The organism is bacterium (genome assembly GCA_016708315.1).
Classification (GTDB): domain Bacteria; phylum Zixibacteria; class MSB-5A5; order CAIYYT01; family CAIYYT01; genus JADJGC01.
The window spans coordinates 1-57,671 of sequence record JADJGC010000009.1 but is presented as its reverse complement, the minus strand read 5'-3'; the positions used below and the strand labels follow the sequence as shown (position 1 = coordinate 57,671).

The window sequence follows — 57,671 nt, the reverse complement described above, 5'->3', positions numbered from 1 at the left end:
CGGTGCTGGCGCGAATGGAACAGTCTCAACCAGAGAAGGCACACAAACCGAATGGCAGACGAAAGAATTCTCACAATTTGACGGACAGGTTCTCTCGATGCTGGATTTGCAGACCTCAGGCGGCAAGGTCTACGGCGTCTCCAATGATGGACTTTACGTCAGTTCCGACAGCGGCAAAACCTGGGAGCAAACTTTGGCGGGTGTCGGTCTGATTTCCGAGGGCGGAGTCTGCGGCGACGATTCGAGAATATTCGCGATGGCCTGCAAACCGGGACTGTTCACGCGAATCTACCAGAGAATTCAGGGTAATTGGGTAACGGTCGAAGATATCCCTCAGACCAGTTCCTACGCCATCGCCATCTACTGCAATCGGCTGTATCTTGCCCGCGCCGATGGCCTGTGGTATCGCGAGTTGGACCAGACCGACGTTCCCGATGACGACCCGGTACTGCCTAATCCGGCGAGCCTCGAACAGAATTTCCCGAATCCCTTCAATCCCACTACATCGATCCGCTTCGTAGTCAACCAGCCTTCCATCGTCAAGATCACTGTCTTCAACATTCTCGGGCAGGAAGTGGAAGTCCTCCTCGACGAATTCCGATCAATTGGCGCCCACAGCGTCGAATGGAACGGCATAAACTCCGACAGTAAATCAATGCCGGCCGGTGTCTATTTCTATCGCCTGCAAATAGGATCGTACTCCGAAACTCGCAAGATGGTCTTGCTGAAGTAAAGTACTCAAAATGCCCCCGCTTTGCAATCGCACCCCGTCCCTCCCCAGAGGGTGCTGAGCCGACCGCCGCGGATGAGGCTCGGAGGCGGGGTGTGTCTTTCCCTACATCGACTCATCTGCCGACGGTCCGTACATCGACGGGTGCGGCAGATCATTCAAACGAAGATAAACTCCCAACTGCGCGCGATGATGAATCATGTGATTCATGACGAAGCCCCGCATCACACCGGCCTTCGGCTGTGTGAAGTATACCGTTTCGTTCGCCTTCAACGTCCACGGCTCCATGAATGCCGCATCGCTCGTCTTGACAAGCGCCGCACGCGCCTTAGCGACATTGTCGTCGAATGTCTTGAGCATCTCCTCGCGGGTTTTCGGCGTTTCCATCTTGATTGGCACTCCGTTCGGTGCAAAATCAAACGAATCCGATTCCAGAGTCGGCACAGCCCAACCCGGTATCATCGCCAAATGACCAGCCAACTCTCCCATGCTGAATGACTTCGCATGCGGCTTCCAGTCAGCCTTGGCATCCACGAACCGCTCAAGCGTCTTGCGGGTGGTTGCCATTTCGTGATCAAATTCCGGTAACATTGAAGCGCTTATTGACATCTCTTCCTCCTATGGTGGTTTAAGTATTCTTCGACCTATTTATACCAAAATCGCCGTCGCTTGTTGCACCGTCAATGACGTTTTGACGAATAAGCCTGTGGCCAGTTTTAGTTGACTCTCTAGCCTGCAAAGCTACCATTCAACAATGAGCGACTCATCTCTGCCCAAGAAAACTGCATCGCCCGACACTGGATCAGAAACTGCGACCACTTGCGGATTCTCCTTTGATCACTACTCGTACATCATGAGTCAGTTTTTGCAGGGGGGATATCAATTCCTGCACTTCACCGATGCGCCAAAGGCCGAGAAATATATCTACCTGCGTCACGATGTCGACCGCTCACTCGAAAAGGCGCTCGCCCTCGCTCTGCTGGAACAGCAACTCGGCATCAAGTCAACTTACTTTGTGCGCCTTCACAGCCGTTACTACAATTGCTATTCATTTCCCGGACTCAAGGCGCTTCGCGACATCCGCTCAGCCGGCCACGAAATCGGCCTTCATACTGAGTTCTATGATCTCGCCAAAATCTTCGGCGACGACGGCATGGAGGTTTTCGCGCGCGAAAACGCATCCTCGAGGATATCCTCGAACAACCGGTGCGCGTCTTTTCGCCGCATCGTACTTCTGGATCAACTAATACCGACGAGATACATCGTCACCTCAAAGCGCTGCGCTCAGCCCACGACGTGCTCTGCACCTTCGACGACCAGTTCCAGCGTGATATCAAATACATCTCCGATTCCAGCGGCATCTGGCGCGAGGGTTGCCCCTGCGGCTACCTTGGCACTTATCCTCGCCTTCAAATTTTGATTCATCCCATTTGGTGGTATCGCGATCACATCGAGCTTGAGGATCCGATCCTCTGAACGGAGAACTATCATGATAGACTGGCAGCAACTCACCAATCATCTCAGTCGTCAAACTGACCTTGAAGGCGTGCGCGAATTCGACATCAACCGCATCGCCGCCTCCAATCGTCCTTCAGATAACGCTCTGATTTTCGCATCCGCACCGGATGAGGCTGCATTGGCGTTGATGGCGAAGGTCAGCGGCTGTGTCATGATTCTGCCCGTGAAACTTCGCGAGCAAGCATCACCAATCGCCAAATCCAACGCCGTCTTGTTCACTGACGACCCGCGCTATCGCTTCGCCGAAATTCTCAATGCTGTCGTGAATACAATTGACTTGCGCGGTCGCTTGGTCTATGACGAAAAGCGTCATGCCTATATCGGACCAAATGTCATGATCGATTCGACTGCTACTGTCGAACCCGGCTCTTCAATTGGCGCTAACTCGCGACTCGAAGCTGGCGCCTATATAATGACCGGCGCACGCCTCGGACCGAATGTGACTGTCGGCAAGAATAGCGTCATCAAAGAGAATTGCGTCGTTGGCGGCTGGGGCTACGGCTATGCGCTCTCGCCCGGAAAACACCCACTTCGTCTCCCGCATCTCGGAGGCGTCGTTATTGGCGATAACTGCGAAGTCGGATCATTTACCACTGTCTGCTCCGGTACGATCGAGACGACGATCATCAAAGATCACGCCAAAATCGACGACCACGTTCATATCGCCCATAACTGCATTATCGAAGAAGACGCTATGGTAGTCGCCTGCGCCGAAGTCTCCGGCAGTGTGCGCGTCGGCAAGCGCAGTTGGCTCGGTCCAAACTGCGCCATTATCGACCGCATCACAATCGGTGACGACTGCGTTGTCGGTATGGGAGCGGTCGTTCTCAAATCACTTGCAGATGGCAGCGTCGTTGCCGGAAACCCCGCAAAACTGACTTCTGAACTAAAGCGCCAATCTGAGTTGCTAAAACGCGTCGAAGCCTACCTCGATAGCCAGCCCTGATTACTTAGCGGCTGCTAACGTCTTCCATTTCTCAAATTCGCAGACCCGGCGTTAAAGAACTCCATCCGCTTGCGTAATAGTGATTGGGATTAGTTAGAACTGAAATCGAAACAAGGAGCACCAGCAATGGCAGACAAAGTTGACGCCGCAACGGCGACAATGATTAAGAACCTCGAAGAGAAAACCGGTAAGACTCTCGCCGAATGGGTCAAAATCGCCAAAGCAATGGGCGATGTCAAACATGGCCAGATCGTCAAGGAACTCAAAGAAAAACATGAACTCGGACACGGCTACGCCAACCTCGTCGCTCACTCAGCAGCCGGGCTTGTCGGTGAAAATGCAGTCGACAAAGATGACCTAGTTGCCGCACAATACGCAGGCGAAAAAGCCGGACTTCTCCCGATCTATGAACAACTCGTGAAAGCGGTATCAGCCTTTGGTGCAGATGTCGAAATCTCGCCGAAGAAAACCTATGTTTCCCTCCGTCGCTCCAAGCAATTTGGACTGATTCAGCCGACGACAAAATCGCGCATCGACATCGGCATCAACCTCAAAGGCACCGAACCGGGCGGCAAGCTCGAAGCCTCTGGCTCGTTCAACAGCATGGTCAGTCATCGCGTCCGCGTTGAATCCGCCGGCGATGTAACCAAGGAACTGATTGGCTGGTTGAAAAAGGCTTACGAAGCAGCTTAGCGAGCGGTTTCTTTCTTGGGGTACTTCCAGGATAAGATCACTGAAATCGCTATAATCCCGACAATGATTCCCAACGACCATGTAATCGGGAATTTGCCGTCGAATTCATTGTTGAGCCACACCATTTTGAGACCAACAAAGATAAGCACCAATGCCAGTCCGTACTTGAGCAAGTGGAATCGATTGACAATGTTCGCCAACAGGAAATAGAGCGCGCGCAGTCCGAGAATGGCAAAAACATTGGATGTGAAGACTATCAGTGGTTCCTTGGTGATGGCGAAAATTGCCGGGACTGAATCTACAGCGAAAATGATGTCGGAAAACTCAACCAGCACCAACGCCACCATTAATGGCGTGGCGTACCAGCGCAGGTCTCTCTTGAGAAAGAACCGCTCGCCCTCAACGGTCGGCGTAATCGGAAAGAATCGGCGCAGTAATCGCACCAGGGGATTCTTATCAGGCTCTATTCCTTTATCGGGAGTGAACATCATCTTGATGCCGGTGAGGATCAGGAACGCACCAAAGATGTAGACCACAATGTGGTACTCAAGCAGAACGGAACCCATGGCAATGAAGATCGCACGGAATATTAACGCCCCAATGATTCCATAGAATAGAACGCGATGCTGATATGCCAAGGGGATGGCAAGGTAGTTGAAGATCAACACGAAAACGAAAATATTGTCGACGGCCAGCGATTTCTCGACAATGAATCCGGTCAGGAACTCGAGACCGACAGCGCGTGCCGCTTGTTCGACATCGAATCCGGGAATTGCAGTTAGGCGCGGATTATCGGCAAATGCATAAGCTGAGTACTTGTAAAACAGGAAATTGAAGAGCAGCGCTAACGCGATCCAGATAATGCTCCAGGTCACTGCCTCTTTGTTCGAAACGGCATGCGCCTTGCGGTGAAATACGCCGAGATCAAGCGCCAACAACACCAGCACAAAGCCAGTGAAGGCAAGGTAAAACCACCAGTATTCAGAAAACGGAAAGAGTGTTCCCAATCAATCCTCTAAGCTATTCCCGCAATCACTCATCGACCACAATTACGAATCAATGTGGGTGTTTTGATTGAGCTCTTTCGACAGAATGGATAGTTTATTTCTCAACTTCTGCAATTGCCGCTGAATTCCGAAAAACCGATTGACCTTAGCTTTCTACGGTGTAATATAACACGTGAGTATCACAACTCAGAAAGTTGAGTTTGCATCCCATGAGTCAGATAAAGAAGACCCCGTTTACAGAGTGTAACGAAAAAGCTGGCGGCAAGATGGTCGAATTCGCCGGCTACTTAATGCCGATCCAGTATCGTTCAATCAACCAGGAACATCTTAAGGTTCGCCAGACCGTCGGCGCTTTTGATCTCTCCCATATGGGCGAGTTTTTTGTTCGCGGCGCCGGAGCGTTGGATTTCATCCAGAGCGTAACAACGAATGATGCGTCTGCACTCAAAATGAATCAGGTACAATACTCCGCAATGTGCTATCCACACGGAGGAATTGTCGATGATCTGTTGGTTTATCGCCTTCCCGATGAATACATGCTCGTGGTCAATGCCGCTAATCTCGACAAGGATTTCGCCTGGCTGATGGAGCACAAGCCCAAGGGTGTCGAAATGATCAATCGTTCCGACGAGCTTGGTCTTCTTGCCATTCAGGGACCCAAAGCCGAACAAGTTATTCGCAAGATCGCCAAATTCGATTGGGACAAAATCGGCTACTACGAATCTGGGCGTACCGTTTTCTGCGGCAAAGACACACTCTTCAGCCGCACCGGCTACACCGGCGAAGACGGCTTTGAAATCTACTGTGATCCTTCTATTGCCGTCCAATTATGGGAGCAGACTCTCGACGCCGGCAGAGAATTCGATATCGAGCCAATCGGCTTAGGCGCCCGCGACAGCTTGCGTCTCGAAATGCGTTACATGTTGTACGGCAACGACATAGACCAGACCACCAATCCAATTGAAGCCGGATTGGGCTGGATCTGCAAGCCCGAAAAGGGCGAGTTTGTCGGTCGTAAGCCGATCGTTGATATGAAAGAAGGCAAGCCGCCGCGCCGGATGCAGTCATTGGTACTCAAGGACAAAGCGATTCCGCGCCACGGCTACTCAATATTTGTCGGTGACAAAAATGTGGGGACAGTTACTTCAGGGTGCTTTAGCCCTTCACTCGATCAAGGAATTGCGCTGGGTTACGTTGACCGCGCATTTGGAAAAGTCGGCGAAACCGTTGACATCGATGTTCGCGGAAAACGTATTCCTGCCGAGGTGATCAAGGGCGGATTTTACAAGGACGGAAGTCACAAGTAGAAGAATGATCGTAAAGTTATATTTCAGTCCAGCGCCAGTGACCGATGCGAAGATTCGTGGTCGAGTCGCAGTGGTGATTGATGTACTGCGCGCGTCAACCTCGATCAGCACCGCCATTCAAAACGGCTGCCGCGAAATCGTGCCGGTTGCTTCGACCGGCGATGCCGCCGCTATGCGCGCCAATCTCGACAAGGGACAAGTGCTGCTTTGCGGCGAACGCGAAGGCCTCAAGGTTGAGGGCTTTGACCTCGGGAATTCGCCTTCAGAGTATACCGAAGAAATCGTACGCGACAAGGTGCTCATCTTTGCTTCGACTAACGGGTCACGCGCTATCCTGAAATGCGCCGCCTCCGCCCAGACCGTCGTATGCGGTTTCGTCAACCTTTCGATAATTGCCAAAACGATTCTTTCTGCACAAAAAGACGTCGCCGTCGTCTGTGCCGGTAGACAAGGCAACTTCGCGCTGGAGGACACCTTCTGCGGTGGCGCCTTGATCGACTTGCTGGTCGAATCAGGGCAGTTCACTGTCGATAATGATGCGGCGCAGGTTGCTCAAATGTTGTATAAGAATCGTGACAATTCAGTCGAAACCGTCATTGGTCGCGCCGACCATGCACGCTATTTGAAGGAATTAGGTTTTGGCGCCGATATTGTCACAGCCGCGGCACTGGACACCGTCAATGTCGTTCCGGTTCTGGTCGGGAATAAAGTGGTTGATCTGCAAAAACAGAGAGTCGAGGGTACTTTTTGAAGTTCATTTTGATACCGGTCATTCTTGCTATAGCACTTTTGACCCCTCTGTTGTCCGCTGCCGAAAAATCCCTCAATTTCACCTGCGATTTCATGGAAAAACTCGGGGATGCACCTTGGAAGGTGGTAGATAGCCGTGCCTATGCGGCGCAGCTCGACTCGACATTTCAGTTCAGCATGGGCAATTTCAGCTATCGACTCATTGCAAGGCAAGTTCGCGATACTGTTGTACAGATCGAGTCGCAGGTAAACTGCTTGTCGATTCCCAGCCGCAACTTCTTCGACACAAACATTCTCTTCCAGGGAGCTTCGATCTTTCACGATTCTGCACTGGTTCGCGGCAATTCAGTCTACCGTATCAGACTCGTGTATGATTCGATCGCCACGACACGCAATCACTGCGAGTATGCCTTCGGCGACAGCAGTTTCAAACATGATCCATCCGGCGACTTCGATTTCCACTTCGTCCGTGGTTCGCTTGGCGACTATCACTGGAACGCAATTCGCGATGCCTTTGAAAAAGACTATGACGGATTGATCGATCGCTTTCATATCTCTGACCGTACAAAGACGAACTTCTATATCTGCCCGTGCCCCCTTCCCGACATCGGCTGGGATCAACGCTGGGGAAATGGTTACGACTTTGCTCGGCACAATGTCTTTGCGCATTACGGTCATGGTGTCAATGAACTGCATCCCGAAGTCGTCTACATGATGCGGCTGATGCGCGTATTTGGTTATGCACCGGCATTTCTTCTTGAAGGTGCGGCTTCCAGCATGGAATACTGCGAAGTCTGGACCCGCGATGATTACAAGAACAAACGTCTGCCGGACATTACAACCTGGGGTGAAACCGGCAAATTCCGTAGCGTTGATCGCGAGGTTTCAGCCCATGCTGCCGGTTAGTTCGTCAATTATGTTTTCAACACCCGCGGACGCGACCGGCTCATTGACTGGTTCCAGAACGCTACCGACCTGACACTCAACGAAACATTCGCCAAGTCATACGGACAGCAGATGGCCGAAGTCGTTTCCGAATGGCATGGCTACCTCGATACCCTAACGCTGGCCGCCGGACCGCTCAGCTATTTTAGTTCCCGCGCCCAGATGTTTCTGCAGTATCCGAGAATGCTGATTTATGCCGAGAAAGCGCAAGCCGAGGGCGTCGACAGTATCTGGTCGGCGCAAACACTCTCAAGTCTATACTACACCTATGGTGATTTCAAGCGCGCCGGTGAAGCGCTGCAGCCGCTCTTGCGCGACACAACCAAGGCCTATCAAGCACGAATCTTCTATGCGAATATGCTGTTGGCGATGGGCGAGGTCGATAGCGCCAGAAATATCTATGAGAGTTTCGGAAAGATCGATTCTTCTCTACACACCGTTTACTACAAGTTGGGACTGATTGCTTTCAGTAGAGGCGAGTACCCGAAGGCACTTGAAGCTTTGCAGAAAGCACAGTCGATGACCAGGAACCCCGCATTCGGCGTCGATTACGATCTTGCACTTGGTGACATTTATGCCGCACTGAAACAGACCGATTCAGCGTCTGTCTGCTATCAAAGAGCCTTGGATCAATCCAAGCTTCTGGTCGGCGCCTATTCGGACAACTCGTTGCATCATCTCCGCGTCGGCAAAGCCGCCCTGCGCCTTAAAGCTCCCGAACTGGCGGAAACTGAGTTGGAGCTGGCGTTGTTCCTCGAAGAGCGGATGTTCTATGTCGGGCAAATCTTGCTGGCAAAAGGCGAACTTCTTGACCTCAAGAAAGACCGCAAAGCCGCGCGAGAGCAATATCAACAGATACTCGATATGCCGACCGGATATCTCGAAAAACAGCAGGCACGCAAGTACCTCAAGACTCCTTATAAGAACTAATGGGTCGCTTCAAGCGTATACCTCTTTACGAAACCGACTTGAGAATAAGGCATAGATGAACTTCATAAATCCATTCCTGCTACTTTTCGCCGCAGCCGCGTCAATTCCGCTGCTGCTGCATCTGTTCAACAAGCAGCGCGTCAAGGTCATCGAGTTCTCGACGGTCAAGTATCTCGTCAGCCTGCAGAAGACGCGAATGCGCCAAGTCAAGATTCGGCAGATTCTACTGCTGATTTTGCGCACGCTGGCACTTCTGGCTATCGCCTTTGCCTTCGCTCGTCCCACCACCGAGGGCGGATATCTTCCTGCATTGGGCGGCAAAACCACCACCACTGCTGTGATTCTTCTCGATGTTTCCGGTTCTTCCGCATCCGAAACTAATTCGGGCAGTTTCTTTGAAAGAGGCATCGAAAAAGCCGAAGCGATACTCGGCAACTTCACCGAAAAGGAGAAAGTCGTCATCATCGGATTTGCATCGACGTTACTCTACGACTCCGGTGTGCCGACTTCCGATTTTGACCGCCTCAAGGAAATTCTCAAGGCGATGACACCATCCAGTGCCGAAGCGATCCCTTCAACGGGCTTTGCGCGCGCATTCACACTGCTCAAAGAAGCTACTGATCCCAATCTGGAAGTTTATCTCATCAGCGATTTCCAGGGCGACGCTTGGCGTAACTTTGAATTCGACCTTTTTCAAACCGAGCGTATGGACGTGAAGCTCTTTGTGACCTCCACCTCTGGACCGGAAATCGACAACGTAGAGGCCGAGAAAGTCACGTTCCCCAATCAGATAATCACAGCAGGACGAGCATTCACCTTGTTCGGAGAAATTCGCAATCAAAAGGAAGACTCTCCTGCGGAAGTACTCGTATCGCTCGAAGTCAACGATACCCGGGTCGCCCAGACCGACCTTTCCATTCCGCCATCCGGTTCAGGCAAAGTGTCATTTAATTACACTCCGACTGAAGCCGGATTCCTTTATGGCAGTATCGCCATCGACGACGATGACTTATTGTCGGACAATCGTTCTCACTTCGCGATGCGGATACCTTCAGGCAGTAAGATTGCCTTGATCTCTGACGACGACCAGGAAGCGTACTTCACTCGCAACGCACTCGCACCATCAGAAAGCGAAAATCTATCGAAAGACATTTCCCTCTTCGGCGCTCTTCAGGCGAGTACTCTTAACCTGCGTGAATATGATGCCGCCATTGTCAATCTCAAGGGACGAATTCCGCAAGCGCTCGTCTCGTCGCTGATCAACTATGTCAACTCCGGCGGTTCGGTGCTATTCCTGATGCGCCCCGATTTAGATTTCGCCGATTTCTCCGAAAAGATCTCGTCGCCGTTGTTCGGACTCCAGGCACTGGAAGCTCCGCCAGTTGCAGCTACCGCGAGTGGCAAGTATCTGCTCAACAATTTCGATTTCGCTCATCCGCTGTTTTCACCATATCGTCAATTTGCCGCGGACAAACTTCCGCAGGCGGAATTCATCGGGCACTTCAAGACCAAAGAGTCCGCCAAGTCGACAGTGCTGGCGCGATTCTCCGACAATTCGCCCGCCGTCCTCGAAGCCAACATCGGCAAGGGCAAGGCGCTATTGTATACTTTCAGTCTCAACGACACCTACTCCGACATCGTTTTCCGTCCGCTGATGGTCATCATGTTGAATCGCTCGATCGAGTATCTCGTTTCCGAGCCGCTGAATCAACGTGAAATGCTTTTGGCTGGAAACGAAATCACCCGCGAACTCGGCCCGCAAGATGCCCGTCAATTTGTGCTGGTTTCCCCAAGAGGCGACACGACCAATGTTTCGGCGGCGATTCGAGCCGGCGCAGTTGTGTTTGATCTCGGTCGTTTGCAATACACCGGCGTCTATCAGATTCTTGGCGATGGCCGAACTGTGGATGTTTTTGCAGTCAATTTCCCGTCAATCGAGTCTGTACCGGCTTACGTCGATGCCGAGGATGTCGGCGCCAAGATTGCCGGGACCAGAGTCATCGTGCTCGACTACGAATCCAACCCGGCAGAGTCCATTGCCTCTGCGCGATTTGGCACAGAATTATGGAAGCTTTTCCTGCTCTTTGGCTTTATCTTCCTGCTGATTGAAATGGCTGTCGCCTATAGCGCGCGCACCGGGGAGGTAAGCACTGGTTGATCTATCTACAACTGGCAGGGATTCAGAAGAAATATAACGACGACCATCTTCTAAGGGGCGTTGATCTCCAAGTCGTTAAGGGTGAAAAGTACGGCCTAGTCGGCCCGAACGGCACCGGCAAAACTACCATCATCAAGATTGCGCTGGGGCGCGTTCTTGCCGATTCCGGCACGATCATGCTTCATAGTCAGATCAAGGTCGGCTATGTCTCGCAGGAAGACGAAATCGAATCGGACTATCCGCTCTTTCTCGCCATGCTTGAATCATACTCTGAACTCCTTGCAATCAAGAGCGCCATGGAAGAGATGGAAACTATCATTGCGCATGGTACTGCCGCAGATCTGGAAAAGTATGGCGAACTTCAGCACCAGTGGGAAGTGCGCGGCGGCTACAATCTCGATACCACCATCAAGAATACACTGATCGGCCTCGGGTTCAGCGAGGACGATTTCCATCGCCCGATCTCGAGTTTCTCAGGCGGTGAACGCAACCGCGCATCACTGGCGAAAGTACTGCTACACTCGCCGGACTTGCTTCTACTCGACGAACCAACCAACCATCTCGACATCGAATCAACTATCTGGCTCGAAAACTATCTACAGGCGTTCGAAGGTGCTTTGATTGTTGTGTCGCACGATCGTGTGTTCCTCGATCACGTTGTGAATAAGATTGTCGAACTTGAGCAAGGGAAGTTAGAGCTGTATCACGGCAACTTCACTGCGTACTGCGTTGAGCGCGCTGAACGACGCCGCCTGCTACTCAAGAAGTACTTGCATCAACAGGAAGAAATCGCGCGCATCGAAGATTTCATCGTCCGCAACATCGCCGGACAAAAGACCAAACAGGCGCAGTCGCGACGCAAGTCGCTCGCAAAGGTCGAACGAATCCAAGCGCCGACACACGATGCCAAGAAAGCAATCATCAAAATGTCGGCATCGCGGCGTGCTTACCTGTCGATCCTCAAGATCGAGGACCTTGCGTTTGCCTATGGTGATCGCGTTTTGTTTTCCGATGTCGAATTCGAAATCGAACGCGGTGATCGCGTTGCCCTGATTGGTCGCAACGGCACCGGCAAGTCGACGTTGGTGAAGGCAATCATCGGCGATCTGGATGTTCAAGACGGCAGTATCGAGATGGGCAAGAATGTCGATATGGAATATTTCGATCAAGAATTAGCGATGCTAAATCCCGATGAGACCGTGCTCGACACTGTCTGGAATCTCCAACCGCAATGGGATGCGTTTAAGCTTCGCAGCCATCTCGCGCGCTTCTTGTTTTTCGGCGAGGATGTTTTCAAGCAAACCAAGATGCTCTCCGGCGGTGAGAAGAAGAAACTCGCGCTGGCGTGGCTTCTGGCATTACCGGCAAACTTCCTGATTCTCGACGAACCGACAAACCATCTTGATATCGGTTCCCGCGAAGTTCTCGAAGAAGCCCTGCGCGAATTCGACGGTACTGTGTTGTTCATCAGCCACGACCGCTTCTTTCTTGATTCAGTCGCAACGCGCGTCCTTTCGCTGGAGAATGCCAAGATCATCGACTGGCGCGGCAAGTACTCAGAATATGTCGAACGCAAGAAGACGCAATCTGATGGCGGCTATGCCGGTGATCGACTGCAGAAACGCGATTCGTACAAAGAAGAACGCCGGCTCAAGAATTTGGCGACTGCGCGAAAGCGCCGAATCAAAGAGCTTGAAGACATAATTGCAATTCACGAAAGCGACATCGAACGTCTCAAGACAGAACAACTCGATGAAAAACACGGCGCCGACTGGTTGAAACTGGGCGAACTCGCGAAAGAACAACAGCGCGTACAAGTGCTGCTTGATAACGCCATGTGGGAGTACTATCAATTACTTGATGAAGAAGAAGCTGCTAATCGTTAACGGCTCGCCGCGTCACGGCAGTTCGACCGAAATTCTCGCCGAGCAATTCGAGTCGGGATTTCGTTCGGTGATTGCCGATGTCGAGGTTACTAATGTGCGTTTGAACGACCTCGAAATTATCCCGTGTCAATCTTGCGCCGTCGATCCGCGTCCGCTGTTGTGTATCTATAAGGATCAGCTCTACCCGGTCCTCGAGCATCTGCGCGAAGCTGACTTCGTTCTGTTGGCGTCGCCGATCCACTTCGATACGGTGTCTTCGCAAATGAAATTGTTCATTGATCGCTGTAATTGTTTCCGCCCGCCAAAGTTTGTGAAAGGCAAGGCAGTCTTCGACAATCAAGGCATCTTGAGTAGTAGGGGAGCCTACATATTGGTAGGTGGAGAGAGAGAGAAGTACGATGCCGCCGAACGTGTGATCGGCGGGTTCTTCATCTGGTGCGGTATTACGAAATCGGGGCGCGTGACCTATTCACACAGCGAGGACCGGCTTGGTTCGGTGAAACGCGATATGGCAAAACTCGAAGAGTGCTTTGCTTTCGGCGTCAACTGCGCGAGTGATCTTGCGTCATCTTAACGCTTCTTCAATTCTTCCAACCAATTCAGTACGACAACAAACTCGCCAGTAGCTTCGCCGGTTTGCGGCACATTTAAGATGAACTTCTGGGCATCCGCAGTCATATCCCAGCGAAATTGTGTCGTGCCGGTGAATGCCATGCGCTGCCGGAACAGCTTCTCCGGCCGACCGGCGTCGAAGTTCGGTCCGGAAGTGTTCACTTCCACAGACTTAAAGTCAAAGCTTCGGTTGGTATAGATGAGTTCTTTGCCGTCGGCGCGCCATTTTGCGTCCCACCCGTTGTCGGCGGATATCTGCCACTTACCGCCGGTAGGGCTCAAGTCGCGGACGAAGACCTCCCGCTGACCGGTCTCGGTACTCGAATAAGCCAGGTAGCGGCCATTAGGGGACAGAACGCCTGTCTGCTCGACAGCTGGAGTCTTAACCAGCGCAGTTACTTTGGTCGAGTCAGAATACTTGACGGTTATGACATCAAAGGCCTGATCCACAATCGACATAACAATCGTCTCTCCGTCCGCTCCCCAACATGACGCGCCACAGTTTTTCCCACTTGCTGCATAGATTGACCGCGGCACACCGACGCCATTGGCTTGTTGTTCAAAAACGCCGAAAACACCGCCGCCGTTTTGCGCATAGAGTATCCGTGTGCCATCCGGCGACCAAATCGGCCAGATTTCATCTTCCTCTTCAAATGTTAACCGTGAAGAGACCCCGCGGCGAAGATCGCGAATCCAGATGTCCGATTTCTGACTCCGGGTGTCGCCCATGCCAAACGCCAATCGGTTTCCATCCGGAGAGATCGCCAGGTCTTCGTAGTCTGCTAAGTCGCCCTCCGTGCCCAGTTCCTTGCCGTTTCGGTCGAACCATGTCAACAGGCGATTTGCTGTTCCCATGGCGCCGGTACGATAGACCAGTTGGCCTTTTTCGGAGATGCTGAAATTGGACATCTCATTTTGCGAAGATATATTTTCGGCTATCGGAATCGCTTCGCCAACCAGCTCCATCTTGCCGAAGTCAAACTTTGTTGTATAGAGCACTCCATCGCGACTGTGAATGAGCTGACCATCAGGAGTTATCTCCAGACGGCTGTATACTCGCCCGATTTCCTTATCCATTGTGCCGTCGAGCGCAGCAACATGCAAAGCCTGACCGCCCCTCGTCCTCGACAACGAATCGCCAAACGACAAATAGAAGAAGTGCTCGCCATTGGGCAGGAAACACGGCCACATATGATACTGCTCGCCCTTTTCTCGCCTGATCGTCGTCGCACCTGTGACTGTTCCACCACCTGCCGAAACTCTCCGAATCGAATCGTTAGTGTCTCCGTCAAACACGATAACGCCGGACGCTCCCCACGTCCCATCAGCGCCGCCGTTGGCATCGCAGATCAATTGCACTGGGCCGCCAAGGGCTGCTATCTTCTTTAGCTGGTTGCCGGCGAAGAAGGCGAGAGTTTTGCTGTCGGGCGACCAAAATGGCCGCTGTGCGTTTTCGGTTCCCGGCAGTGGATAGGCTTCCAAGGCATTCAAAGGGCGCACGTAGATTCGCAGCACAGACGCAGAATCACGTCCCTGAAATGCCAACATCGTCCCATCGGGAGAAAGTCGCGGCCAAGTTATGACCAGCATTTTCTCCGGTACCGGAATCGAGAACTTTGTCGTGACAATCTCCGGTTTTGGTTGAGTGAAGTGGATGAATGCCAACGCCGCCAGTGCCAGCGTGGCTACGGAGGCGATGATCCAACCGAGCTGCAACTGCCGTTTGCGGTGCGCCGCTACCGGAGCCGGCAAGCCGACTTGCGAGCCGCCTTCGTTGACCCACTGCAAAGTTCTCTTTAGATCGCCGGCAGATTGCCAGCGATGGTCGGGGTCTTTGGCAAGGCATTGCTTGATCGCCCGCTCCAACATTGGCGGAGTCATCGTCTGTAGTTCGCTCAAGGGGCGCGGTTCTTTGGTCAGTATCGATGCAATCAGACTGGCCTGACTCGTCGCTTGAAACGCCCGCTGTCCAGTAGCCATTTCATATAACACCGCTCCGAACGCGAAGATATCACTGCGGAAATCGACTTCTTTTCCTTCGAGCTGTTCCGGAGACATGTACTGAATCGTGCCGATGATGGTGCCTTCGCCGGTGAGCGGAGTCGTGCGGGTGATACCGCTCATGCCCTCGACGACGCCGTCGTGAATCTGTAGTTTGGCCAAGCCGAAATCGAGCAGCTTCGCGCCGTTCTTCGTGATGATGATGTTTTGCGGCTTGAGATCGCGATGCACCAGTCCCTGGCGATGGGCGTGCTCAAGCGCGTCGGCGATTTCGATGCCGTAGCGCAGCAGTTCAACCTGACCCAACGGTCCGGTCTTGAGTTTGTCGGTGAGAGTCTGGCCCTCGAGGTACTCCATTACGAGATAGTCAATCCCGTTCTCGCGGCCGATATCGTGCAGTGTGCAGATATGCGGATGATTGAGGCTGGAGATGGCTTTGGCTTCGCGTTCAAACCGCGACCGCAATGCGGCATTGTCGGCATAGATCGCGGGAAGCACTTTGATGGCGACGGTGCGGTCAAGGCGCGTGTCATGGGCTTTGAACACTTCGCCCATGCCGCCTGAGCCGGCGCGGTCGATTACTTTGTAGGGTCCGATTTGTTGTCCGGGGGACAGACTCATGAATTTCTCCAACTTCGATTTCGGCGGAACGGTTTTTCGATTTTCAGTTTCGGTAATTGGACTTGGCTAAAATAGGCCGTTGTAATCTATATTGCAAGGGGAATAGAACCGAAATGCCTACGTTCCAAGTTCGGATTCCCAGTCGCTTTCGGTTGCTCGAAAGTTCAGTTTCCGGCTCCGGTTTCCTCCCCATCATCGCCCCAAATAGTCTCTAAAAGGGCGTTTTACGGCAAAAAAATCGTTTTGATTTTTGCCAAATCGCCCGTATTTTGCGTACTTATATTCGAATTATTGCGTTGACTCCCGGAAAGGTAGGAGACTTTGGATATCAAGGAAATACTTCAACAAGTTGAGACTTACGATAAGGTCGGAAAATACATCACCGACCGCGATAAACCGCTCAAGGAATATTCCGGGCTGACCGCGAATGAACTTGAGAAGATCTTCGACACGATGATCAAATCGCGTCGTATTTTGATCGAAGAAAAACTGCTCACCCGCCGCGGCGAAAGCTACTTCTTTATCGGTTCATCCGGTAAGGAACTGCTCGACTCTTGCACCGGTCACCTGCTGCGCCAGGACGACCCGCTGTTGTGCTACTATCGCAATATGACGCTTGACCTTACGCGCGGCATTGATATTCGCCAGAAAATGCTGGAATGCATCGGCGACCCGCGTTCGTCCTCGACCGGCGGAATGATTCAGCATCACCACGCCGCCCACGCCAAAGAATCGATTATTGCTCAAGGTTCATCGACCGGCGCGCATGCGCTCGAAGCGGCCGGTATCGGCGATGCCATCAAGAATCCGACCCCGATTTCGCAGCAGTCGCGATATCCCGGCGGACGCTGGCAGAAGGACGCCATTGTCTACACCACGATCGGTGAAGGGTCAACTTCGGAAGCCGAGTTTGCTCGTGCGGTGTTCTATTCAGTTTTTGACAAGACGCGCAACATTTTCTCGATTTATAACTGCGGTTGGGCAATCTCGGTGTCTGTTGAAGAGCAGTTCCCGGATGGCGATCCGACCTCGCCGTTTGAAGGTTACCAGCGTTTTGGTCTGAAGATCGACCACTACGACGGTACCGATATCAAGGAAGTGCTCAAGCACCTCAAGGATAACATCGAATACTGCCGCTCCGGCAAGGGTCCGGTGTTGTGCAATATCAAGGTCGTGCGCGAAGAGAGCCATTCCGGTTCGGACGATCAGTCATTCTATATGGCATTGGCCGAACAGAAGTGGCATTACACGAACGACCCGATTCTCAAAGCCGCCAAGACACTCATCGAAGACGGTGTGCTCAAAGCTGACGCCATCAAGAAGATGTATGAGAAGTACGATGAGGAAGTCTCGCGTATTTCCAAGGAAGTTGTCTCTGATCGCCAGCACAAGTCACGCGAATACATCGCGAGTCTGGTGACCGACTACACATTCGAGAAGGCGCAGAAGCGTTGGAATTCGATTGTCGGCGCTTACAAGGGTGATCGCAAGAAGGAATACAAGAAGTACTTCGAAATGGGCGCCCGTCCGGCTGTTGAGCCGCCGGAAGATCAGGGGCCGATGACTTTCCGTCGCGCGATGAACTATGCGTTGTTTGATGCATTCTTGCTCACGACCGACACGATTCTCTTTGGTGAAGACGTTGCCGATTTCTCCGGCAAGATGAAGTTCAACACCGAAGAGCAGAAGATACTGAAAGGCAAGGGCGGTGTGTTCCTGGTATCGCAGGGACTGCAACGCGCCTTCGGTGTTCACCGCGTGTTCAACACGCCGCTTGACGAAGCCGGTATTTTGGGCCGCGCGTCCGGGCACGCCCATCAGGGACGCAAGGTATTGCCGGAAATTCAGTTTATCGATTATATGTCACCGGCATATCAACATTTGAAAGACCGCATCTGCTCGCTGCATCAGAGATCGAAGAAGCAGGAGCACGCCGATATGGTGATTCGCTGTTCGTACGGCGGATACAAGCAGGGTGCCGGTTCGTTCTGGCATTCCGAGGCTAACCTTGGGACGTTCTTGAACATTCCGGGTCTGCATGTGGTGTGTCCTTCGAATGCCGAAGACGCCGTCGGTTTGTTCCGCACGGCTATCGGCTGCGTTGATCCGGTGTTGTTCTGCGAGTCAGTGGCTCTCTACAATCGTCGTGATTGGGATGGCGTGCCGCTTGAGAAGCCGTACCCGGCGCTCGATTACATGATTCCGTTCGGGCAGGCGAAGGTGTACAATCCGGATAACAGCGATATCGCGATTATCTCGTACGGTATCACTTTGCCGATGTGTCTCAAGGCAGCGGAATTGTTGGCCGAAAAGGGCATCAACGCCCGCGTCATCGATCTGCGCACGCTACGCCCGATGGACGAAGAGACCATTCGCCAGTCGGCTATCGACTGCGGTCGCGTGATGATTGTCTCCGAAGATCGTTTCCCCGGCGGTACCGGTCCGACGATTTCGGCGGTCATTTCCAGTTCGGATGCATTCGGTTATCTCGATGCTCCGATTGGATTGATCACTCCGCTTGATGCGCGTGTGGCATACGGACCCGATGGCGACCGCGCCTGCTTGCCGCAGATTGACCAGATTGTCGCCGAGACCGAAAAGTTGATGGCGTACTAAGGTCTGAATCTGTTTTTGACTTTCCCAAGGGACGCAGGAGACTGTGTCCCTTTTTTATTGCTGACCGGTTTTCTGATTCTCTTCCTTCTCTAGTAATTCCTTCCAAAGTGTTCAATAAAAACGGCATAACCCGGGTTAATCGGGACAGCCAAAGCTATCACCGAAACCGATGCTTACATCAGAGACCATTTGCATCTGCAGTCGGGGCTACCTACTGCAGACTTGCCCCCGCAAGTTGTCACAGCGAGATCGAGATTGTTGAACCGCAACGGCCGTTGCGAACTCACTGCAAAGTACTTGTTGGGCCGGCAAAGCTGGCGCTTCCAAGCGAACATCAGTGCCTCTACTATTTGGGGCGGGAAATAATGTCGAGTGGATGACTACAGATTTTTCCGGGAGGGGCAATTCCGCACGATCGGAGGAGAAGCCTGCCGTCCGCGACCCACCACCGTGGGTTCTGCGCTTCCAGACAGGTCATGGGAGCACGAGACGCCTCAACCCGGCCCTCTCTCCCGCAAGGCGGGACCAAGTCGGCCACAGGGAGAGGGGGGGAAAATCGCAGTCGGAAGACACACCCCGTCTCGACCGCCCTCGTTCCTCGGGCGTTCGAGCCACCCCTCTTTAGAGGGGAATTGGACTTGGTGCCGTGATTGGAAGAGTGTCGGGTTCTGATCTTCGCTGAGAACCCGACAAACGAAGTTACCCGTTCCGATGGAAGCGAGGGACATTGTTTGTTTCCGTTTTTTAAAGCAAACTACGGCTCTCGTCATTCTCATCCGAAACAAAAAATAGTAACAAATATCCATTTTCCGCTTGACAATGTGGCTCCATGAATTTTATCGTGTGGGACAAACGGGAGTGCGCAATCAAGGTATTGTGAAGTAAAATAAAGGCGGATCAGTTCCTATCTTGGACGGGGCGTCACTCGAACATATCAAAAATTCACATCATTGGAGCACGCCACTGCAATTGCAGGAGTGCGGGAAGGGACGATTCTGCCATGACGGATTTCACGGTAGAAATTTTCGACCGGCTGCAGGATGAAGCGGAGTTTTTTGACCGCGAAGCCGAGAGGACGCAAGGGGCACAAAGAGGGCTGAAATTCACAAACAATCTCAACTACGAGCAGTACTTTGCGCATCAACGACCATACGCTGCTGTGAGAGACTTCATGGGGGATATTGGCGGCAAGCGAATTCTTGACTATGCTTGCGGCACCGGATGGACCTCGGTGTTTTTCGCGCGATCCGGAGCGCAATGTCACGGGATTGACATTTCGGCAAAGTCAATAGCGGTCGCAAACCGTACTGCAGTGATCAATGAGGTGGGAAGTCGATGCGATTTTCGCGTTGGTTCAGGCGAGAATTTGCCGTATGCGGATTAGACGTTTGATTTCGTGTTCGGGAATGCGGCTTTGCATCATGTCGATTTGGAGATGGCGCCGGGGGAAATTGCGCGCGTTCTCAAACCGGGCGGAAAGGCTGCGTTTATTGACGATCTGAGGTATCATCCGGTGTTGTGGCTGTATCGCCATATTGCGCGACGCAAGCATACGCTTTTTGAGGCGCCGTTGATACTGCGCGACCTGGAGTGGTTTACGGGTTCCTTCTCGGAAATCAAAGCCGAGACATTTGACATTCTGAATTTGATGCCGAAGCGAAAGAGAGTGGCCTCGGTACTTACCAAGGTAGATGATGCGTTGTTACAAGTGATGCCCGGTTTGCGGAATTGTTGTCGTTATGTGGTGGTGAAGTTGGTGAAGTGAGCGAATCGGGAGGGGAAAGGCGACAGACAGGGATGGCGGGTCTCCGGGGAAGGCGCTACTTGAAAATATGCGACTCGTTCGGTAAGGAGACCCACCCTACGAAGACCAAGAAATGTCAAACCTATCGTGATGGTGATCGAGAACTGTGCTCACTCCTGCGGGACGCGGGAGCTACGACGAGACACGGGAGCTGCGATCTACTCTCCCGGAGGAGAGATGAAGCAAACAGGGCGCAGCAAGCTGCGCCCCTACGAAAGCTGGACTTGATCCGAACTACAATCCTAGGAAGAGAATTTCGGTTTCGATGTAGGAGGTGTTTTCGAAGAGGGCGGCAGTGCCGACAGCTTCAGAGGTGTATAAGCGCAGCTCGTTGACGCGAATTGTCCACCAGAGATTGCGGTAGAATCGGGTCATCGTGCCGAAGCGAAGACTTGCATAGAGCGAACGGTCGTCCATGATCTCTGGAGTTGAACCCGCAGTGGAGCGCTCATCACCGTTGCTAACGTGGCGCAGTTTGAATCCAGCCATAGCGTGGAGGATACGAGTCAACTTGCCGCTGATATCGGCAGTAAATGCAGTCGAAAACATATTGTCGGAATTGATAGACGATAAATCAACCGGAACGAAGTCGGTGTCTTTGCGAGTCAGCCGGTTAGGGTAGCCCGCGAATTCGAGCGCAGTGTAAACTGCGGCATTGGGGCCGAGGAGACGGCTGCCATCAATATAGAATTCCCATTTGGGGATCATTGTTTCAAATGACTGAGCACGATATGAAGGCACTGCAGTCGATGGGTAGTCCCACTTGCCGGCGCCTGCGTACTGATAATCGAACAAGTTGAAGTAGATTGACGCTCCGGCGCGAAGGTAGCTGCCCGATTGGAAGGTTTTACGGACGATTAAGCGCGGGGCGCCGCTATAGACAAATTCCTTTACTTCCGCAGTATCGCGATAGGTTGCTCCGGCGGGCGGGTCTGGCGCGGCAAATTTAGTGTGCTGATAAATGAATCTGCCGCCGACGATGATGTCGAGATTGTTGTCGGTACGATACATAATGTCAAGCTGGCCTTCGACATTTTCACCGACATTTGCTGGAAGAGCAAATTGCGTGTCAGCAGGTGAAGTGCCGCTCGGTTGAAGGGCAAAAATGTAAGAACGCGGATAATTGCTGAATGCGCCGGAAATAGCGGCAGTTAAGCGCGGTTTGAACTTCCACGCAAAAGCTGTTTTGACATTGAGGCGGTTGGGCTCGGCGAGCAAGAAGGCTTCGCGATTTGAGCGATTTTCATCCTCGCCATAAGTTGCCCAGAGCGATCCAAAGGTCTTCTTGCCGAGATGTGAATATACGTCGAGTTTGAAATTGTCGATCTTGTAGTCAATTCCGCTATAGAAGCGATAGCCGTATCGTCCTGCGCTTTGTCCGGTGAGAGCGGTGATGTCGTTCTCGTTTTTGCCCATGCCGTAGCTAACAGCGAGATGCAGTTTATCCAGATCGGACAAATAGACGGCGCTGCGACGATTGATTTCGAATGCCCAGGAATTTGACATGCCGACGACCGATGGCAGGATTGAGAGGTTGATCTCCGGCCAGGGACGCGATTTTCGGGGAGCGGCGCCAAGGTCGGTGACAATCACCGGCAGGAACAATAATATCAGTAAGCCAAGCTTGAGAAATTTGCTCATAATCTTCCTTTCCTACTGATAGTGACGAATGATATCCAGAACTTGTCTAAAGTCTTCGGGTAATTCAACCTCAAAAGTTGCAGACTTGCCGGTTTCAGGGTGAATAAAGACCAGTCTTTTGGCGTGAAGCATCTGCCTGGGAGTCGCTTTGAGCAGTTTCAGAGCTGTGGGCCGGTGGCGCGCCTCGATTCCGGTGAGCCGGCCATCGCGGCCAGTATATTCAGGATCGCCGAAAACGGGGTGGTTAGATTCTTTGAGATGAGTCCTGATCTGGTGAGTTCTGCCCGTTTCGAGGTGGAGTTTTACCAGACTGAGGAAGGATAGTTCTTCCATAGTCTCGTAGTGAGTGACGGCTTCGCGAGTGTTGGGACTGCCGGAAGTCATAACGCGACGATCCGCGCGTGAGCGGCCAATGGCGATGTCGATTGAGCCTTTGGGCGGATTCATCTTGCCCCAGATTAGTGCCCAATATTCACGAGTCAAGGTACGCTGCATTAGCTGAGCTGCGAGTTTGCGATGGATGGTGTCATTCTTGGCGACAACCATCAGGCCGCTGGTGTTCTTGTCGAGCCTGTGAACAAGTCCGGGAAAGCCACGAGCATAGCCGCTAGAAAGCTGGCTGAAGTGGTGCAATAGGGCATTAGCAAGAGTGCCGCTTTCGTGACCGGGAGCCGGATGAGTGACCATCCCGGCGGGTTTGTTGACGACCGCGAGGAAATCATCCTCGAAGACGATCTCGAGTTCAATCTCTTCCGAGACGAAAGATATCCGCTTTTCGTCAGGTTTGTCGATGACGACTTCTTCACCGCCGGAGACGAGCTGAGAGACTCTCACCCACTTGTCGTTGATGGTGATTCGTTTCTCGCCAATGAGGCGTTTGAGATGACTTCGAGAGAGACCGAGATCGGCCTGAGCGAGAGCGACGTCGATGCGTTCAGGTTCAGGCAGTGTTGGGATTTTGACTGTGATTAATGGCACATTTCTGCTTTCGGGAATCGAAGATTAGAGCGGCAATTATCAGCACCATTCCGACGCTGACCGCCGAATCTGCGATATTGAATACCGGCCAGCGATCAAGCGCATAGCCAGGAAAATCGAAGAAGAGAATTTTCGCCGGTTCGAGCGAAAAGTCAGGGAAATCGACATCAATGAAGTCGACGACTGCGCCAAAGCGCAGACGGTCGGTCAGATTTCCTAATGCACCTCCAAGAACCAATGACAGGGCAACGTCAAGAATACGGTTCTTGCCGGCGTCCTTGTATAATACGATTACCACGATGATCATTACAGCAATCGAAGCAAAAGTATAGAAATAAGTCGAACCCAACTTGGTGGAGAAAGCGCCGCCTTCATTGAAAATCAGCGTAAACTGCACCAAATCGCCGATAATGCTGGTCTTGGAGACAGGGCTAAGGGCTTTTAAAGCCCAAATCTTGGTGATCTGATCAACCAGAAAGACGACTGCCGCAATTAGCGAAACATTGAAAAGGTAGCGGTTGGCGGTTGACCAGCGAAGGTTATCTGACAACGGCATCGATTCTACTTTTTGCGTCTCGTGGTCGTGGTAGCCTTGGCTTCCTCTTCACGCTCCTTGCAGGAGATGCAGAATCGCGCGTGTGGAACAGCCAGAAGGCGGGCAGTGCTGATCTGTTTGCCGCAGCCGAGGCATTTGCCGAAGGAACCGTTGCCGATACGACGCAGTGCGTCATTGATATGATAGACCAGACGGCCAGTTTTGGATGCGAGCAGGAATGCCTTTTCTCGCTCCATGGCATCGGTACCCTGATCAGCCATATGGAAAGAATGGCTGGAATGATCGCCGGTAGCTTCCTTGGTGGTGGTACTGAGATTCATATCCTTAAACAAACCCATGTCGCGCATTAGCTCTTCACGACGGGCGAGAAGAATCTTCTCAAATCTCTCTAAATCACGTTTACGCATAAGACTCTTATTATAACCAAATTCGGCCCAAATTGCTATCCGAAAAAGCTATCTCTTGATTGCCAGTTTTGCCGGTTCGCCGTTGACATCCCAGTCGCGCTGGAAGCCGTCGGCGGACTCGCCGAAGTCAACAGCAGTCGCCAAGGTCTCTTTCTTGATGTATTCAAGGTGCCGTTTGGCAGCTGAGACGACTTTGTCAGTGGAACTGATGGCGACGGTGATGTTGTCTGTCACGTCGAAGTCGGCATCCTTGCGCATATTCTGGATCTTGTTCACCAGTTCGCGTGCAAAACCCTCGTCGCGAAGCTCGTCGGTGATAACGGTGGTAAGTGCGACAGTATATCCACCATCGGCGGCGACGGCGAATCCGTCTTTGCCGGTTAAGCGAACTTGAATTTCGTCACTGGTGAAGGTGTACGTTTTGCCGTCGACTGTAACCTTCAATTCCTTCAACGCGAGGAATTTCTTGATTTCAGACTCGGGCAACTTGCCGAGTGCGGCTTTGACCGGGTTGATCGCGCTGCCTAACTTGGGACCAAGCTCTTTCAAGTTCGGGAGTATGGTGTACTCAGCGACTTGCGTGGTGTCGGCGATGAAGGTAACGTTCTTGACGTTGATTTCTTCTGCGACGACCTGAAGCAGAGGCGCAACGTTTGCTTCGCTGACATCAGAAGGAAGCTTGACCTTCATCTCCTGCAGCGGCTGACGGACTTTGATCTGGACTACATTGCGCGCTGAGCGACCGAGGCCGACTAACTTTATGGCGGCGTTCATGCGCTCTTCGAGGCTCGCATTGATCTTGGATTCGTCGTGCTTCGGGAACATCTGATGATGAACCGAGTCGCCGTTGCCGAGTTCGCGGTATAGGCGTTCGCTCAGGAAAGGTATTGTCGGCGCTGAAAGCAGGCAGACGTTGACGAGTGCGTTGTAAAGTTCGAGATAAGCGCGGAACTTGTCGGGTGTATCGCCGGAAGCCCAGTATCTGCGGCGACAGCGGCGGACATACCAGTTCGATAGTTCGTCTTGCACAAACTCGTCGATGGCACGGCAGGCGCGGGTCATGTCGTAAGCATCCATCGCTGTGGTAACGCCGCGCTTGAGGCTTTCGAGACGTGATTGCAGCCACAGGTCGATTTCGGCGGGTTCGCCGGCAAGTTTCTCGAGTAGCGCCTTGAGGTCGCCCTTAGTTTCTTGCGCGGCACGATCCTTGAGATTATCGATATTCGCGTAGATCGCGAAGAAGGCATAAGTGTTCTTGAGCGTATCAAGGAACTTGCGCTGAGTCTCGCCAATGCCGGCGACATCAAGTCTGGTGACTTGATGCGGTTGGCTGACGGTCAACAGGTACCAGCGCAATGCATCGGCACCGTAGGTGTTTACCACTTCGAACGGGTCGATGGTGTTTTTGAGCGACTTCGACATCTTCTTGCCCTTTTTGTCGAGAATGAAGCCGATGACGACGACATTCTTGTAGGCAGGCTTGTCGAAAAGGAGAGTGCTGATTGCGAGCAGTGAATAGAACCAGCCGCGAGTTTGATCGGTAGCTTCTGAGATGAAGTCAGCCGGGAAATTCTGCTCGAAGTATTCCTTGTTCTCGAACGGATAGTGGAACTGGGCGTACGGCATGGCGCCGGAATCGAACCAGACGTCGATGACTTCCGGTTCACGGACCATTTGCCGCCGCACTCGCATTTGACTTCGAGCAGATCGACATGCGGTTTGTGCAGGTCAAGCTCGGCCGGTGCGTTGGTCGCCATCTTGCGAAGTGTTGCCACTGAATCGACAGGCTGGACCTTTTCGCATTCCTGACACACCCAGAGATTGAGGGGCGTGCCCCAGTATCGCTCGCGCGAAAGCGCCCAATCGACGTTATTCGAGAGCCACTCGCCCATGCGACCCGTGCCGATTTCGGAAGGCACCCAGTTAATCTCATTACTGCGGGCGAGCAAGCGATCCTTGTTTTCTGACGTCTTGATGTACCACGACTTGCGGGCGTAGTAGATCAACGGCGAATGACAGCGCCAGCAGAAGGGGTACGAGTGCTCGTAGATTTCTTTCTTGAACAGTATGCCGCGTTTGTCCAGATCCTTGATGATGATCGGGTCGGCATCTTTGATGAATTTTCCGGCATAGTCGGTGACTTCGGGCGGAAAGGTGCCATCAGGCAACACAGCTTGTATTACAGGCAGACCATACTTCAAGCCCACGGAATAGTCGTCTGCGCCAAAGGCAGGCGCCATGTGGACGATACCGGTACCGTCTTCGAGAGTGACAAAGTCAGCGAGTGTGACGTAGTAAAGCTTCTCGTACTTGCCTTCGAAGAAGGGGAAGAACGGCTTGTATGACTTGTGCTCAAGGGTCTTGCCCTTGAACTTGTCGAGTACTGTGAATTCGCCGCCTAAGACGCGAGCGGCAAGGGCTTCGGCAAGAATCAACTTCTCTTCGCCGAATTGGACCTTGATGTAATCAGCTTCTGGCGCCACAGCCAAGGCGACGTTGGAGATTAGCGTCCATGGCGTCGTCGTCCAGACGAGGAACTTGGTGCCAGGTTCGTCTGCTAATTCGGCACGGACAAATATCGACGGGTCCTTGACGTCTTCATAGCCTTGTGCAACCTCATGAGAGGACAGGCCGGTACCGCAACGGGGGCAATAGGGAAGTATCTTGTGTCCCTTGTACATCAGGCCGCGATTGTAGAATTGTGCAAGTATCCACCAGACTGATTCGATGTAGTTGTTTTCGCAGGTGATGTATGGCTTGTCCAAATCGAGCCAATAGCCAGTGCGCTTAGTCAGGTTATCCCAATCGGTCTTGTATTTGAAAACAGATTCGCGGCACTTCTTGTTAAACTCAGCTATGCCGTACTTTTCGATCTCATTTTTGTTCTTGAGACCCAGTTGAGTTTCGACTTCGATTTCAACGGGTAAGCCGTGGGTGTCCCAACCGGCTTTGCGTTCGACGAGATATCCCTGCATCTGCTTGTAACGGCAGACCATGTCTTTGATAGTGCGAGTGATGACGTGATGAATTCCAGGACGGCCATTTGCTGTTGGCGGACCCTCATAGAAGGTATAGCGCGGGGCATCCTTGCGCAGTTTCAGACCCTGGTGGAATGTGTCTGCCTTGTCCCAATACTCGAGGACGGCTTCCTCAAGCTTCGCTAAGGTAGCGTCGGACTTTAACTCATCGAATTTCAAACTGTCATCCTTTCAACCACTTTCGCAATCATCTCGGTCATCAACGGCTCGGTCTTGTTGGCGGCAGCCAAAATCAATTCATGGCTGCAGGGGTGCATATTGTCTGCGAGTCCCATATCGGTGACAATCGACACGCCGAGGACTTTCATGCCTTGATGACGGGCTACGATAACTTCGGGCACAGTCGACATACCGACGACATCGGCGCCCATTGTGCGGAGCATGCGGTACTCGGCTCCGGTCTCGAGATTCGGACCCGTAACGGCTACATAGACTCCGCGCATGATTCGATAACCGAGGTCGAGCGCTGTTCGTTCCGCCAAATCGAGGAGATCTTTATCGTAGCAGTTGTACATATCGGGGAAACGAGGTCCCAGACGCTCGTCGTTTGGTCCGATCAGGGGGTTCTGACCCTGGAAGTTGATATGGTCTGTAATCAATACCATTTCGCCGACGCGATACTGCGGATTCATACCACCGGCAGCATTGCAAACGATGAGCACCTTGACGCCGAGCTGTTTCATAATACGGACCGGAAACGTCACCTGTTCCATGTTGTAGCCTTCATAGAAATGGAATCGGCCTTGCATGGCGACAACACTTTTTCCGTTGAGTTTGCCGAATATCAGACGCCCAGCGTGACCTTCGACAGTCGAAACCGGGAAATGCCGGATCTGCTGATAGTCGATGACGGTTTCTTTTTCGATTCGTTCGCCAAGACGGCCGAGGCCGGTACCAAGGATGATACCGATAGGCGGTTCAGACTTGGTTTTGTTTCGGATGAATTCGGTAGCTTCGGAAATCTTGTCCATCAAGTTCATAGTATCGTCCTACTTGTTTTCGTTGGTATCTGCGCTCAGCATCTCTACGTTGGCCGCAACATCCGCCAAGTTCTCGCTCTGCGATTTTTCGTCGAGAAGTCTGCGGTGGGTGTCGATCAGCGAACGCAGTTCGGCGACGAAACGCACCTTCTGCATTTTGAGCGACGCCAATTCGAATTTCATCGTTTCTACTTCGCTGAGCGCCTTTTGTTTCATCTCAACGCAAACGGCTTCGGTTTCGCGAATCTGAACCTCGGCGGACCGGTCAGCAGCTTTGCGTTTTTCTTCGGCGGCTTGCTGAGCGGTCAAGAGGGCGTCTTTTATTGATTTTTCAAGGTTCTGGAACTGCTTGAGTTTTTCTTCCTGTGACAGCAACTGGCGCTGAAGCGCATTGTTGGCGTCGATCAGGCGCTCCAGTTCTCCGGCGATTTCGTTGAGTACGTTTTCAACATCCATCGGGTTGTAACCGCGAAGTTTCTTTTCAAACTTTACGTTCCGCAATTCCACCGGAGTCATAGCCATGATATCGATTCCTTTCAACGTGGTTTTTTTATTTTATCGCTCGCCGAACAATGCACGGCCGATACGGATCATAGTTGAACCTTCGGCGACGGCGATCTCCCAGTCATCGGACATTCCCATCGAGATCTGGTCGAATTCGGCGGCTTTGGGATGTCCGGCTTTGATCGACTCGAACAACCCGCGCAATTCAACAAATGACGCGCGAATTATTGATTCGGTATCTACAAACGGCGCCACGGTCATGAGACCGCAAAGGCGCACGTTCTTAAGTTCAAACACATCGGCGGCGACGCGCTCGGTTTCTTCAGGCTGAAGCCCATACTTCTGGGCTTCACGACTGCAGTTGACCTCGAGCAAGATCGGCATGACTTTTCCCAGCCGGGCCGATTCTTCGTCAATTGCCCGGGCGAGCTTGAGCGAATCGACTGATTCGATCATATCAAAGAGGCTGACAGCGGCTCGCGCTTTGTTCGTCTGCAGGTGGCCGATCATATGCAGACGATAATCGCGCGGCGTCGTCGCGAACTTGCTTTGTGCCTCTTGCACCTTGCTCTCGCCGAACTGCGACATTCCCGCAGCGACTGCTGCCTCGATATCGCTAAGCGGTCGAGTTTTAGATACTGCGACCACTGTGATTTCTGCCGAATTTCGACCGCAAATTGTGGCGACTTCTTCAAGTTTCGCCATAAACTCACGGCAATTTCGGCTGACTGAAGTGTCGCCGGCCATAGTAATAGGGCATTATATACGGCTAACAGGTGGGAAGCAATGAAAAGATTGGTGTCGGGAGTCGATCAATGCTGGTGGAGGTGATTGAAAAAGTACCGCAGAAGGGTGTTTGTTCTGCGGCTACAGGTACTGTTCAACGACGGCTTGGATATCAACCATCTTGAATGGTTTATGGATGAAGCCGTTTGCGAGGCCGGAGACAACCTGGCCTTCGGTAGTGCCGACATTGTAACCAGAGATTACGACCACCGGAATATCGGGATGTTTGCCCTTGATTGCGGTAAGAAGTTCGGTGCCGGACATGCGAGGCATCTTGAGGTCCGTGATAACGAGCGAGAATTGCTCTTCGTCAAGCATCTTAAGTGCGGACTCGCCGTCGTTGGTTACACGGCTCTTAATATCATAGACATCCAACATCTCCGAGAGGAGAGTTGCCATATTTGGATTGTCGTCAACGATAAGAATTTCGCGCTTTGCCATCAGTCTTTTTTGCAATACCCATTCTTGCCCCAATTTCTTTTTCGACAAAGGTAGTAAGAAAGTTCAGGAAATTATCCATGCCAACGTGGGTTTTTGCGGATACGGAAAAGATGTGCGCGGGGGGAAAGTTCAAGTCAATTGAGGGAATCTCTTCAGCAGAGATTAGGTCGGATTTGTTTAGTATCAGGAGTCGGGGGACTTGTCCAGCACCGATTTCATCCAATACTGCATTGGTTTTCTCGTAGTGGTCGATTGGATTCGGATGAGAGATATCGACTATATGAAGTAAGAGATCGGCGTAGCGAACCTCGTCGAGCGTTGACTGAAACGAAGCAACCAGCTCGTGAGGGATCTTTTGGATGAATCCGACAGTGTCGGATATCACTATGCGGTTCTTACTGTTAAGGGGCAGGAACCGCGTTACGGCGTCGAGAGTGCAGAACAAGAGGTCGTCAGCCCAGACGCCTGCCTTGGTTAACAGATTGAATACGGTTGACTTACCGGCGTTGGTGTAGCCGACAAGGGCGATTTTATAGACATCTTGACGACGCTTACGTTGGGTGGCGCGTTGGCGGTCGACCTTTTCGAGGCGTTCCTTTAGAGTGGCAATCTTGGTCTTGATTATACGGCGGTCGACCTCAAGCTGGGTTTCACCGGGACCGCGTGTACCAATGCCGCCGACTTGTTTGCTGAAATGGGACCACATATTGGTTAACCGAGGAAGCAGATACTGCAACTGAGCCAATTCAACCTGAATCTTGGCTTCGCTGGTAGTGGCTCGTTTGGCGAAGATATCAAGGATGAGATTGCCGCGATCGATGACTTTGATCTCGAGTTCTTTCTCGAGATTTCTGACCTGAGCGGAAGAGAGCATATCGTCGAAAACGATGAGATTGGCGCCGGTCGCCTCTTTCATGGATTTCAATTCGTCGACTTTGCCGGTACCGATAAAGGTACGGCTATCGGGAGAAGGGCGCTTCTGAGTGAGTGTACCGACGACTTTGGCTTCCGCCGAGTACACGAGTTCTTTCAGTTCTTCGAGCGAATCGGAAAAGGCGCGGTCATCTATTTTACCGAATTGCACACCGACAACGATGGCGAGTTCGCTTGCCCGTTTGACTTCGTGGAACTTGGGTTGCATCAGGCTGAGTGGAAATTCTCTTCGGAGGTCAATTCGGCGTATTTGCCACGGTCTTCCTTGCGGACGTTACCGGTTGGTATTTCGCGAATCAAGTAGTGACTCCGTCTTTCCGGCGACTTAACTGCGAGTTTGTCACCGGATTTCACTTCGTTTGAGGCTTTGGCTACCCGGCCATTGAGGTCGACGGCGCCTTTGTCGCATAGCTCTTTCGCAAGCGAGCGGCGCTTGATGATTCCGGATTTATTGAGGAACTGATCGAGTCGCATCTATATCCCGCGCAAGTCGATGTAGACGCGCTCTTTCATCTCGTCGACGATTTGTGCAATAACTTCCGACGACTTTTGACGGCGGGCATATTCTTTCAGCATGTCGTAGTCATCCGCAAGAGAAACAGCTCTTTCATCTTTACGGTCGAGAAGTTTGATGATGTGCAGTCCTTCTTCGGACCAGACCGGTTTTGAAATACCGCCAATCTCAAGTCCTACGAGACCGCCCTTGAACTCATCGGGAAGCTCAGCGAGGGCATACCAACCTAACTCACCGAAATTGGCGCGTGTCCTATCGTCGGTCGAATAGTCTTTAACCAATGTGGCCCAGTCCTCGCCGCTCTTGGCGCGGGTTACAAGGGCTTCAGCTTCAGAATATACGCGTGTGCTGTCGGAGTTGGAGGATTTTTCGAGAAGCAGAATGTGCTTAGTGTGGAAGGACTCGTCGGCCTTGCCTACCAGTTTAATAATGTGATAGCCAAAAGCTGTGTGCACTACGGGTGAGACTTCGCCCGGATTCAATGCCAGTGCGGCCTTTTCATACTCCGGCACGAGGTCACCCTTGCGGAAGGTGCCGATATCGCCGCCGCCTTCGGCGGAAGGATCTTCGGAGAATTGTTCCGCCAGAGCTTCAAAGCTCTCGCCTTGACTGATGCGTTCGCGCAGGGACTCTGCCATTAGTTTGAGCGAGTCGGAAATCTGGGAAGAGGCAGTCAATTTGAGAAGCAAATGAGCCAATTTGATTGAGTTCGGATGAGGCGGAAGACTGTCGCGATAGGTAGAATAGAACTTCTCGACTTCATCGCGAGTAACCGAGACTTTGCTCAATAATTTCTGTACGAGGCGGTCTTTCACCAGCTGATCGTGAATATCAACGCGAAGCTTGTTGCGCAGGTCGCGCATGGTGTAGCCTTCGACAGCAAGTTGGTTCTCAAACTCTTGAGTTGAGCGAAAACGGCTGCGCAGGTCCGTCATACGCTCTTCGAGAGCCTGATCGACTTGTTTGTCATCGACGACAATGGAGGTGTCTTCCTTGGCTTTGATGAGGATCAACCGGTCATTGATCATCTGGCGAAGGAGTTCTTCCTTGAAATGAGCTTTCTGCTCGGGAGTTTTGAGCTGGTCAGCGGCTTGCGTTTCGTACATTTCCAGTTGGAACTGCAGTTCGGAAGCAAGCACCACGCGATCGCCGACTACGGCGACGATTTTGTCAAGCGGTTCCCATGCGTAAGCCAGCGTTGAGAAGCAGCAGAGACCAACCAATAGGAATATGAATCTAACCCTTAACGTCATACTTTGCCTTGTCTATCGAATTTACCAACGCATCCTCATTGATTTCAATTTTGGCTTTCTCACGGCGATCACGGAGCCAGTCAACTGTCGCGCTGGAGCGCTTCAAGTCGATGATGCGCGCCTGTACCTGCGAAACGACACCCTCGATTGGGCGAATCACCGGCTGTTTAACATCGACGACTTTGATTACTGAAAACGTGCCTTCGTCATTGACAACGATGTCAGAAATCTTGTCGACGGGCAGTTTTGAGGCGGCTTCCCAAATTTTGGGGTATCGGGATTTCTGTACGAATCCGAGGTCGCCCTTGGTGGCTTTCATTCCGACACGAATTGTATTACGTGCGGCCAGAGCTTCAAAGTTCGCTCCGCCGCGCAATTCTTCAATAACCGGCGCGAGAAGTTCGGCCGTGGCCATCTGAATTTCAAAGACGTGATATTCCTGTGGGACAGTAAACTCGGTGATATGAGAATTGTAATACTCAGAGATTTCGTCTTCGGAAGCTGACACAGCCTGGCCGATCACCTGACGCGTGAACTTGTCGACCATTAGTCCTTCGCGGAAGTCGGTGACGCGTTTCTGATCTTCGTCGGTGTCCTGTATCTTGCGCTGTTCGGCTTCGTACTCGACAATGTTTCTCAACTCCAGTTGAAAGATAACCTTCTTCATCGTGCGTTCGTCATCGAATCGCGGACGCGATGCATCGGGCACGTCGGCAAGCTTGTTGATGTAACTCTCGACAGTCAATTCACCGCCGGTGTAGCTGGCAATGATCATCTGCTGTTCGAATGGCTTGAGGAGTTCCAGATTCGGGAAGAAGTTGTCGGGTCGAGTGGCATTATTGAGCGTCGGGGGATAGTACATTTCGAGTCGTTCCAAAAGCATAGCGGTCGCTTCGGGATTTATCTGGACAGCGGCTTTCTCTTCCATTTTGCGCAGAAACACTTCTTCTGATTCCATCGCGCGCCTGCTCACCAAGGCGGTCTTGATGAATGGTTGAAGCTCGGCGAAGGGGCGGAGTTCAACTTCGCGTGCTTCCGCAAAGCGGATGATATGATAGCCAAATTCAGTTTTGAGCGGTTCAGAGGTCTCTCCGACCGCCATTTGGAAAGCTTTTTCGCGAAATTCGGCGACAACGTCGGTGCCCCAATTGAGCCATCCGAGTTCGCCGCCGCGAACTGCAGAGGATTGGTCGAGAGAGACGAGCCGTGCAATAGAGTCGAAAGCGGCTCCACTGCTTAGTTGCTGACGGATGCTGTCTGCTTCCGGTTTAGTAGCTACGAGAATATGGAAGATCCGGCGTTCTTGCTTGAGCTTGTCGTAGAACTCGCGGATGTCAGCATCAGTCGCATTGGTAGCAGGGGCGACATCCATTTTGTAGAGAACATCGAAAAGGAAGTTAGCCTTTTGGGTCACAATCAGCTTTTCGATTTCCTGATCATTGGCGAGTCCGGACTCATAAGCGCCTTTAACCAATAGCTTGTAATCGATGACGGAATCCACCGCGGCGCGTTTGGCTTTGAATTCTTCGGCGTAGGATTCGAATGTCCAGCCGCCCTTGTCGAAAAAATCGTGGATAATGGCGACTGGAATGTCTTCGCCGTCGACGACGGCTACGGTTGAGTCATTGGCGCCGCCACAGCCGAACAAAAGCAGGGCGGAAATTGCGAGTGCAGTTAAGAGCAGAACGTATTTTCTCATGTCTATCCTCATAGTGCTTATATTACAAACCAAATAGTGGAATGATCCAACTGAAGCTTATTAACTAACGCTAAACCGACAGCGCAAGCAACAGTTTTCTAGCGGCTCCGAGCGGCCGTTCTTCCGTGTCGGGAAACTCGGAACGGATGATAAAGCCGTCGGAGGAGTCGAATTCGAGGCGGTCAGGAGCGGCCATGCGCAAGCGCTCGATTTGAGCTTTGGTCGGCAACTCGCCTTCGCCATAGCTGAGAGTCAAGCGTCCGCCTGAAAGGCGAACCCGGGCAATGCGATTTCGGCGTGCAACGATGTTCAGAGCCATCAGATCGATGAGATTCTGAGTTTCGTCGCCAAATTTGCCAAAGCGGTCGTGAAGTTCGGCTGCGACTAAGTCCAAATCCTGCTCAGATTTGGCATCGGCGATCTTGCGGTAGATATCGACGCGCTGGCGGGTTTCTTCGATGTATGATTCCGGAATATAGGTATCGCAATCGATATCGATTTTGACCTCGAAGTCGCTATCGGCGGTTTCGCCTTTCAGTTCGGCGACGGCTTCTTCAAGTAGTCGACAATAGAGGTCGAAGCCGACCTCTTCGATAAAGCCGTGCTGTTGAGCGCCGAGCATATTTCCGGCGCCGCGAATCTCAAGGTCCTTCATAGCCAGATGGAAACCAGATCCGAGGTCGGTGTGCTGTTCAATTGCTTTCAGGCGTTTGCGCGCTGTGTCGGTTAGTTGTTTGACCGGAGGTACCAACAGATAGGCAAAGGCACGTTGTTGGGAGCGCCCTACGCGGCCGCGGAGTTGGTACAATTGCGCCAAACCAAAGCGATCGGCGCGGTTGATGATGATCGTGTTGACGGAAGGAATATCAATGCCGGATTCGATGATCGCGCTGGAAAGTAGGACATCATAGTCGCGCTGGAGGAATCCGAGCATTACGTCTTCCAATTCGTGCTCGCCCATTTGACCGTGGGCAACTCCAACCCGAATATGTGGCAAGAGTTTGACCAGATAACGATGCATCGACTCGATTGTCTCGACGCGGTTGTGGACGAAATAGACCTGGCCTTTGCGGGCGACCTCGAAGTTGATTGCTTCATAGACGATCTTCGGTTCAAACTCCGCGATCTCGGTTACGATCGCCTGACGGTCCTTTGGTGAGGTGTTAATCAGCGACATGTCGCGCGCTCCGAGCAGGGACATTTGCAGAGTTCGCGGTATCGGTGTTGCGGTCAGGGTAAGGCAATCTGCCATTTGACGGAGGAGTTTCAAGCGTTCCTTGTGCGCTACGCCAAAGCGTTGTTCTTCATCGACGATGATTAAGCCGAGATTCGGTATTTGCAGGTCCTTCTGCAAGAGCCTATGAGTCCCGATGATGATATCGACGTTTCGCGCCTGGAGTTCTTTGATTGTTTCTTTCTGCTCCTGACGACTGCGGAAACGAGAGAGCATTTCGATGCGGATCGGGAACTGACCAAGACGTCGCCGGAACGTCTCCAAGTGCTGTTGGGCAAGAATCGTGGTTGGCACGAGGACGGCGACCTGTTTTCCGCCGGCGACAGCTTTGAGAGCGGCACGAATGGCGACTTCAGTCTTGCCGAAACCGACGTCGCCACAAATGAGGCGATCCATCGGTGAGGTGCTGAGCATGTCCTTCTTGACCGCTTCGATTGCTGTGAGCTGATCGGCGGTTTCTTCAAAGGGGAAGGAGGCTTCAAGTTGGCGCATCCAGTCGTCGTCAGGCGGGAAAGACATTCCCGGTTTGGCTTTACGTGCGGCGTAGAGGGCAATAAGTTCTTCCGCCATGTCGGCAATAGCCTTCTTGGTGCGAGCTTTAACCTTCTCCCAGCTTTTGCCGCCGAGTTTGGTGAGTTGAGGAGCGCCTTCTTTGCCAACGTATTTCTGGACTCGGGCAAATTCTTCGATGGGGACGTAGAGCTTGTCGTTGTCGGCATAAGCGATCAGAAGACATTCACGACGACGTGCGTCGATCTTTATCTCTTGAAGTCCACGGTAGCGGCCAATACCATAGTCGACGTGTACAATGTAGTCGCCGATATCAAGAGCGTTGTAGGAACTGATTGCCTGACCTTCCTTGAATTTGCGGCGACGGTGACGAATCACCTGACGTTCAAATATCTGGTGGTCGGTTAGGACAATCGTATCGGTTTCCGGAATGACAAAACCTTTGAGAATGCCGCTCACGCCGAATGAAATGCGCTCGGCGTACTCAGGCAGCAATTCGAGCAGACGCTCTTTCTGAAGCTGGTTGTCGCTCAGCAGGTAGACGGATTTCTGATCTTTGAGCCAGTCGTCGACCAAGCCGCGCAGGACCGAGATTTGACCGTTGAAAGAAGGATGTTCTTTCAGACCGAAGTTGACGCCGTCTTGCGAAGTGCCGAGAGCGAGCTCAATGATATGCTTCTTGTTCTTGATGTGGTTCAGAATTGACTCAGAAGCCAGATAGATTTGTGCTGGAGTCGGCGCCAGTGGAAATGCAGTTCGGACTTCTTCGTAAAGTGCGTCTGCATCTCTGGTCAGGTTGTCGAGACGGTCCTCTATGAGAGGTTGATCAGTCAGGTAGAAGACCGCATTTGGCGGTAGGTGATCAAACAGGGTGCTCTGTTGGATGTCGAGAAGCGGAGCGAGCCACTCCAATCCTGGCTGGTCGAAGCCGTTTACGCATTTTTGGTTGAGCAGGTCTGTGGTCGATTGATCAAAGGTGCTGACGATTACTTCCAGTTCTTCCTGACTTATGATTATCTCGCGTCGCGGGATGATAGTGATCTTCTCGACCTTTTCGATTGAGCGTTGCGACAGGACGCTGAACAAGCGAATGGAATCGATGAAGTCGCCGAAGAATTCGCAACGGATTGGATTCGCTGAAGTAAACGGGAAAATGTCGACGATACCGCCGCGGACGGAAAACGTGCCGACCTCTTCGGTGATGGGCATACGTTCGTAGCCGAGGGCAACAAGTTTGGCAGCCAAAGAAGTCAAGTCGAACTCATCGCCAACCTTGAGGTCAAAACAACCGCTGATTAGTTGTTCGCGAGTGAGGGTCTTCTGCTGAAGCGCATCTGGAGTTGTCACGACTATGGCGGGAACGCCAGACGAAAGCTTCCAGATAGTCTCAAGGCGCTGGGCCGTGTTTTCGAGCGGCGGGGCGATCCAATCGTAAGGGTGGACCTCCCAGGCTGGAAACGGCAGGATAGTCTCTTCGCCGCACAATTCCTGCAAGTCGCCAATGAGGTTGGCGGCGATTTTCTCGAACGGCACGACGACGACGATTGTCGTGTTGAGTCGCGAACGAAGTTCGGAAATGAGGAATGCGTTGGCTGATCCTGCGAGCCCGGCAATCTGGATCTCATCCTTTGACTGAAGGAGGTCGAACAGACGCAAGAATGCCGACGTGCCGGCGAAGGTGTTCGATAGTGTGGATGAGGCTGATTTCGAAATTGTCATATACTTCTTAAGAATTTTGGTACAAACGCAATAACCCCACAACCCGGACGTTCCGGGGGTGGGTCAACGTTGTTTGGATAGTATATCCATTGATACGCAATCGTCAAGCGCAATATGGGTTTAGGGGCATAGATCGAGATTTGATGAAAAGGCGGTAAAACTTGAGAGGTTTCTTTCCGATACATGATACAAGGGCTAATTTCTGTTCGGATGTTCCCGAGTTTTGCAGGACAGAGGTTCTGCAAAGCGATAAAACGTAACAATGTGACAGGTGGCGTCAGGTATGTCGTTCAAGACTTTTCTGTGGGCTGGAGTTTTTGTTTTCATCGGTCTGGCGATCATGAAAGCATTCAAGACGGATACGTCTGATCCTAACGCAGTATTGACGCGATACCTCAGCCATTGGGAGTCAAACAACTCGACCAGGATGTATCCGCTGATTTCGCAACGGGCAAAGGAAGAACTCCGCAAGCAGAATGTGGCGAACGTCACGGACTACTATGCATTCTTCTCCGAGAAACGGCAGGATCTTGGCGGCTATGAGTTGGTTACTCAAGAAGTCAGGGACGACAATGGTCGATATTGGATTCACCTCAAAGTCGTCGATATGCTCGGAAGAGAGGCTGTTGAGGATGCGACATTTTATGTAGTGAAGCAGACTGATGGCTGGCGTGTTGACGGCTGGCAACGGGCAGGAAGCTATCATCTGCCGTAGGCTCAGGGATTACTTCTTTAACGAATCATATCCGATTATCTTGTAGATCAGTTTGGCTGCCAGGAAATCCGCCGCATGATAGCCTTCGATAGGCGCCAACTCCACAACATCGAATCCCACCAAATTGCATTTAGATACAGCTTTCCGAAGTAGCTCCAGCGTTGGATACCAAAGCAAGCCTCCCGGTTCGGGTGTTCCTGTTGCCGGAACCAGTGACGGGTCGAAGCCGTCGAGATCGATGGTGATATAGAGATCGCCGGACAGCCCGGAAACGACTTCATCGATCCAGCCGGGATGAGAGTTGATGTAGTGAGCCGAGACGATCTTGGTATTGGTGGCTTTGATGTACTCGTGCTCTTCGATTGAGTAGTTACGGATACCGACACTGACGGTTTTGTCGGTCAAGTCGCGAATGCGGCGCATCACGGCTGCGTGGCTGAATTTCTGATTGAGATAGCCATCGCGAAGGTCGGCATGGGCATCAAGCTGGAGGACAGTCAAGTTCGGGAATTTCTCAAGACAGGCACGAACGGGACCGTAACTGATCGAGTGCTCGCCGCCGAGCATGCAGACCTTTTTGTTATCTCCAAGCAGTGTCTTTATGCGCGAGTAGATGATCTCGTTCTGGACTTCGGGACCCTTGGAAGTTGTCTCCAATGGCGGCAGGGTGTGAATGCCGACTAAGTAGGATTCGACCCCTAGTTCGTCATCGAACAATTCAACTTCGTGAGAAGCTTCGATGATGGCATTCGGACCATAAGCGGTGCCTGCGCCATAAGTAACTGTGCCTTCGTAGGGGACGGGAAGAATAACGTATGGTGATGTATCGTAGCGGGATTTGTCTTCCGGTATACCAAGATAGTTATAGAGTGTCATAGTCTCGAATCGTTTTCCTTTGAACTGGTTAAGGATCAGAAGGTATTAGATATATTTCTACGATTCAAGTCAACATGAAAACGGGGCAAAATCGACACAAGTATGAGACTCGGCTATTTGCAGAGTTTGTCGGCGAGCAGGTGACAGAAGAGGCCGACATCGGTGACGATGCCGAGAGCTTGCGAAGAGCCGCGGTCGGCGAGTTTGGTGACGACTGATGGGTTGATGTCGACGCAGACGGTTTTGACTGAGGCTGGAAACATATTGCCGGTGGCGATGGAATGGAGCATTGTCGAGAGCATCAACACCATTTCTGCGCCTTTGATTTCATTGGCGTAGGCGGCTTGCGCTTCGTTCATGTCGGTGATTGTCTCAGGAAGAGGGCCATCATCCCGGAGCGAGCCAGCCAGCACAAAGGGGACTTTGGCTTTCACCAATTCGTACATGATGCCGGTGCGCAGGATTTTCTTGCGGACGGCGTTCTTAATCCCTCCGGCGAGATTGACTTGATTGATGGCGCGCATGTGATTGCGGTGACCTTGGTCAACCGGCGTTCCGGCGGAAGTATCAACTCCCAGTGATGTACCAAAGAGCGCGTTTTCGATATCGTGAACAGCAAGCGCGTTACCGGTCAGGAGCCCGTCAATAAATCCGCCGCGGATCATCCGGGAAAGGGAATCAACAGCGCCGGTATGAATCACTACCGGACCGGCGACAATGACCAGCTTGCCTTTTCGTAGACGAATCATATCGGCGACTTTGTCGACAGCGAGGGAGACCTTCTTCTCGGAAGAAACTTCGTTAGACATGAAGCTGAAGTCGCCACGCTCGCGCGATTTGAATTCCGGGTGTACTCTGACGCCGTTGAGGCCGCATACAATCATCTCGCCCTTTTTGACTTCGCGCAATTTGCGAACTGAAGCTTTGCCGCTCGCTACGACGATGACGCCATCCATGCGCTGGTTTGCGACTTTGATCCAGCGGCCAGCCAATCTGATTTCGGTGCGAAAATTGGTAGTCGAGTAGAAGTCGTCGGGCACGCCCTGGTCTTTGAGAGCAGATTTGAGAGTGACAGCCTGTTCGGTCACAACGAAGCAGCCTTTGGCATTGAGCAGGTTCAGCAGCAGGGTCAGTTTGTCTTTCGAAGGAGCGGTGACGCGGAGTTGAGCGATTGAAGTTTCGACGTTAGTCTTTCCGATTACAAAGTCGCGTATTTCAAACTTGCCGCCGGCTTTGATGATGAGATCAAAGACCTCGCTCAAGATATCGGAGTCGACGATGTGTCCTTCGATTTGAACCATGGCTTCGTTGTTGGCTTTGGTCATAGTAATTCACTTCCTCTCAAGCAGTTATCGACCGGACACAGTTTGAATTTAGCTTGACAAACTCCGGTATCGATACTATTATTAAATGTGGATACTCGGGTAGCAAACTCAGGTAGTGCATTTTCACCGGTACCATCTCACCGCCTAATTCGTCTTAAGAGTAGCTAAACGCATAAAATAGAATGTCGCAAGGGCATTGAGTCTGCCTTTGATGATATAGATCGAAAAACACTTTATCAGGAGGATCTACAGGATGAGGTTCAAATCACTTATTTCGCTGGTCGCCATCGCATGTTTGCTGATGGTGTCGATCAATCCATTGACAGCAAGAAACACACCGTTCCCGGAGAGTACGCGAGACAATCAGGCTCATCCATGGCAGGATGACAATCAGTATGTCTCGCCAGATGACATTGCTCTTATCAGTATCCCGGTGGGACCGATCGTGATTTCGATTGAGGTGCCGTTGAACTGGCTTGGCTCAAAGACGAGCAAGGCAACTAAGGAAACCAACACAACCAAGAAGACAGTTAGAACCTCCAAGCCGATGAGCCTGAACAAGAAGGGTGAAATTCGATGAGTCAAGCATTCGCAAACATTGAAATTGCGATGCTCATCGAATTGCGTCAGCTGCTTGACGAGAAACGTTATTCGGACGTTATCGCCAAGACTGCCGTAGTGGCCGCTGACGGGAACTTTTCTTCGGGCAACGCAGACATTGTGCGTCTCCTGTCCATGAGAGGGACTGCACTTTTCCAACTATCTCGACATGAAGAAGCGCTGGCTGTAGTTCAGAATGCGCTCGCCAAAATTAAGGGTACAGATGAGAATCTCCTCATTGCCGAACTGCAATCGACGGCGTGCCGCTGTATGGTTGAATTGGGCCGGGTCAATGAGGCAGAGCGCGCGTATCGCGATCTCATCGCCACTTATCGTCGCGTCGATAACACCATCGGCGTAATCCGGTCATTGAACCGGCTTTCGCGAATCCACTTCATCAAGGGTCAATACGCCAAGTCGATTGATCATCTTCTTGAAGCGATGGACTATGCGCGGGCGATCAATGACTCCAAGTGGAAAGCCATGATCACCGGTAACCTCGGCACCATTTTGAATCTCAGCGGCGAGTTTCACCGCGCGCTTGAGTATCTTGCCGAGTCGCTTGAACTAAATCTCGCGCAAGGTGATAGTGTCAACGTCAGCCGCACATTGCTTTCACAGGCGTTTGCGCAGATGCATTTGCACAATTTCTCGGAAGCTGCCGCCGAATTGAACGCAGCAGAAGAGATGATCGGAGTTGATCAAGTTGCGAATCGGATCTCGTTATTGCACTATCGTGCCCAACTTGCACTTCTGCAGGGCGAGTTTGCGCGGTCGATCGAGTTCGCTACCGAAGGATTGGCTCTTGCGAATTCTGCATCTGGATTAGATTCAGACCAATCGCAGATCAGCAGAGTGCTGGCGGAAGCGAATCTTGGTCTCGGCAACAATGCCGAAGCAGGTCAATTTGCCGGCGAAGCTCTGGCGATTGCTGAGAGACTCGGTGAGCGTGTGGAAGTTGCCGCTTGTCGACGTATTCTGGCAATGGTTGCCGCTCATAATGGTGACACTCGACTCACTGACTCCGAATTCAGCGCCGTAACGCGAATTCTTGACGATGTCGGCGCTCGCTATGAGTTGGCGAGAGCTTATCAATCGTGGTCATCGGTTGCAACTAAGACTTCGCACGTTCGCGAGCACCGGACCGAAGCTGAACGCATTCTGCGCTCGTTGAGAGTCCCGAACGAATCATCGGCTGTACCTGCTGACAGTGAAAGTGAACTTGCCTCGAGGTTGATGCTGATTGGCAGTTCCTCGTCGTTCACAGAGGTAATGGATCAGGTCAACGCGATTGCTGATTCGGAGATCCCCGTCCTTTTGTTGGGTGAAACCGGCGTCGGCAAGGACATGATCGCGAAGCACATTCATCAGCATTCCTCGCGCTGCAATGGCAAGTTTATCGAAGTCAATTGCAGCACAATTCCGCACGGACTGGCTGAATCGGAGCTATTCGGACACGAACGCGGCGCGTTCACAAGTGCCGATGATACCAAGATCGGCTATCTTGAAGCTGCTTCAGGCGGAACGCTCTTCCTGAATGAAGTCGGAGAATTGCCGTTAGCGATACAGGTCAAACTTCTGACGGCATTGGAGCAGAAGGTAGTTTGCCGTGTCGGCGGTCTGGTTCCACGCAAGGCTGATTTTCGGATCATCTCAGCAACGAATGTCGACCTGGAAGAAGCTGCAAAGAATAATTCTTTCAGGAAAGATCTGTTCTACCGTTTGGCTATCATGACCGTAAAGGTACCGCGTCTTGCCGAGCGCAGAGATGATATCCTGGCATTGTTCGAACACTTCATGCGGCTCGAAGGAGTCTCTTTGCGTGGAGTTGACCGTCAAACGCGGGAGCTGCTCAATACCAAGTTGCTTAACCGCGACTGGACGGGCAATGTCCGCGAGCTTAAGAGTGAAGTATACCTGTGCAGTGTGATGGAAAGGCGCGACCCGAGGGCAACCTGCCTGCGGATGATTTCGCGTCTGACTCCGCCGGCGCAGGATATTACGGCACAGGTGAATGAAGGTACGGTGCCGTTGAATGAGGCTGTTGAGGCTTATGAGCGTTCGATTATCCACTCGGCGCTCAATGCATGCGACGGCACCATTCGTCGTGCAGCCGCCCGACTGGGACTGCCAGAGGCGACTTTGCGGTCGAAGATGAAGAAGTATCGTATTAGCGCAGCGTGAGACTCAACGCGACTGCGCGAAATTTCGCTACGAACGCTAACGCCATGACTCATAGTGGCTTAGCGTAGTGATTCCTGTTAAAGTGCCGGTCGGTGCGCGACAACTCGCGCATCGGCCGGTTTTTTTGTTTCTGAATTGGCGTTGCGATTGGGCTGAGACGAATATCTTCTATTTCGTAAGTCGTTGTCAATAAGTCAAATAGGGGACCAATCAGAAGCCTGATCAGGATTTGTTAGCGTTTGTTTCAAAACGGCATAATGATTGCTATGTGTTAAGTCAGTCGCAGTGAAGTAGCGGCTGCTCCAATCTCACATTGGTGCGTGGTACCAATCTTCAGGAGTGATGGGTTGTGGGGAATGGAATCCGCCCGGACATGCTCGGCCGGGCGGATTCTTGTAAATTAAGTTGCCTTTCTGTAGAACCGTTCTTGCTTCTTTCAGATCGGGTTCACTTCAAAAGAAAGCCCGGCGTCGATGGAACGACCGCCGGGCTTCCTCATTTTGAGTTGAAGGAAGCACAAAGAAATTACGTCAAAGTGGGAGCACTCTAAATGGAATCGCCGCCTGGTTTACGAACCGGGCGGCGATTGCTTTACACGGTCGTTCAGTTGTGAACGAACCAATCAAATCGTCGGACTACATCTTCAATTCGATGTTGGCTTCAAGAGCGGCATTGACTGTCGCCAGTGATTCTTCCAAATGTCCACGAGTAATGGTGTCAGTAGTCCCGCCCAAAGCGGTGCCGATTGCGCCCTTCAGAGTGCGCAGATCGACGCGAGCCAGTGTGCGCGCATCCGCCGGATAAGGCGAGGTTTTGTCGGTCACCATGTTGACAAGAATCTCCAAGTGACGGCGCTGGAGATTACGGCGATAGCCATTGACGTTCTTGCCGTTGATGACTTCCGCCCAAATGGCGCGCCGAACATCCTGGAAGATATCCGTCATGGAATAAACGTCCTCACCGGAGTTGTACAGCTTCTCGATGTCATTGACGCGGGCCAATGTGGTCGGGCTATAGATGTAGGTGAGCGGAGTGATCTGGACGTTACGGACTTGGTTATGCAACGGATATTCGATGCGCTGCATTTCGTAGACAGACCAATTGAAATCAGGGAAGCGTTCCGGCTGGAGTTTCGCCAGCAATTTCGGATTGAAGTTGAATGCATCAGTTGACCAGATGTTGTCAGCAATAAACTTCAACGCCTCGCGCTGCTTTGCGGCAGGAATCGGGGTGAAGGGCAGTTTGCCACCCGGATCGCCGATTCGGGCGCGGCTGTTTTCGATACCACCGATGAAGCGAGCCATTTGTGCACCGCCACCGGCAAACCCGCTCCAGCCGTAACCGAAAACATTGCGAAGTCTCTGATAGCTGTAACCGGGCTTCTCGAATTCGCTCTCGACCTTGCTCCAGATTTCCTTGCCGAGATTAATGCGCATTTTCCAATACTCAAGCGGGTCTGATCCCAGGTCGAATTGTGTGGCATAGGGATCGATGGCGCGAGAGGAATTGCCGAAGCAGTCTTCGTCGGTGGCGAACGCATAGAGCGGATCACCGGCCTTCGATGCAAGCTTCTTCAATTCGTTGTACTCTTCTTCAATCGAAGTCGCATTGATTTCCTTGTAACCATACTCGATGATCCACTTATCGTAGGTACCGGGTCTGGTGGTATAGAAATCGGGCTGCGGTACGCCGTCTGGTACAAGATTCGGTGGCGCATATTCCATGACTGTAGTAACGACGCCGTTTTGGGCTACGAAAGCCTTATCGGTCTGCTGTGCGCGAGAGAAGGCAGCAGATGCACGGAAGTTGTGGCGTAAGCCGAGGCAATGGCCAACTTCGTGAGCGACCAGCTCAGTGATGTATTCGTTGACGTATTTCTGCGTCAGTTCGGACTTGTCGCCGAGGGTGGAACGCAGCATCAGAGTAGCCATGCCTTCAGCGGCAAGCTCTGCTGATTTCGGACCGTAGTCGCACATTTCGCCAAAGTGGGCGTGCATGTACTGGTCGTCGCCGGGGTTGCGAAGCTGTTCTTCGAATTCGGATTTACCGTAGGCAAGCGGTTCCAGGAAGCGCTCTGCGTAGGTGAACATGCCACGAACGAAGTCGGCGCTGATGCGGACATCAGCATCGTAAATCTGGCCGGTGAACGGATTGGCGCGCGACGGGCCGACGGCATAACCGGCGCCCGGTGAAACGAACCAACGGACTGTGCTGAAACGCACATCAGCCGGATCCCAATCAGCGGTGTCGGGCATTTCTTTCGCGATGATGGCATTTCTAAAGCCAGCGGCTTCAAATGCGCCCTGCCAGAATTCAATACCGGCCTTTACAGCGGGGCGGTATTCAACTGGAGTGGTATTTTCGATCCAGAACACGATCGGTTCGACCGGTTCGGAAACTGCGGCACCCGGGTCTTTCTTCTTGAGGTGCCATCTGTTGATATAGCGGACGTAAGGCTGGTCGCTGTCCAGCGAGGTGTAGTCTTGATGCATTGTCAAGAAATAGCCGGCGCGTTCGTCTGCGATGCGCGGACGATAGTCGGATTCCGGCAATGTCGAGAGAGAATAATGGTAACCGAGAATCATGCTGTAAGGTGACGGCAGGGTTTCGGCATCGTTAGGCTGATTCGTGCCATAGTGCAGGTGGACGTCGATCTCAGAATTTTGCGGGAAAGACTTAATGGCGCCGAAATAGCTATTGGTCTTATCGAAGCGGAACCCGGTCTTTCCTTGCTGTCCGAGGAAGTAGCTGATATTGCCAATATCCTGAACGAACATTTCGGTCGGATCGATCAACACTGTGCCGGCTGTGTCAGGATTCGAGAGAATCTTGGTGGAACCGAACAGCGACTTGGTCATCGAACGGTCCATTGCACGCGACATAGCAGACGTCGAGTCAGCACGGACGCGGAGATTGACCATCAGCAGTTGCAGCTGTTCGCCGACACGCTGGAGTTCAAACGGGAACGACCCGGTTTGAGCGCCGGCATCAAAGAAGCTGCCGTCACCGGCAGAACGGGTCATGTTGCACAGAAAGATCTTTTCAAACTGGTCTTTCTTGACGGCCATCAGGACTTTGTTTTCGTCCTTATCAACATAGAAATCGAAAAGGCCCGGTACCTTGGTTAGACCCTTGGCGACTTCGCCGAATGGTTTCAGTTTCGGCTTCTTGGCCTCAGGCGCTTCCGCCTTTTTGGCATTGCTCTTTCCCGACTTGTTATGCCAATAACGGGCTTCAGCTGAATTGATTCCAATCAGCATGGAGCCGGCAAAGGCCAACAAAGTGAGGAGGATCATGGTGCGACGCATAGTTATTCCTCCAATGGACGCGTTGTGGGGGTTATAAGACGAATTGTTAATTTGCCGAGAAGAAAATTGTAATTAAGAATCACGTAACCACTAACTGAAAAAAGCTCAATTAAGTTTACTGGTTTGCTCTCAGTTTGTCAAAGCACAAAAAGCCTGCCAAACTGAGCAGACACACTACCACGTGAACTTATTACGAATGTTTTTCTGAAATGTTCGGAAAAATCACAGCCCGACGGCAGAGGGATTCTCTGCCGTCGGGCTGTTGATCTTGCTTGCAGGAGTCAAACTTGGAGATTAGTTGATTTGACGAAATTCGAAGTTTCTCACGCGATGGCTCGGTGACACTTTGCCATTCGGTCCGGATACTTGGGCATCGCCTCTCTCGCTAACCTTTGCCGCGAGGATATCGCCATCGTCCAAGGCTATCAGGAAGCTGGCGGTGATAGTTAGCGAACCTTCCCAATAGTATGAAGCTGTGGGACCAGCCCAATGTTCGATACTCAAAGGCGAAGTCGAAGGGTGGAGATAGACAATCGCGCAAGGGCGATTCTGAACGTTAGTCAGGCCGGTTAACTCAAGCACCATCGGAGCGAGGTTTAATTTATAGTCCCTGACGACGCTCTCTATTTTCATGCATAACGGGTACGGAATTGTCACCTTGGCGGAATCGCCAATTTTGGTGAGTTGCGAAGCGGCGGAATAACGAAGCTGCTCGATCAGACGGGCATACTTGTAGGCTTCGGCAAAGTCGAAGATTTCGACATAAATCAGCGAGTCGGGGATGACTATTCCCTGATCGTAGCATTCTCCCTTTTTGGGGATGGCGCGCGTAAGCATAGAAGGAATCGAGAATCCATCGAGCTGGCGTACGGTCTGAAGGCGAAGATCAGGTTTTTCAGCGGGACCGTTTTGCCCGACTGCGAACGAGTCGATTGTGATTTTATAATCGAGTCCCTTCTCCGGCGTGTTACTGGCGCAGTATTGCGAAAACGCGAGCAGGTCGCGCTTATAGGTGAGAGGCGTCGAGTTTTCACTGAGGGCACGGGATTCCACCCATACCTCATATCGCTGCAGGTCACCTTTCTTGGCGCGAGAAGTGACATTAACAGTCTCGTTGACCGCTTTGGGAATGGCCGATTGGCCGAACAGAAGTATCGGAGCGAACAGTATTAGAGTGACAATCAGCTTCATCGGACTCTCTTTCTTCTTCTAACTGGTTTCAGCTGCTGGCAACCGGGACAAAGATGTGTTCCGCGCCCAACTGCTCTGATTTTAACAATTATTTCACCACAACGGCTACAAGAATTACCTTCCTGATTATACACACGGAGGTAGCGGGAATATTCACCCGGATTGCCGTTGACACCACTATAACTGTCGAACGTAGTGCCCATTTTCTTAATCGCGGAATCAAGCACTTTGCGGATACTTGAGGCAAGATCAGCGATTTCAGTATCTTGGACCTGATTGCAGGGGCGCAAGGGGTGAATTCTGCTAAGATACAGGGATTCATCGGCATAGATATTACCCAATCCGGCCAGCGCCGACTGGTCAAGGAGAAGCGCTTTGATCGGGCGCGAACTGACACTAAGCAGATTGGCCAGGATAGTCGGTGTGATGGCGGTTGCCTCAATGCCGAGCTTGCGGAAACCCTCGTTGTTGGTTTCCCGGAGAAACTCCATAATGCCGAACTTTCGTGTATCGCGAAAGATCAACTTGTCGGAGCCAGTTGTGAAGGTCGAGACGAAATGATCATGGGACTGACGCCGTTCGCGATTATCTATAAACAGAATCTGACCGCTCATACGCAAATGGATCAGCAACTGCCGTCCGGAAGCGAGCTCGGCGATGATGTATTTGCCGCGCCTGTCAAAATTCACGAATGTATCGCCTGCCAGAGTCCGCAATTCGGTGTCGCGTTTGCGAAGATGCTCGGCGATGTGCGGAATCGTCCTGATGGTCCGGCCTTTGGCCTGCGCATTCAGTCCGCGCACGACAGTTTCAACCTCGGGCAGTTCGGGCATTGGTGAGCTTTCTGAAAATCAGAATCATGTTGTCGCTTGTGGCAGTCCGATACGGGTCGAGTTTGGCATTACCAAATGCAGCGGTCAATTTGAGTCCGAGAGATTGGGCTTGAGCGACGATTTCCTTCTTAGTCCAAAACTTCAGGCTGGTTGAGGTGATGTTCGAGGAGGAAACGACGCCATTTGTAAGGCGATATATTGGCATATAGAAATCCCAGAATTCGCCCCGCTTGGAATAGAACGGAGCGAAGAGGACTTCGGTAGTCAATTTCGGGGGCAGGAAATGAATTTCTTTTCCGGTGAATGTACCGGAGTTGACCGTTTGCAGTACGAAGTATCCCGAATTGATTAATGAGCGGCTGATACCGGTAAAGGTAGCCTTCAGCTTCTGACGAGTCAAGAGGTGGGGAAGTGTATTGCCGAGCATAACAACCTGATCAAACTGTCCTGAGAATAACTTCGGAAGTTTTGCCATATCACCGACTGAGAATGTAACGCCTGAGAGCGAGGAGTGCGATTTGACTGCGGCTTCGATCATCGCAGATGAACTGTCGAGACCATGATAGCGTATTCCTGCTGAAGCAAAGCGGGAGGCGTGGCCTCCGTCGCCACAGCCGATATCGAGCACAGATGACGGCTTTAGAGAGAATCGATCAGATATGCAAAGAGCTGATTTTCTTTGGAGCTGCGGTTTTGCCAGTCAACTTTGAGATGATAGACCGGCGCAAGCTGTTGGTAGAATTGATCGTTGTTTGAGCGTGATTTCATAAGGATAAACTGCGAAGTATCGGCAAAGTTTCACTTGTCATGATATCGGTCACAAGTATATTGGGCAACCCATGAATGGTCAAGACAAAATCCTCGGCGGTTTGAACAGCGAACAGCTCAAAGCTGTGACGCATGTCGACGGTCCACTACTTGTGCTCGCTGGAGCGGGTTCAGGTAAGACGAAAGTTCTGACGTCACGCGTCGCGCATTTGGTGGCGCAAGGTCATGCAGCGCCGGAACAGATTCTGGCGGTTACTTTCACGAACAAAGCGGCGGGCGAAATGAAGGCGCGAATCGAGAGGTTGACTGAGATCGACCAACGCCGGATGCAAGTTTCGACCTTCCATTCTTTTTCATCATTGATGCTCAGGTTTTACGGTGATCGAATCGGTGTTCCGCAGAACTACACGATCTATGATGAAGACGACGCGATGAGCCTCGTCAAGACAAGTATTGCTGAACTGGGCCTGGATATCAAAACGACGGCGCCCCAAATGGTGCGGAGCAAGATCAGTGACGCGAAATCACAATTGGTAGATTCGGCAAAGTATCTGACGATGGCAGGGAATTTCATCACAGAGCGTGTGGCGCGTGTATATGAACTCTACCAGAAGAAACTGTTTGCGGCGCGAGCAGTGGATTTCGATGACTTGCTGTTTTATGCCGTTAAGATTCTTCGGGACAATGAAGAAACGCGCATGCGGCTGCAAAGCAAGTATCACTATGTTATGATCGATGAGTATCAGGATACCAATCACGCTCAGTATATGCTCGCCAAGTTGTTGACAGCGGGACATAAGAATCTGTTTGCTGTGGGTGACGAGGACCAGTCGATTTATGGATGGCGCGGCGCAACAATCGACAATATCCTGAACTTTGAAAAGGACTACCCGAACTGCCGTATCATCCGTCTCGAGCAAAACTATCGCTCGACGCAAACGATTCTGAAGGCGGCCTCCGAGGTCGTCGCTTACAATCAGATGCGCAAGGGCAAGACGCTTTATTCTGTGGGCGACAAGGGTGATCCAGTCACATTGTTGATTGTGGAAACGGATCGCGACGAAGCCGAAAAGATTTGCGAGAACATCGAGACGCTGGTAGCACAGGGAGTGATTCGACGCGAGATTGCGATTCTGTATCGCACCAACGCTCAATCACGCGCTATTGAAGAGTCGCTCAAGCGCAGATTCATTCCATATCGAATTGTCGGCGGACTGAGATTCTATCAGCGCAAGGAAATCAAGGACATGATGGCGTATCTGCGGTTGATCGAGAATCCGAAGGACGACGTTAGTTTCAAGCGCGTGGTGAACTATCCCAAGAGGGGAATTGGCGACACGACGGTCGCCGCGATGAGCGAGTTGGCGCGGTCCAAGAATCTATCGCTGTTTGAGTTGGCGATCGACAAGGGCGCGAATGCCGAGTTGGGCAGAACCGTCGTCGTCAAGCTGGCGAAGTTCGTTGAGATCATAAACTACTTTAAGGAGATGTCGCGCTCCCTGCCGCTGGAACCGCTGTTGACACTGGTCGCAGAGCAATCGGGAATCAACAAGGATCTCAAGGAGAACGATCCGAGCGGCACAGAAGGGCGTTTGGATAACGTAGCGGAATTGGCATCATCGGCGGGTGATTTCGGCGTTGAGAGACCCGAGGCGACACTGGCGGATTTCTTGCAGGAGATTTCGCTTTATACAGATCTCGATAACTGGGATCGCGAGAGCGACACTGTTACCTTGATGACAATTCACGCTGCCAAGGGATTGGAATTCGAAGCAGTTTTTGTAGCCGGTCTTGAGGAAGGATTATTTCCGCTGGGCAGGAGCCTTGAAAACCCGGCTGACCTTGAAGAAGAGCGGCGGCTTTTCTACGTGGCAATGACACGGGCGAAGAAGCGGCTGTTTATTTCCTATGCAAACACGCGCGCTCGTCTTGGTGGGCGGCAGTCAATCAGATCGCGATTTGTCGACGAATTGCCCGACGAAGTCGTAGTAGCGGAACGGCACACAATGGTCAATGCGTATGGGGCAGTGAACTCCGACTACGAGCATGCAATGACAATGCAAAATGATCAGTTCGCAGCGATTCGAGTCGGCAGCTCGGTAGCTCATGCACGGTGGGGAGAAGGAACGGTTCTGAAGCGGAGCGGTTCCGGTGATTCAACAGAAGTCGAAGTACGTTTCCATTTTGCCGGCACCAAAAAGCTGCTGGCAAAGTATGCAAAATTGCGGGTGTTAGCTTAACGAAGTTTTGACATCAAGCGGGAGACGGCCTCGGCCAACTGGTTGTCTTCGCCGCGGTCGGCTTTGCTTAAGTCCAGTGCAACGTGGTGGTCGGGCGTAACCCCGAGATTCTCCAGATTCTGATCAGACAACGAGAACCAACCGACTGTCGGTACGCTAAGCACAGAACCATCGGCCATAATCTTCTTCTCAGTCCCAATGACGGCACCATAAGTTGTTGTGCCGATCACTTCTCCTAATTTCAACTCTTTGAATCCCTGCGCAACTATCTCAGCATCAGAGCTTGTGTACTCATCCACCAAGAGAGCGATCGGGCCGGCGAATGCCCAAGGTGCGTCGGAACCGCCAGATCCAAGGCGCGGACTGTGTTTGACGTACGGTTTGCGCGATAGAATCGACAATAGGCGGTCGTGCTCCGATCCTCCAGAATTTCCGCGCAGGTCGATAACGAGTGCACGTTTTGATTGCGAAAGCACTTTGATATCGTCTTCGAATTTTGCCACGCTGGCTGCGGAAATCTGCTGCAGAGCAATGTAGCCAACTTGATTTTGCGAGAGTTGATCGACAGTGCCTTGAGTTTTTGACTCGCGGAAGCGCCAAGCGAGTTCGTGATATTCGTCTTGGGATACCGGAGTCAGGTACACCGAACGAGTGATACCGCCGCGATTAATAAGGTCGACCTTGACTTCCTTGTCAATCACACCCTCAAGCGGTGCGAAGTAGTTAGTCGTTGATTCGAGTTTAACGCCGTCGATGGCTGTGATTTTATCAAATGCCCGGATTTCTGATATCTTACGCGCAGCTGGTGAGTCCTGGGAGCGTTTCAAGTACAATCACGCCGGCGGCATTGTCTTCGTAGTCGGGAAAGACGCCGATCATGCCGGTCTCGCGGAGGTTGCTTTGATTCGGCCAGATGTTCAGATGCGAAGCGTTTATCTGTCCGAGCATCTCGCGAACGAGATCGTGGAAATCAACAAGTTCGGAACGTGCGGCTACTTGCGGACGATAAATCTCCTGCAATGATTCCCAATTCGTGCCGTGGAAAGAATTGTCATAGAAGCGATTCTTGATCTCGCTCCAAACGTCGCCGAATACTTGGCGATGCAGTTCACTGCGACTAACGGACCATTCGGCGCGAAAACCGATTCGATTTGGAATGCCGATCTCCGTGTCAATCGAGAACAAGCGTCCGGTTGCGTCATTCAAAACAAACTCGTTTGACTCGCCCCGGAACTGAAGCCCGTGGGGACGCGAGATTGCCTCAGTGAGGAGTTTCGGTTTAGGATCCTCTATGTGTTGATGAAACACTTCATCGCTAATAGTAGAGAAGACAAATGCGCTCGAATTTGAAGCCGCTGCTACGGACACGACGATTCCGGATTCGGTGAGCCGCTGAACCCGGTTGGAAATTGCCTCAAAATCAATCGTCACTGGCGAAGCAGTTCGCGACGACGGTGTCGAAGAGGAACTGAGGTATTCTCGTCGTTGTGAATGCGACATCTCGGAAACCTGACGGTCGAGGTAGAAGTAGTAGACATCGCCGTCTTCGATATAGTAAATCATCTTACCGTCGGATGAGAATCTTGGCTCGCGATACCAACCGGGAACAGTACTGACCTTTTCAATCGAACCGCTTTCACTGTCGCCTATGAATAACTCATTGTCCCAATTGCCGTCACGCTGAGTGAAGACGATGTAGCGTCCATCGGGAGACCAGGAGAAGTCTCCGATGGTATTCTTGTCGGCGATGGTGCGTTCGGTAAGTTTGCTCATGTCGGCAACTACGAGTTGGACATCGCCGCGGATGAAAGCGATTCGCGCCATGGTAGGAGATATTTGCGGCGATCTCAGGCTTTGTTGGGACTTAACCGGAGTTTCGACATAGAGATCGTGTGAATTCTGCAGCAATGGGCGCTGGGAGTCATTGGAACTGAGGAGCTGGATGGCATAATCGCCGTCGACGCGGGTAACTAATGCTAACTGGCGCGAGTCCTCAGCCCAGAAAAGGTCGTGTTCTGCGGCAACTGAATTCGTCAAGTGCCTCTGATCGTCATCGCCGAGGGATCGGCAGAACACCTCGCCCCCGACTATATAGGCGAATGAGTTGCCATCAGGCGCAAGCACGAATTCGCTGATGCCGGAATCGGCGCTGAAAAACGCAAAGTCATTGGTCTTTTCTGAGCTAATTGCTTCGACCATCAGTTTGCGGCCCTGCAGAGATTTCATGTCGTAGAGGTATATCTCGCCGGCAAGCTCGTAAGCAACCAGAGATCCGTCGGCAGACAATGTCGGATGGTGCACGTCGAGACGGTGGTTCGTCATTTGAACGACGGTGCTTCCGATCAAATTGCGCCGGAAGAGATTGTAGTTCCCAGTCGAGTCCGACAAGTAGACAAGTTCAGCAGAACCGGGGACGATGGCGCCGTACAAGTCATTTCCCGACGAGAACGTCAGTTGCTCGATATTACCCGATTTGAGATCTTTGGAATAGATGTCGCAATTGGCGCTGCCACGGTAACCTTTGCGCCACCAGGGGATTGCTCCTCGGACAAATATCAGCTTCTCATTGTCAGACGTTTTGGTCCCAAAGGTCGATGCGATTTGCGTTAGTGGTTTTTCACGGCCGCCAAAGGCCGAGATTTCCCAGACCTGTTCGAAAGTCTGGTCGCGGCGAGAATGAAACAGGACGCGTCGGCTATCGGGCGACCAGCCGGAGACAAAATCGTCATCGGAGTGCCAAGTCAGGCGCGTTTCCTTACCACCCGCAGAGGGTATGGTGAAAACGTCGAGGCTGCCGTAGCGGTTTGAGGAAAAGGCTATGCTCTTGCCATCCGGCGACCAGACGGGAAAGATTCGTAGCCGACGTGGACGGTAAGTCTCGTTGCATTTCCACCTTGTGCGGAGACAGTCCAGAGGTCGCCTTCGTAGGAGAAGCAGATTCTTGAACCATCTGGCGAGGGCGCAGGATGACGCATTCCAAGCGTTTGTCCGTAAACACCGGAGGCGGCAATAAGGGTGAATAGGCAGGCAATAAGTACCCGCAATGCAATAACAAACAAGTCTTGAGCTCCAAACCGGGTCATGAGCCGAGATAGCCAGCACCAATTTGACGCGCCAGCAGGACAAATGCAAAATCTTTTTTGGCGCTACCCTTTTGATTCGTTCGGATTTCGTTGCAAGAACTTGAGTTAGCTGCCAAAGATATACAATTTGTACTTGTTGACTTAGGTGAGTGTTCCGTTATTTTGCGGGCAAAGCGCGAAACAACTTCAAGTGGAAATAGGACTATGCCAATTAGATTAGAAAAGAACAAATCAGTACTTTGCGATATGGACGGCGTTATCATTTGGGATAATCACCTTATTGAAGGCGCCAAGGAGTTTGTTGACTCGCTTTTAGAGCGAAAAACCCCGTTTCTGTTCATAACGAATTACCCTTCGCTGACACCTTCTGATCTAAGCCATCGACTGAAGAATGCTGGTCTTGAAGTGCCAGCAGAGCATTTCTATACTTCTGCTATGGCGACTGCGACATTTTTGCAGAGCCAAGGAGCTGGCGACAAGGTATTTGTAATCGGTGAGGGTGCGCTAACTCACGCGCTGTACGAGCACGGATTTAAGATAACGGATCAAGACCCAGATTTCGTTGTGCTCGGGGAGACTCGGGCATACAATTTCGAGATGATAGAGAAGGCAATACGGCTTATTCGCCATGGAGCGAGGTTCATTGCGACCAACCCTGATGTGTCGGGTCCTTCAGGATTCCCGTCGTGCGGAGCTTTGGCTGCACCGATTGAACGCGTGACAGGAAAGAAGCCATTCTATGTTGGCAAGCCGAATCCTTATATGATGAGGGCGGCACTTTGGAAGATCGATTCGCATTCGGAAACGACTATAATGATCGGCGACAATATGGAGACCGACATTATTGCCGGAATTCAATCTGGGTTGGATACTATCTTAGTGTTGTCAGGTGTTACGCAAGTCGATGATATCGATAAATATCCCTACCGTACGAACTACACCTATGCCAATGTCGGTGAAATCGAAGCTATCTAATTAAATATAACCTCATTTGCCCACATTTTGTTGGTTAGCATTTCCGATAGGAATTGCTGAATAGGTACACTCACCCAATACCACACGAAGACCGTCCTGCTTTTAAGGGACTAAATCACTCTTTTGGCACTCAAGTTTGTGATTGTTTTCACGATAAACTTAAGTGAAATGTCGAAAGATGACAAAACTATGACACTTTTTTGTTGACTATAGAATGGCATTCGGTTTAAATGCGGCAACTGAAAGAAGAGGACTTTGTGATAGATTTCACATATTCGGACATCGTAAATCCACAATCAAAACATGGAGTAATTACTCATTAACGGGGTTGATATGAATAAAATCAACATGTACCGAACCGCGAGGGTCTTGCTTCTGGTTGTGATAGCACTGGGACTATGTGGCTGGTTGGTGAGCGGGAAGTTAGTAGCTTCCGACAACGCTACCGCCGACAACGCCGCTTGTCTTGAATGCCATCAAGACCAGGCAGACAACCTTCTCGGTTCAAAACATGCCCTGACTTCGGCGACTGCCAAGGGAATGGCTGTTACCTGTGTTGGGTGTCATGGAGACTGGGAAAAGCATCTGGACGATCCCGAAGTCAACAAACCGGCAGTGCCGAGCAAGTTGGCTTTTGCAGCCCAGGCAAATCTTTGCGCCAGTTGCCACCAAGGGGAGCATCAGACCGCCATGGTGACGACTGATCCGCATGGGCGGGCGGGGCTCGATTGTGCGACCTGTCACAGTGTTCATGACAACATGAACGAAGGGCTGGTCAAGGATGAGTCGGAAGAATACTGCGCGACTTGCCATTCGACTGTAATGGCACAGTTTAGCGCACGCTCGGCGCATCCGCTTCACGAAGGCAGTGTCAAGTGTCAGGACTGCCACTCAATGTCGGATCGCAAAGACATGATGCTTGCGACCGGATTCGACTGGGCTTGTCAGAGTTGTCACTCTGATTATGCCGGTCCGCACGTTTACGAACACCCGGTTACCTTCAACCATCTGGTTGACGGCGGCGGATGTATCGAATGCCATAGCCCGCACGGTTCGCCGAATGAGAAGCTGCTGACTCAGCCCGAAAACGGGACCTGTCTGCAGTGTCACGGTATGCCGGCCGGGCATCGCGTTGCACATTCCGGAATGGCGACCAGAATCGACTGCGTTAACTGCCATACCGAATTTCACGGTTCGAACGATAACCGCCTGTTTCTTGACCCGATGTTAACAACGACGTTCTACGCCAATTGTTACTCATCCGGCTGTCATGACAACCTGAAGAAGTAAGGAGGGGAATATGAGAGTATTTAAGGTACTTGGGCAGACAGCCATTCTCATCGCCGCTCTTTGCTCGTTGTCACTTGCGGCAGCGGGTTCGGGCGATGTCAAGGTTGGTTATGTCTATCTTGACGAAGAAGGCAATCAAAGCGCTTATCACCCAACTTTCAACTTGTATGAAGGCGCTACGATCTCATTGGAAGGATTCCGTTACAGATTCGACAACGGAATGCTGATGAGAGCCAATTTGCATAATATCATTCTCAATAACCGCAATATGAATGCTTCGCTGGCACAGCCGGGACTATTCGATGTCAAGGTTGGTCACGACCAGTTCCGCCGGATTTACAATTTCGACGGGACCAGCTTCACGCGCCGCCATCAAGAGCATGCATCATTGAGCGTACAGCCAATGAAGTATCTCAAGCTGTTCGGCGGCGTGTTGATGATGGAACGCTCCGGGACGACGACCGATTTGTTCGATCCGACTCCAGTTGCGGCCACAGTCGATGTTGACTACAAGCGCAGTTATTACAATGTCGGCGCGCAGGTCAACTACGAAGGCTCGATGATTT

The 57,671-nt window shown here is 51.9% G+C and carries 45 protein-coding genes and 1 pseudogene (1 of these 46 running past the window's edge); 21 read left to right on the top strand and 25 right to left on the bottom strand.

Annotated elements, in window-relative coordinates:
* Positions 1-733: the 3' portion of a T9SS type A sorting domain-containing protein gene (locus tag IPH59_09260; GenBank protein ID MBK7091896.1), read on the top strand. Its footprint begins 527 nt before the window's first position; the window shows 733 of its 1,260 coding nt (coding positions 528-1,260); the start codon falls outside the window, past its left edge; its stop codon occupies positions 731-733.
* 102 nt (positions 734-835) lie between these two features.
* Here IPH59_09260 and IPH59_09255 read toward each other — a convergent pair whose 3' ends face one another.
* Positions 836-1,339, bottom strand: coding sequence for a DinB family protein (locus IPH59_09255; protein ID MBK7091895.1), 504 nt, complete (start codon positions 1,337-1,339; stop codon positions 836-838).
* A 145-nt stretch (positions 1,340-1,484) separates the two neighbouring features.
* On the opposite strand from IPH59_09255, the gene IPH59_09250 reads away from it, so the two are divergent.
* The 3 genes from IPH59_09250 to IPH59_09240 all read left to right on the top strand — a co-directional run bounded on the left by IPH59_09250 (position 1,485) and on the right by IPH59_09240 (position 3,887).
* Positions 1,485-2,150 carry a hypothetical protein gene (locus IPH59_09250; protein MBK7091894.1) on the top strand — a complete coding sequence of 222 codons (666 nt, stop codon included), beginning with the start codon at positions 1,485-1,487 and terminating at the stop codon, positions 2,148-2,150.
* Between the two features lie 69 nt (positions 2,151-2,219).
* Positions 2,220-3,194, top strand: coding sequence for a hypothetical protein (locus tag IPH59_09245; GenBank protein ID MBK7091893.1), 975 nt, complete (start codon positions 2,220-2,222; stop codon positions 3,192-3,194).
* A gap of 126 nt (positions 3,195-3,320) precedes the next feature.
* Positions 3,321-3,887 carry a DUF4287 domain-containing protein gene (locus IPH59_09240; protein MBK7091892.1) on the top strand — a complete coding sequence of 189 codons (567 nt, stop codon included), beginning with the start codon at positions 3,321-3,323 and terminating at the stop codon, positions 3,885-3,887.
* Here IPH59_09240 and IPH59_09235 read toward each other — a convergent pair.
* Positions 3,884-4,894 carry a TerC family protein gene (locus IPH59_09235; protein ID MBK7091891.1) on the bottom strand — a complete coding sequence of 337 codons (1,011 nt, stop codon included), beginning with the start codon at positions 4,892-4,894 and terminating at the stop codon, positions 3,884-3,886. The genes IPH59_09240 and IPH59_09235 overlap by 4 nt on opposite strands.
* A 209-nt stretch (positions 4,895-5,103) precedes the next feature.
* Between IPH59_09235 and gcvT the strand changes: the two genes are divergently transcribed.
* From gcvT to IPH59_09200, 7 genes are all read left to right on the top strand, one after another.
* Positions 5,104-6,201, top strand: a complete 1,098-nt coding sequence (gcvT, locus tag IPH59_09230) for a glycine cleavage system aminomethyltransferase GcvT (protein MBK7091890.1) — start codon at positions 5,104-5,106, stop codon at positions 6,199-6,201.
* 4 nt (positions 6,202-6,205) lie between these two features.
* Positions 6,206-6,952, top strand: a complete 747-nt coding sequence (locus IPH59_09225; protein ID MBK7091889.1) for a 2-phosphosulfolactate phosphatase — start codon at positions 6,206-6,208, stop codon at positions 6,950-6,952.
* Positions 6,949-7,857, top strand: a complete 909-nt coding sequence (locus tag IPH59_09220) for a hypothetical protein (protein MBK7091888.1) — start codon at positions 6,949-6,951, stop codon at positions 7,855-7,857. Before IPH59_09225 ends, IPH59_09220 begins: the two co-directional genes overlap by 4 nt.
* A 111-nt stretch (positions 7,858-7,968) precedes the next feature.
* Positions 7,969-8,826, top strand: coding sequence for a tetratricopeptide repeat protein (locus IPH59_09215; protein ID MBK7091887.1), 858 nt, complete (start codon positions 7,969-7,971; stop codon positions 8,824-8,826).
* Between the two features lie 55 nt (positions 8,827-8,881).
* Positions 8,882-10,984, top strand: a complete 2,103-nt coding sequence (locus IPH59_09210) for a BatA and WFA domain-containing protein (protein ID MBK7091886.1) — start codon at positions 8,882-8,884, stop codon at positions 10,982-10,984.
* Positions 10,981-12,870, top strand: coding sequence for an ABC-F family ATP-binding cassette domain-containing protein (locus IPH59_09205; protein MBK7091885.1), 1,890 nt, complete (start codon positions 10,981-10,983; stop codon positions 12,868-12,870). The genes IPH59_09210 and IPH59_09205 overlap by 4 nt, the downstream gene beginning before the upstream one ends.
* Positions 12,845-13,444 (top strand): flavodoxin family protein, encoded by a 600-nt coding sequence (locus IPH59_09200; protein ID MBK7091884.1) that lies wholly within the window; start codon positions 12,845-12,847, stop codon positions 13,442-13,444. Before IPH59_09205 ends, IPH59_09200 begins: the two co-directional genes overlap by 26 nt.
* Here the strand turns inward: IPH59_09200 and IPH59_09195 are convergent.
* Positions 13,441-16,104 (bottom strand): protein kinase, encoded by a 2,664-nt coding sequence (locus tag IPH59_09195; protein ID MBK7091883.1) that lies wholly within the window; start codon positions 16,102-16,104, stop codon positions 13,441-13,443. The genes IPH59_09200 and IPH59_09195 overlap by 4 nt on opposite strands.
* A 321-nt stretch (positions 16,105-16,425) precedes the next feature.
* On the opposite strand from IPH59_09195, the gene IPH59_09190 reads away from it, so the two are divergent.
* The 3 genes from IPH59_09190 to IPH59_09180 all read left to right on the top strand — a co-directional run bounded on the left by IPH59_09190 (position 16,426) and on the right by IPH59_09180 (position 20,485).
* Positions 16,426-18,720 carry a hypothetical protein gene (locus IPH59_09190; protein ID MBK7091882.1) on the top strand — a complete coding sequence of 765 codons (2,295 nt, stop codon included), beginning with the start codon at positions 16,426-16,428 and terminating at the stop codon, positions 18,718-18,720.
* Between the two features lie 1,000 nt (positions 18,721-19,720).
* Positions 19,721-20,104 (top strand): methyltransferase domain-containing protein, encoded by a 384-nt coding sequence (locus tag IPH59_09185; protein ID MBK7091881.1) that lies wholly within the window; start codon positions 19,721-19,723, stop codon positions 20,102-20,104.
* 12 nt (positions 20,105-20,116) lie between these two features.
* Positions 20,117-20,485 carry a hypothetical protein gene (locus IPH59_09180; GenBank protein MBK7091880.1) on the top strand — a complete coding sequence of 123 codons (369 nt, stop codon included), beginning with the start codon at positions 20,117-20,119 and terminating at the stop codon, positions 20,483-20,485.
* Positions 20,486-20,758: 273 nt separating this feature from the next.
* Here IPH59_09180 and IPH59_09175 read toward each other — a convergent pair whose 3' ends face one another.
* The 14 genes and pseudogenes from IPH59_09175 to mfd all read right to left on the bottom strand — a co-directional run bounded on the left by IPH59_09175 (position 20,759) and on the right by mfd (position 37,717).
* Positions 20,759-22,165, bottom strand: coding sequence for a hypothetical protein (locus IPH59_09175; GenBank protein MBK7091879.1), 1,407 nt, complete (start codon positions 22,163-22,165; stop codon positions 20,759-20,761).
* A gap of 12 nt (positions 22,166-22,177) precedes the next feature.
* The gene (locus tag IPH59_09170; GenBank protein ID MBK7091878.1) at positions 22,178-23,143 is read right to left on the bottom strand and encodes an RluA family pseudouridine synthase; all 966 of its coding nucleotides are present in this window, start codon (positions 23,141-23,143) and stop codon (positions 22,178-22,180) included.
* Positions 23,106-23,699: a signal peptidase II gene (lspA, locus tag IPH59_09165; protein MBK7091877.1), complete on the bottom strand. Its 594-nt coding sequence runs from the start codon at positions 23,697-23,699 to the stop codon at positions 23,106-23,108. Before lspA ends, IPH59_09170 begins: the two co-directional genes overlap by 38 nt.
* A gap of 5 nt (positions 23,700-23,704) precedes the next feature.
* Positions 23,705-24,106, bottom strand: a complete 402-nt coding sequence (locus IPH59_09160; GenBank protein MBK7091876.1) for a TraR/DksA C4-type zinc finger protein — start codon at positions 24,104-24,106, stop codon at positions 23,705-23,707.
* A gap of 48 nt (positions 24,107-24,154) precedes the next feature.
* A pseudogene (locus tag IPH59_09155) lies at positions 24,155-27,303 on the bottom strand (isoleucine--tRNA ligase).
* On the bottom strand, positions 27,300-28,124 hold the full coding sequence (locus IPH59_09150) for a purine-nucleoside phosphorylase (GenBank protein ID MBK7091875.1): 825 nt from the start codon (positions 28,122-28,124) through the stop codon (positions 27,300-27,302). The pseudogene IPH59_09155 and the gene IPH59_09150 overlap by 4 nt, the downstream one beginning before the upstream one ends.
* Positions 28,125-28,133: 9 nt before the next feature.
* Positions 28,134-28,646: a DivIVA domain-containing protein gene (locus IPH59_09145; protein ID MBK7091874.1), complete on the bottom strand. Its 513-nt coding sequence runs from the start codon at positions 28,644-28,646 to the stop codon at positions 28,134-28,136.
* Positions 28,647-28,679: 33 nt separating this feature from the next.
* The gene (locus IPH59_09140; protein ID MBK7091873.1) at positions 28,680-29,333 is read right to left on the bottom strand and encodes a YggS family pyridoxal phosphate-dependent enzyme; all 654 of its coding nucleotides are present in this window, start codon (positions 29,331-29,333) and stop codon (positions 28,680-28,682) included.
* 162 nt (positions 29,334-29,495) lie between these two features.
* Entirely contained in the window at positions 29,496-29,855 is a 360-nt protein-coding gene (locus IPH59_09135) for a response regulator (protein ID MBK7091872.1), read from the bottom strand.
* Complete coding sequence (gene hflX / locus IPH59_09130; protein MBK7091871.1) at positions 29,827-30,996, bottom strand: GTPase HflX; 1,170 nt, start codon at positions 30,994-30,996, stop codon at positions 29,827-29,829. The genes IPH59_09135 and hflX overlap by 29 nt, the downstream gene beginning before the upstream one ends.
* Positions 30,996-31,262: an RNA-binding S4 domain-containing protein gene (locus IPH59_09125; protein ID MBK7091870.1), complete on the bottom strand. Its 267-nt coding sequence runs from the start codon at positions 31,260-31,262 to the stop codon at positions 30,996-30,998. Before IPH59_09125 ends, hflX begins: the two co-directional genes overlap by 1 nt.
* Positions 31,263-32,555 carry a peptidylprolyl isomerase gene (locus IPH59_09120; protein ID MBK7091869.1) on the bottom strand — a complete coding sequence of 431 codons (1,293 nt, stop codon included), beginning with the start codon at positions 32,553-32,555 and terminating at the stop codon, positions 31,263-31,265.
* Positions 32,539-34,254 (bottom strand): peptidylprolyl isomerase, encoded by a 1,716-nt coding sequence (locus IPH59_09115; protein MBK7091868.1) that lies wholly within the window; start codon positions 34,252-34,254, stop codon positions 32,539-32,541. Before IPH59_09115 ends, IPH59_09120 begins: the two co-directional genes overlap by 17 nt.
* Before the next feature lie 70 nt (positions 34,255-34,324).
* Positions 34,325-37,717 (bottom strand): transcription-repair coupling factor, encoded by a 3,393-nt coding sequence (gene mfd, locus IPH59_09110; protein ID MBK7091867.1) that lies wholly within the window; start codon positions 37,715-37,717, stop codon positions 34,325-34,327.
* Between the two features lie 283 nt (positions 37,718-38,000).
* Here mfd and IPH59_09105 point away from each other — a divergent pair, with 283 nt between their 5' ends.
* Positions 38,001-38,432: a hypothetical protein gene (locus IPH59_09105; protein ID MBK7091866.1), complete on the top strand. Its 432-nt coding sequence runs from the start codon at positions 38,001-38,003 to the stop codon at positions 38,430-38,432.
* 9 nt (positions 38,433-38,441) lie between these two features.
* On the opposite strand, the gene speB is transcribed toward IPH59_09105, so the two are convergent.
* Positions 38,442-39,308, bottom strand: coding sequence for an agmatinase (gene speB / locus IPH59_09100; GenBank protein ID MBK7091865.1), 867 nt, complete (start codon positions 39,306-39,308; stop codon positions 38,442-38,444).
* 113 nt (positions 39,309-39,421) lie between these two features.
* A complete protein-coding gene (locus IPH59_09095) occupies positions 39,422-40,633 on the bottom strand; it encodes a TIGR00300 family protein (protein MBK7091864.1) in 1,212 nt (403 codons plus the stop codon).
* 253 nt (positions 40,634-40,886) lie between these two features.
* Between IPH59_09095 and IPH59_09090 the strand changes: the two genes are divergently transcribed.
* Both IPH59_09090 and IPH59_09085 read left to right on the top strand, forming a co-directional pair.
* On the top strand, positions 40,887-41,213 hold the full coding sequence (locus IPH59_09090; GenBank protein ID MBK7091863.1) for a hypothetical protein: 327 nt from the start codon (positions 40,887-40,889) through the stop codon (positions 41,211-41,213).
* The gene (locus tag IPH59_09085) at positions 41,210-43,417 is read left to right on the top strand and encodes a sigma 54-interacting transcriptional regulator (protein ID MBK7091862.1); all 2,208 of its coding nucleotides are present in this window, start codon (positions 41,210-41,212) and stop codon (positions 43,415-43,417) included. The genes IPH59_09090 and IPH59_09085 overlap by 4 nt, the downstream gene beginning before the upstream one ends.
* 635 nt (positions 43,418-44,052) lie before the next feature.
* On the opposite strand, the gene IPH59_09080 is transcribed toward IPH59_09085, so the two are convergent.
* The 4 genes from IPH59_09080 to IPH59_09065 all read right to left on the bottom strand — a co-directional run bounded on the left by IPH59_09080 (position 44,053) and on the right by IPH59_09065 (position 49,377).
* Complete coding sequence (locus tag IPH59_09080) at positions 44,053-46,725, bottom strand: zinc-dependent metalloprotease (GenBank protein MBK7091861.1); 2,673 nt, start codon at positions 46,723-46,725, stop codon at positions 44,053-44,055.
* A gap of 294 nt (positions 46,726-47,019) precedes the next feature.
* Positions 47,020-47,916 carry a hypothetical protein gene (locus IPH59_09075; protein ID MBK7091860.1) on the bottom strand — a complete coding sequence of 299 codons (897 nt, stop codon included), beginning with the start codon at positions 47,914-47,916 and terminating at the stop codon, positions 47,020-47,022.
* Positions 47,913-48,749: a bifunctional DNA-formamidopyrimidine glycosylase/DNA-(apurinic or apyrimidinic site) lyase gene (gene mutM, locus IPH59_09070; GenBank protein ID MBK7091859.1), complete on the bottom strand. Its 837-nt coding sequence runs from the start codon at positions 48,747-48,749 to the stop codon at positions 47,913-47,915. Before mutM ends, IPH59_09075 begins: the two co-directional genes overlap by 4 nt.
* Positions 48,727-49,377 carry a class I SAM-dependent methyltransferase gene (locus IPH59_09065; GenBank protein ID MBK7091858.1) on the bottom strand — a complete coding sequence of 217 codons (651 nt, stop codon included), beginning with the start codon at positions 49,375-49,377 and terminating at the stop codon, positions 48,727-48,729. Before IPH59_09065 ends, mutM begins: the two co-directional genes overlap by 23 nt.
* 211 nt (positions 49,378-49,588) lie before the next feature.
* Here IPH59_09065 and IPH59_09060 point away from each other — a divergent pair, with 211 nt between their 5' ends.
* On the top strand, positions 49,589-51,757 hold the full coding sequence (locus IPH59_09060) for a UvrD-helicase domain-containing protein (protein MBK7091857.1): 2,169 nt from the start codon (positions 49,589-49,591) through the stop codon (positions 51,755-51,757).
* On the opposite strand, the gene IPH59_09055 is transcribed toward IPH59_09060, so the two are convergent.
* Both IPH59_09055 and IPH59_09050 read right to left on the bottom strand, forming a co-directional pair.
* A complete protein-coding gene (locus IPH59_09055) occupies positions 51,754-52,584 on the bottom strand; it encodes a hypothetical protein (GenBank protein ID MBK7091856.1) in 831 nt (276 codons plus the stop codon). The genes IPH59_09060 and IPH59_09055 overlap by 4 nt on opposite strands.
* A complete protein-coding gene (locus tag IPH59_09050) occupies positions 52,550-54,862 on the bottom strand; it encodes a PD40 domain-containing protein (GenBank protein ID MBK7091855.1) in 2,313 nt (770 codons plus the stop codon). The genes IPH59_09055 and IPH59_09050 overlap by 35 nt, the downstream gene beginning before the upstream one ends.
* A 182-nt stretch (positions 54,863-55,044) precedes the next feature.
* On the opposite strand from IPH59_09050, the gene IPH59_09045 reads away from it, so the two are divergent.
* From IPH59_09045 to IPH59_09035, 3 genes are all read left to right on the top strand, one after another.
* A complete protein-coding gene (locus tag IPH59_09045; GenBank protein ID MBK7091854.1) occupies positions 55,045-55,815 on the top strand; it encodes an HAD-IIA family hydrolase in 771 nt (256 codons plus the stop codon).
* Positions 55,816-56,148: 333 nt separating this feature from the next.
* A complete protein-coding gene (locus IPH59_09040) occupies positions 56,149-57,105 on the top strand; it encodes a cytochrome c3 family protein (GenBank protein MBK7091853.1) in 957 nt (318 codons plus the stop codon).
* A gap of 10 nt (positions 57,106-57,115) precedes the next feature.
* On the top strand, positions 57,116-57,671 hold a 556-nt coding region (locus IPH59_09035; protein ID MBK7091852.1), incomplete at its 3' end, for an MtrB/PioB family outer membrane beta-barrel protein.

Bases quoted from the DNA above. Each gene is read 5' to 3' on its own strand.
- IPH59_09255 (MBK7091895.1), bottom strand. From the start codon at position 1,339: ATGTCAATAAGCGCTTCAATGTTACCGGAATTTGATCACGAAATGGCA.
- IPH59_09250 (MBK7091894.1), top strand. From the start codon at position 1,485: ATGAGCGACTCATCTCTGCCCAAGAAAACTGCATCGCCCGACACTGGA.
- IPH59_09245 (MBK7091893.1), top strand. From the start codon at position 2,220: ATGATAGACTGGCAGCAACTCACCAATCATCTCAGTCGTCAAACTGAC.
- IPH59_09240 (MBK7091892.1), top strand. From the start codon at position 3,321: ATGGCAGACAAAGTTGACGCCGCAACGGCGACAATGATTAAGAACCTC.
- gcvT (MBK7091890.1), top strand. From the start codon at position 5,104: ATGAGTCAGATAAAGAAGACCCCGTTTACAGAGTGTAACGAAAAAGCT.
- IPH59_09225 (MBK7091889.1), top strand. From the start codon at position 6,206: ATGATCGTAAAGTTATATTTCAGTCCAGCGCCAGTGACCGATGCGAAG.
- IPH59_09215 (MBK7091887.1), top strand. From the start codon at position 7,969: ATGGCCGAAGTCGTTTCCGAATGGCATGGCTACCTCGATACCCTAACG.
- IPH59_09210 (MBK7091886.1), top strand. From the start codon at position 8,882: ATGAACTTCATAAATCCATTCCTGCTACTTTTCGCCGCAGCCGCGTCA.
- IPH59_09200 (MBK7091884.1), top strand. From the start codon at position 12,845: ATGAAGAAGAAGCTGCTAATCGTTAACGGCTCGCCGCGTCACGGCAGT.
- IPH59_09195 (MBK7091883.1), bottom strand. From the start codon at position 16,104: ATGAGTCTGTCCCCCGGACAACAAATCGGACCCTACAAAGTAATCGAC.
- IPH59_09185 (MBK7091881.1), top strand. From the start codon at position 19,721: ATGACGGATTTCACGGTAGAAATTTTCGACCGGCTGCAGGATGAAGCG.
- IPH59_09175 (MBK7091879.1), bottom strand. From the start codon at position 22,165: ATGAGCAAATTTCTCAAGCTTGGCTTACTGATATTATTGTTCCTGCCG.
- lspA (MBK7091877.1), bottom strand. From the start codon at position 23,699: ATGCCGTTGTCAGATAACCTTCGCTGGTCAACCGCCAACCGCTACCTT.
- IPH59_09160 (MBK7091876.1), bottom strand. From the start codon at position 24,106: ATGCGTAAACGTGATTTAGAGAGATTTGAGAAGATTCTTCTCGCCCGT.
- IPH59_09150 (MBK7091875.1), bottom strand. From the start codon at position 28,124: ATGAACTTGATGGACAAGATTTCCGAAGCTACCGAATTCATCCGAAAC.
- IPH59_09145 (MBK7091874.1), bottom strand. From the start codon at position 28,646: ATGGCTATGACTCCGGTGGAATTGCGGAACGTAAAGTTTGAAAAGAAA.
- IPH59_09140 (MBK7091873.1), bottom strand. From the start codon at position 29,333: ATGGCGAAACTTGAAGAAGTCGCCACAATTTGCGGTCGAAATTCGGCA.
- IPH59_09135 (MBK7091872.1), bottom strand. From the start codon at position 29,855: ATGGCAAAGCGCGAAATTCTTATCGTTGACGACAATCCAAATATGGCA.
- hflX (MBK7091871.1), bottom strand. From the start codon at position 30,996: ATGCAACCCAAGTTCCACGAAGTCAAACGGGCAAGCGAACTCGCCATC.
- IPH59_09125 (MBK7091870.1), bottom strand. From the start codon at position 31,262: ATGCGACTCGATCAGTTCCTCAATAAATCCGGAATCATCAAGCGCCGC.
- IPH59_09120 (MBK7091869.1), bottom strand. From the start codon at position 32,555: ATGACGTTAAGGGTTAGATTCATATTCCTATTGGTTGGTCTCTGCTGC.
- IPH59_09115 (MBK7091868.1), bottom strand. From the start codon at position 34,254: ATGAGAAAATACGTTCTGCTCTTAACTGCACTCGCAATTTCCGCCCTG.
- mfd (MBK7091867.1), bottom strand. From the start codon at position 37,717: ATGACAATTTCGAAATCAGCCTCATCCACACTATCGAACACCTTCGCC.
- IPH59_09105 (MBK7091866.1), top strand. From the start codon at position 38,001: ATGTCGTTCAAGACTTTTCTGTGGGCTGGAGTTTTTGTTTTCATCGGT.
- speB (MBK7091865.1), bottom strand. From the start codon at position 39,308: ATGACACTCTATAACTATCTTGGTATACCGGAAGACAAATCCCGCTAC.
- IPH59_09095 (MBK7091864.1), bottom strand. From the start codon at position 40,633: ATGACCAAAGCCAACAACGAAGCCATGGTTCAAATCGAAGGACACATC.
- IPH59_09090 (MBK7091863.1), top strand. From the start codon at position 40,887: ATGAGGTTCAAATCACTTATTTCGCTGGTCGCCATCGCATGTTTGCTG.
- IPH59_09085 (MBK7091862.1), top strand. From the start codon at position 41,210: ATGAGTCAAGCATTCGCAAACATTGAAATTGCGATGCTCATCGAATTG.
- IPH59_09080 (MBK7091861.1), bottom strand. From the start codon at position 46,725: ATGCGTCGCACCATGATCCTCCTCACTTTGTTGGCCTTTGCCGGCTCC.
- IPH59_09075 (MBK7091860.1), bottom strand. From the start codon at position 47,916: ATGAAGCTGATTGTCACTCTAATACTGTTCGCTCCGATACTTCTGTTC.
- mutM (MBK7091859.1), bottom strand. From the start codon at position 48,749: ATGCCCGAACTGCCCGAGGTTGAAACTGTCGTGCGCGGACTGAATGCG.
- IPH59_09060 (MBK7091857.1), top strand. From the start codon at position 49,589: ATGAATGGTCAAGACAAAATCCTCGGCGGTTTGAACAGCGAACAGCTC.
- IPH59_09045 (MBK7091854.1), top strand. From the start codon at position 55,045: ATGCCAATTAGATTAGAAAAGAACAAATCAGTACTTTGCGATATGGAC.
- IPH59_09040 (MBK7091853.1), top strand. From the start codon at position 56,149: ATGAATAAAATCAACATGTACCGAACCGCGAGGGTCTTGCTTCTGGTT.